The following is a 55,104-nucleotide window of genomic DNA, read 5'->3' on the forward strand; positions in this document are numbered from 1 at the left end:
GACCATGAAGACGCCGATGTCGGTAATTTCGTGCGGTTGGGCCACCCGGCCTACCGGTATACGGCTGACGTAATAGTCAGGATTCTGTTCAATGTTTTTACGGATCATCGCGGTATCCATGATGCCGACGGCGATGTTGTTGACATTGATTTTCTGCTTCGCCACCTCGCGCGCCAGCGAGATTGAGAAGGCCACCAGACCCGCCTTACTGGCCGCGTAATGAGCATGACCGGTGGTTGAACCGTGGAAGGCCGCCTGAGACGTGATATTCAGAATACTGCCGGCCTGATCTTTCGCCAGGCAGTGGTTGACAAACAGCTGGCTCAGGTGGAACACCGCCTTCAGGTTGACGTCCATCACGCTATCCCACTCCTGCTGGGTGATTTCAGTGACGTAACCGCTCAGCCAGATCCCGGCGTTATTGACCAGAATATCGGCGTTCCCCAGGCGTTCGAGGCAGGTCGCGAACAGATTCTCCCGGCTATGCTCGTCGGAAAGATCGGTTTTCACCGCAATAATTTCGACGCTGGCGCTACTTTTTACCGTAGCGATCAGCTGTTCCGGGCGCTCCTCATCACGCATATAGGTGAAACAGATGTTGACCCCTTCTCGGGCGAGTGAAAGGACAAACTCTTTGCCGAGGCCCGTAGCGCCTCCGGTAACGATAGCCGTGCGGTGGTGTAAATTCAGATCCATACTTTCCTCACTTAATGCGTGATGTAGTTACTGCAGCTTTTCCACGGAGACTGCATTTCCGATAGCAGGTTTTTGTAAAGCTGATACTTATCCTGATAGACCTTGTTGCTGTCCGGGTCCGGTGTAACCGTTCGCGAAACGTGAACCATCTCATTTGAGGCGGCAAAGACGTCATCAAACCAGCCAACCATTACTGCGGCGGTCATCGCGGTGCCCAGCGTGCCGTGCTCTTTCACGTCGACAATCTCCAGGGTGGACTGGAAAATGTCGGCGAATATCTGCAGCCAGACCGCTGAGTTAGTCACGCCGCCCGCAATCCGGATGGTGCGGCTGAGCTGCGGGTTAATATTGCGTAACCGTTCGGTGTGATACAGGTGGCTGAAAGCAACCCCTTCATATATCGCGCGTAAAAAATGCGCTTTTTTGTGGAAACTATTCAGGCCGATAAACCCCGCAGAGGCGTCCGGGATGGTGTTGGAACCGAAGACAAACGGGAAGAACAGCAGGTGGCTCTCCGCGGGCGTGGTTGTGGAGACCAGCTCATTGCACAGATCGTAGACTGACGATCCCTGCGCAGCGGCGGCGGTGCGATCGCTCTCCATAAAGTTATTGATAAACCACTCCAGATTACTGGCGGAGGTGGGGCTTGCCTCGGTAATTAACCATTTGCCCTCAATCGGATAAATCGAGGTCATAAAGAGATCCTGGTCAATAACCGGATGGTCGGTCACGTATTCGTTAATGCTCCATGTTCCGGTAATAATTGCCAGCTTATCCAGGGTATTGATACCGGATGCGACAGATGACGCCGAGATATCAAACACCCCGCCCGAGACCGGCGTTCCGGCACGCAATCCGGTGAGCTGCGCGACGTCTTCGGTAATGTAACCGCAGCAATCGGTGGAGAGCTTGATGGGCGGAAGCTTATCGCGCAGATCGCCGAGTCCCCACCAGGCCAGCAGCGAGGCGTCATAGTCGCGGTCGCGAACGTTGATCAGGTTGGTTCCTGAGATATCGGTAAGTTCGAGAAAAGCTTCGCCGGTCAGATAAAAACGAATCAGATCTTTGACCATGAAAATGTAGCGCGCTTTACACAGTGTTTCAGGCTCGTTCTCTTTCAGCCAGGCGAGGAGGGCGACGGGCTGCCCGGCCCAGATAGACTGCATAGTTTTGGGCAAAATATCGCTAACAAACGTCGGGTCGCGGTACCACTTTTCTACCCAGGCCTTAGCCCGGCTATCGGTGGAGATAATTCCGTTGCGCACCGGGTCACCGGTTTCGTCCACCATATAAAGCCCGTTGCCGTGACCGGTTACCGCCACGCCTTTGATTTGGCTGGCGTCGATACCCGACTGCGCGATGGCTTTTTTAATGACTTCGACGTTAGCCGCCCAGAGTTCGTTGATATCCCGCTCGGTATGAAATTCCTTCGGGGTCAGCATTTGCGTTGATTTCGACGCGCTGGCCACCACGTTGCCGGCGCGATCGTAAATCGCCGCTTTTGTAACGGTGCCGCCGTTATCAATGCCCATGACATAGTGTTGTTTCATTCGCGTGGACTCCTTATGAGTTACCATAAACCGGGTTCGCTGGTGGTAATGCCTTTAAATCCGGCATGGAAAATTTTATCTACAAGGTATTTCCGCTTAACAAAGCCTCCGGCGATGAATATCACATCAAAGCCTTTTAAATTCCGGCTAATCAATTCCAGACACTGGCAGGCATATTCAGCAGGTAAGATTTCAATAGCATCTGGCGGGTTATGCTTAACAATATCGATGGAGTGATCCAGCGAGCGCGAGTCGATGAGCAGTACCCGAAAGATAGTTAACAATCCCTCTTTTTTGGCATAGCGTAGGGCCGAGAGATTGGACGAAATAACACCATCAACCTTGTAGTAATTTTTGAGCAAACTAATACCCGCCTGGTCAGGTTTAAAACCACCCAGTAGCTCGAGGTGAATAAGCACTTTCTTGCCACTCTGATGACATTTACCGATCAACGATTGCAGATTGCCAATATTCGCTTCGGATAACAGTACGTATTCTGATGCGCAGGCCAGCGCCTGTTCAAAATGTTTATATTTTCTGATTGAAGGAATGATGGTGTTATTTAAGAGCATATTAATATCCGATGTTATTTAGCCATATAGAGGCTGTAGGCATCTTCCGCTGTCGCATTTTCATGGATGATGGCATTCAGACCTGCTACTACTTTTGCCGGCTGTGGGTCCTGAGTGATATTGCGACCCACCGCCACGCCTTTTGCACCAACCTGCATGCAGTGATGAACAAATTTAAAATAACCGTCAATCCCGGTTTTCGGCCCGCCCAGCGCCAGCACCGGCACGCCGGCCGCTTCGACGATAAGCCGGTCGTCCTCGGTGCCGGTGAAGCGGGTTTTGATCACGTCAGCCCCCAGTTCAACGGCAATGCGGGCAGAGGCGGCGATAACGGCCGGATTGTTGGAGTCGTCGCTAGTGACGGGATAGCCGTACGGCAGGGATTCCACGATCAGCGGTACGTTCCAGCGGTCGGCGGCCTGCGCCAGCTGCATCGCCATGATATGCGTTTTCTCCTCATTGAACGCACCGGGAAAAGTCATGCACACCACGCCTTCCGCCGCCACTTTCAGCGCGTCCTCAATGGAAAATACGGGGGTGGTATCGGGAACGGTATTGTCAAAAATACTCACTGTGCTATCGACGCGTAATACAACGGGGACGCAATTGAAAACTTCACGGAAATTTTTCAACATGCCCCAGGTCACCAGCGCGCAGTCCAGACCGCTGTCGACGAGGGCCGGGAGCTGGTTTATCGTATTATCAATACCATTAGTTTTGGTCGAAAAATAGTAGCCATCCAGCGCCAGAGTGACTGATTTACCATCTTTTGCGAAAATGCGAGAGAGACGACGTTCTTTAGACATTTTTGACTCCTGAGATAGGAAAAAAACAAAAAGGCCCTCAGAGACTTTCGTCTCTGAGGGCCTTCGATTCACTTACCCTTTTGATAATCGTTCAGCTACCCAAACCATTATCAATTAATTTTTTCAGCCTTATGGGTGGGGTTTAAATGGTGTTTAATTTAAATCCGTTCCTTTGCTTGAATTAATTACTAGCATGTCTTAGTTCTTTCTGTCTAGCCATTGTTGATAAACTGAGATGCCTGTCACAAATCCGGGTTGAGTTTAAACTTATCGGTACTGGCGAATGGGTTGTTGTACTGTTCTTAACCAGCGATATTTATGATGAGAACCTGCTGGAGGAAACTTTCAGGGGATATATTTACACCGGGAAATGTTTACCTGATTCATCATTCGGCTATTCCTTCATTTTTTTCTACTGAACTCAGATTAAAAACGATCCCTGTGCGCTGTTTCTGTTGGTCGACGCCGTGTTTTATCCTGGGGTCTGCGATGATTCGCCCATGGTCAGGAGAAAAGTCTTAAAGAGATTATTTTAAAACCACGACAGATCATCCTCTCAGTTTCCTTTTACTGAATGTAATGACGATTATTCTTATTTTTGACAGCAATAGACAGCTGCCTGTCGGGAATTTATACTTCGCCGCATTGAAATTTCAATATACATTTAGCTCGGCGTTTGTCGAATGTCTTCAGCGCTGCAGCGTCGTTTTAATAGCCCGTAATTAATCTTATTTTGCTCTCGGGGCAAAATATCTCTGTGGCGGCAACGCCAAAGCACTACATCTGGAAATGTTTATTAAGGATATATAATGAAAAAGTCTCTTCTGGCAGCATGCGCGACGTCCATTCTTTTTTGCTCCGGCGCCATGGCTGCGGACGTAACGGCTTCCGCAACGGCAAGCTGGGATGCTTCTGCAACAAAAGATACCACCAGCCTGTTGGTCGTTACGCCGCTGCGTTCCGTCTCTTTTGAATATGCCGAAGGTCTGAAAGCGTTTAATTCACAGGATGGGGCGTTTGATATTACCATTCAGGGGCAGGAGAACGCGTCCGATTTCGTTTTAACCTCTCAACTGGTGACCAACACGCTGACCCGCGCTACGGATAACTCAACGCTGGAAATTGGCGTGGCATGGAACGGTGAGAAGCTGTCCAAATCCACGCCGGTGAAAATGATGGATATTAGCAATAATATTACCGCAGGCCTGGAAGCGCTGATCGCGGGATATGCTGATAAAGATAACCGCACCAGCACGCAGAGCGCCTTCCTGTTTACCGTCGATTCCGCTACCTCAAATGGTACCACCGCGACGCCTTTCGCTTCCCTTGCCGACGGCTACTGGAGCGGCGATGTGAAGGTGCAGTTTACCGCCGAGTGGACGCTGTCTCAGAGCTAATATCGCCTTTAAATTTGCCAATAAGGAGGGGTAGCCCTCCTTTATTTTAATGATGAAAAAATTATACCCATTTTTATTTCTGCCGCTGTTAATCAGCGCTAGCGCGGCGGCGATTGGCGTTGGGGAAGTGACCTCCATTATGTTCGCCAATGACCAGATGCTGGCGAAAGAGATCGATAACGCCAGCGACTCGGCGCGATTTGTTAGCGTCAGCGCCCACCGCCTCTCTACGCCGATGGCAGGGGGCAAAATTATTCCGATGGAACAGCCCGGCGAGTTGCTTTCTACCCCGGCAAACGTAATTCTTCCCGCCGGCGCCAGAGAACATTTCCGCTTTATTTATCATGGTCCTGAAGATGATAAAGAGCGCTATTACCGGCTGTCGTGGCTGGATGAACCGGTGAGCGATCATCAGGCCAGCAGTAATTCACGTCACGGTATGGCGACAACCTCAGCGCAAATTAACACCATTCTGGTGGTGGCGCCGCGCAAGGCGAAATTTAACTATCAGCATCGCGGCGATACGGTGACGAATACCGGCAATGTGACCTTCCGGGTTATTTCCTATGGGCCCTGTAAAGATCCTGAAAAAAATAAAGGCGAGGGCTGCCGTGAACGTTATTACGTCATGCCCGGACTTAGCGCAAAAATAACGCATACGCAGGTCGCGAATAAACAGACGCGAATCGGTATCTGGCACGAAGGTAAATATATTCACGTCAAATAGAGAATTACAGATGTCAGGATGGTTATTCAGAAAAGGAATGCTGCTGCCGGGAATATGTCTCGTCTGTACCGTCGATGCTTCAGCCAACGAAAGCGCGGGCAGAGCGACGCTGCTGCGGGTGGGGGATTATGTTATTCCGCCCGTTTTTGCTGATGCGCTTAAGCAGGGGATGCGGGTACCGGTTTTTATCCGCTACAAAGAAGCGGAACTGCCGTCGCGCAGTCGGCAAAAAATCGCCGATGCGCTGATTGCGACCAAGGACGGGGCGCTGACGATCCGCGAACTGACGCTGCTCTCCACGCCGGATAACCTGTCGCTATCTGCGCCAGTAGAGGAGATTGTCAATGGTCTGCAGGACCAACAATTTTCTGCGGATATGACGCTGCGTCTCTCCGGCGCGGCGCAGATCACTTTCGACGTCCGGGCATTTTACCTTGAAATGATCGTCGATCGCAGCGCGCTGGCGGCGACGACGCTTGCCAGGCACAGCGTTTTGGGCGACTCAACCGCCGGTGCGCCGTCGAACGTGCTCAATTATACCTTTGGTACTTATCATCACCGTTATAACGGCTACGACGGCACCAGCAGCTACCTGACGCTGGATAACACCGCGGCATTTCGCGAGCACCACGTGAATATCAACGGCTCTTTCTACGGTATCGGCTCTGGCGACAGCAGCGGTAACCTCTACCGGGCGATGTATGAGCGCGATATGGCAGGCCAACGCCTGGCGTTGGGAATGGTCGATACCTGGAATCTACAATCCATCGCCAGCATGAGCGCGCTGAATTCCAGCCGCATCTACGGCGTGAGCTATGGCAATAAAAGCAACTCGCGCCTTGAAGATACCGCCCTGTCCCTGACGCCGATTACCGTCTTTTTACCAGCGGCGGGCGAAGTGCATATTCTGCGCGATGGCAAATTACTGAGCATTCAGAACTTTGCGATGGGCAGCTACGAAGTCAATACCGCAACGCTGCCGTTCGGCATATATCAGGTTGAGGTGCAGGTTGTGATCAACGGCAAAGTGGCCAGCAGCCGCACGGAACAGATTAACAAAACCTACGCCCGTCGCTCGAGCGTCACCGAGCGCTGGTCGTGGCAAGTATTCGGCGGAATGCTCGAATACCATAAAACCGACTATCGACCACAACATGCCCGGCGCGAGGGGAAGCAGGAAACCTGGCTTAGCGGCGGCGCGGCGGCGGTCACGCTGCCCTGGCTCGCCGGGACTGGGTTTAAAACCACGCTATACGGTTTCGACAGCAACGCCGTAAACGAAAGCGAAGTGGATGTGTTGTTCAACGAACGTCTGCGGGTTAATCAACAGGTTTTGCTGGCCAACGACGGCAGCAGGAAAAGCATCACCACCCTCAATCTGAGTCTGCCTGCGGGCTATGGTTCACTTTGGGGTTCGCGAGAATTTACGCATATTGGCAATCACTTACCGCTGCGCAAAGGGGATTACTTTACCTGGGGGACAACGCTGCCGCTGCAATCGCTGACGCCCTACCTCGGCACATTGACCTTCAGCCGTACGGAAAACTACAGTAATAAAACGCGTTATAACAACCTTGATTACTCGCAGACGCTGGCGTCGGGGCGCTACGGTACCGTTACCCTGAGAACCGGGGTGCAGAATTACCACTATCAGCGCAACCAGGACACCACGCGGGATAAATACATTAACCTCGATTTTTCGTTGCCGCTGGCGGCGTGGTTCAGCGCCGGGGTTTCCAGCGAAAACGGCAATATGCTGGCGAATATGGCGCTCAGAAAACGCTTCGCCGATAGCGCCATCACTCAGGCGGGCATCTCAGCTTCCCGGCGGTTAAAAAGCAAAGAGAGCGAGAGCTACCGCAGCGATAAACGGGCGATCAATGGTTTTGCCAGCTACGACACTAAATACAGCAGCGGCACGCTATCCGCCACCCATGCTTCGGATAACAGTACCAACCTCAATTTCAGTACCCTGGGCAGCGTCGCCTGGACCGGAAAAGATGTTGTTCCGGCCAAAGGAAGCCATACATCGGGGGTGCTGATCCATACCGATTTCCGCGACAACGCCACTATGACTGCCAAAATTAACGGCCAGCATTACCCGCTCAGCGGCCAGAAAAACTTTATTCCGCTGCCCGCCTATGGGCGCTACAGCGTGGAGCTGATGAATGACAAACGCAGCGCCGATAGCGTGGATATCGTCAGCGGCAGAAGCCATCAGGCGGTGCTGTATCCCGGTAATGTGGACGTTATTCGTCCGGAGATAAAACAGCTGGTTACGGTGTTTGGCCGCATTCGGCGCGATAACGGCACCGTCGCCGCCCACCTCGATATTCATAATCACATCGGCAAAGGGCGCACCGATGGACAGGGAGAATTCGCCATGGATGTTGATAAACGCTATCCGACCATCACTCTGGTCGAAAAAAACGGACAGCGCTGCGAGCTGGAGCTGAATCTGCAGGAAGCGCGCGGCGCGGTGTGGATGGGGGACCTGCAGTGCGAGGCGCAGATGCGTATGGCGGTACAGGGGGAGGGGCAGCGTGACACCTGGTAAACTGATTTGCGGCCTGGCGCTGGGCGCTTGCCTGGCGACCACGTCATTCCAGAGCCTGGCGGTGAAAGCCAGCAGCAGCGGCTCGGGGAAAAATGACTATATGTTTATTGAAAACCATGTCGATAACGAATATTTCGTTACCCCCGGCAGCCTGGACCCGCGCTTTTCCGGCGCAAACGTCTGGACCCGCTACTCGACGAAGCAGCGCAGTCTGGGCTATATGGGCTACGTCAGCTGGAGCTATCGATCCTACTACTACGATATGTGGTTGTCGGACTCGCCGGTGAATTCACCGTTTATCGGCATTCGCTGTATGACCACCGGCGCCGACTGCCCGTCGCAGGGCTATATTTCCGGCGAGGTCATTGATAGTGAAGGTTTTTATCATACGATGTCCGGAAGCTCTTTGAACAATGGCGGCACCGGCTACGCCACGTTCTCCCCGGCAATGTATGAATATCTGCGCAACCGTCAGCCTGGCGAGAGCGATGCCTTTGTGCTCAATCTTTGTTACACCAAAACTAATTACGATGCGGCATCCGGCCAGCGCTGTCGGGATCTCGCCTCGGGCGCGACGTGGCGTTATTACACCATCAATGCCACTAAAGTCGGGCATTTAACGCTGAACAGCACCGGCGCGCTGGCGGAAATCTGGATTGCCAGCGACGGCACGCCCAGCGTCAATATCGGTAGCGAGCACTGCGAGGTCAGTATCGTCGGCGGCGAAAGTGGGATGACCTGTAAAATGGTGTCGTATCGCTATCGTCAAACCAAGCGGGTGACCTCTTCTCTGTCATTTGAAATGGTGGTCGATACCGCCAGGCTGGGCTTTAGTCCGGCGTCTAAAACCATCAAATATAGCGGCAATGGATCCACCTGGTATAACTGGAGCGCTTCCACTACCTATAGCAACGTCTTTACCCCCGAAGGCCAGTACGTTTATGTGTTCCTCTCGAAAACCTTTTTCCAGAACCTGATCCAGCGCGGAATTAGCATTACCAATAACGACGATTTGTTTACCTTCTTCTTTGATAACAGTAACACCGCGCAGTCCGGGTTTTATCAGTTTACGGCGTCGAGTATGATCAATATTCTGCCGAAAGAGTATGGGATCAGTATTGTGTCCACGGACGGCAATGCTGCGCCGAAAGAGTCGGGCAATATCGGTGACCCGACGCCGATCGGCTTTGAATATCAGGTAACTGTCTCCTCCGAGCGTATGGCGGACGCGGTGACGGCTCAGGTGATTGGCGAAGGCACCTCTATTGATGGTGTCTCATACTGCCTGTTTATGTCGCAAGAGGGCGGCTGGCAGGTGCCGATCCCGGCCTTTCTCTCCTGGACGGCATCCACCGGAGAAACCCGCACCAGCCGCAATAGCTGCATCGATGCGGAGATCGATATGACCGCTGCGCGCTGGACGCAAACGCCGTGGAATGCGGCAATTGATGACGGCTACTATTTCACCACCCGCCTGCAGCTGCTGTTTCCGATGGACGATCCGCGCTCCAGACGCACTCTCGACGGCAGCGACTGGATGGGAACGGTCAACGCGAGCGGCGAGGTCAGAGTGACCGCCAAATGGCTGGGCGTCGAGTGAGAGGCAGATTAATGAAAGCCGCTGCTATGCTGTTGGCCGCGTCGCCGCTGGCGGCGGCAGGGGCGTTTTTTAATGCCGTCGTGTATGAGATACCCTCCGACCGGGCCTTTATCTCGCAGCCGCTGTATAACGACACGCCGCGTAATAATATGTACTCCATCGCGGCGTGGAAAATTGCCAAACCCGGCGCGGGGAATGAACCGGTTCTGCCTAATCAGGGCGAACTGCTCTACGCCCCGCTGCGCTTCAATTTACCGCCGGGAAGCAGTGAATATTTCCGTCTCTATTACAAAGGCCCTGAAGATAATCAGGAGCGCTATTATCGCGTGGTATTCAAAGAGACGCCGGTGACGCTGATACCTTTCAGGGCGACGCCGCAAAAGATGGATGTACTGCCGGTGGTGGCGATGAGCACTATTCTGGTCGTCAGGCCGCGTCAGCAGCGCCTGGAGTGGCAGATAGATGAACGCCAGGGGGAGATTTACAATAGCGGAAATACGTTTTTTCGGGTGATTGTTCACCAGGGGTGCGCGGGGAGTGATGAACGCGCCACGCAGCTGTATCTGCTGCCGGGCGAACGCTATCGCGACGCGGCTCTGGCAGGGAAAAACAGAAAATTCGTGGTGGCCAATCAGCGCTACTTTCCGTTGGGGAAGGCGTGCCCTGATTCTATTCAGTGAGCAACAGGGATTCGACCATCAGCTGCGCCAGCAGCAGCAGCAGGGCAATCAGCGCCAGCCATTTCGCGGGACGAAGCTTATGCTCCGGAATAGAGGTATTACGTAAGCGCACGAGCCATGGAGTATTTTTCATTATTGACGTCCTGTCCCTGATGTCTGTCAGCGAGATCGGCAGAAAATAGATCACGATCTAATTGTCTGATATTAATGGATTAGTAGGTAATAACCCATGATTAAATGAAGCTGGTTTAGCTTTCATTCAATAATTGGGATATAAATCATATCCACAATAAATAAAGATGATGGTCCATCCATAAACGCTATTTTCAGACCATCATCCGGTCGCCTGGGGTTTACAAAGGGTGGCGTCCTCCGTCTTCAGAGCTCATGGTCCCACGGCGGGTTAGCCCCCGGCCTGGAGACCGTCACCGCGGCGGCGCGCATACCGAGATCGACCGCGCGTCGCACCTGCTCTCGTGACAGTGTCACTAATTTAGGCTTCTCAAGGAGTCCGGCTTGCGAAAGGCTGGCGAGAATACCGGCATTGACCGTATCCCCGGCGCCGACGGTATCGGCAACCGTTACGCGAATCCCTGGAACATGAAGATGGAAATTAGCGGTCCAGGCATCGGCGCCGTCAGCCCCGCGGGTGACCACGATAAGCTTTGGTCCCAGAGCAAGCCAACGGCGTATGACCGCGTGTTCTTCGCCGGGTTCGGCAAACCACGCGAGGTCCTCATCGGAAAGCTTGACGATATCCGCCAGAGCAATCATCCGCATCATGCGCGCCAGGTGTTTCTGCCGGTCCTGGATGAAGATTTCACGAATATTGGGGTCGAGGAACATCACCCGGCGCGGCGCCTCTCTTACCATCAGCGCTTCATAAACGCTGCCGCACGGTTCGGCTATCAGGCTGATGCAGCCGAACAGGACGGCAGATACGTCATCACCGAGCGTCGGCAGGTCGCTTTCAGTCAGCATTCTGCCGGCGCTATTCTCATCGTAAAAGGTATAGCGCGCCTGTCCGCCTTCCAGCCTGACAAAGGCCAGCGTGGTCGGTAGCGGCGCGCGGGTTGAGGGCGAATAATCCACGCCGGAGGCGTCAAGCGTGTGGCGCAGCATGTCACCCATAAAATCGTCCGATAAACCGGAAAACAGCGCGACCGCCATCCCCTGGCGCCCCAGGGCGATGGCGGTATTGAACGCCGCGCCGCCGACGCAGGGCGTAAAGGCGGGAGCATTTTCACGGCTCCGGCAGGGCAGCATATCGATCAGGGCTTCTCCGCAGCAAAGGATCATGGCTTTTCCTCCCGGCTCACCGCGACCTGCGGCGGCGTTTCCAGGCCGTCGGCTACCTGCATCCAGTTGTCAGCGAATATCCCGCAGGCGGTCTTGATATCGACCCCGACCGGGAGCTCCGGACACTCGTTTTCCCCGTTGCTGCCCCAGTTCACCCAACCGGACTGACGGCGCTGGACTATCTGAAACGCGCCGGAGGGGCGGGAGGTCCACCAGATCATCGCCCGGCCGCTCGCTGAATCGTACTCGACGGTTTTACTGGCTGGTCCCGGGAACACGGTTTCATCCGGCACGGCGGAAACGTTGACGGGAGAATCAGTCAGGCGCCATTCCCGTTCATTCAGGTCGGCGCGAACGTGCGCCCGGGCGCGCACAACGCCAAGCCTTTCGCGGATTTCAGCTTCATCCAGCACGTTTTCCCAGCGGCAGAACATTCGCCAGTAAAGATCCCAGTGAGCGGAGGCCATATCGGCGAGCTGTTCGCGGAATTCGGCAAATTTCGGGCTCTGGTTTTCAGAGGTGGTAACGGTATGAGCCACCATGGCGACCAGCTCTTCGGCGTAGGGGTCGCCTGCGCGATAGCGGGTACCGCCGTAGGCCGCGAAGCGGTCAAACAGCAGTTTTCCCGGACCGCTTTCAAACTCGTCGCCGACGGTGATCTTGTTGGTCACCGAACGCCCGTTGATGACCGTCGAAAAGTCATCCACCCCGTAGCGCCGCTGAAACCACGGGGTATTCCAGCTGAACTTCCAGTCGATGGTGAAGTGCTTACCGCGTAGCTCCGCTAATAACCCATCGGGGATCGTGCCGTGCATGCGATAGTGATGATAGACCGGGCCTTCCTCAACAATTTCAATATCAACGAGGGTATGTTCCGGCGGGTTAATCAGCCCATTTTCCGGGGTAAAGAACGGACCGTAAAAACCGCCGATGGCGTTATTCCCGGAAGGAAGCAGCTCGACATTGTCCTGCAGACAGCGAAAATGGCGCAGCCCCCACTTGGATGAACCCACGCCCTGGGCGGTTCCCCGACACATTTCCAGATCGAAGCAGCCGGTATTGAGGCGGACAAAACAGTCTTTCTCCCGGCCAGGCAGGCGGTGGATACCAGCGACTTCACCGACTTCAGCCGCCGTTAACGGCCGCTCAAGCCGCATCCGGAGCGTGCCGCTGAAGCTTACCGTAGCGATAAAGGCGGTACTGTTTTGCGTCGACTCATGAGTGAGGCGCTGGCAAAGGATCCGCTGGTCCTCGCTGGTGATTGCCCACCACAGGGGCTCCTGCAGTTTCTCCGGGAGAGTAAACGTAATCGGTTCGCGATCCCGGGTAGCGTTCATCGGGTCCGTCAGCGTAATGTGATATGTCATGGGCGTAGACTCCATTAAAATTTAAGCATGCGAAGACCCGCCGCCAGCGCGGCGGATAAACAAAGCGTCAGGGAAAGCTAGCGGGTACGGGCGATCTCTTTTTTCCGCCAGAAGGTAAACAGTTCCGGATGCTGCTTCAGTCCGTCAATCGCCACGGCAAGAATGATGACGATGCCTTTAATCAATAGCTGGGTGAAAAAGGGGACGCTCAGCAGAATCAGGCCGGTGCTGAGCACGCCGAGAATTATCGATCCAATCAGGGTGCCGATAATTCGCCCGCGTCCTCCGGCGAGGCTGGTGCCGCCCAGCACTACCGCCGCAATGGCGTCCAGTTCATATCCCGTACCCGCCGTAGGCTGGGCGGAAATGACCCGGGCGGCGAAGATAATGCCCGCCAGACCCGCGCAGATGCCGGCAATCATATAAACCGCCGCCAGTACGCGTTTTACCCGGACGCCGGCCAGGCGCGCGGCCTGGGCGTTGCCGCCGACGGCATAGATATGACGACCGAACCGCGTGCGCTCAAGAATGAACCACGCCAGCAGATAAACCACCAGCATAATAATGACCGGAACAGGGATGCCGGCGAGATAGCCATTCCCCAGTTCGCGGAAGCTCAGGCTACTCGATACAATAGGTTGCCCTTCGGTAATGGTGTAGGCCATCCCGCGCAGGAAGGTCATTGTGCCGAGAGTGACGATAAAGGGCGCAAGAGCGAGATAGGCGGTGAGCACGCCGTTCAGCAGACCGCAGAGCGCGCCCACGCCCACGCCGGCCAGAATCGCCAGCGGCGCAGGGATCCCGGCCATCGCCGCAACCACCGAGATCACGCCGGAGACGGCGACGATAGACCCGACGGACAAATCAATTCCGCTGGTTAAAATGACGAAAGTCATGCCCGCCGCCAGAATAGCGTTGACGGAAATCGAGCGGGCGATATTCAGCAGATTATCGACGCGGTTAAAGTTTGGCGCAAAGGTCGACATCAGGATCAGCAGCACCAGCAGAACGATTAAGATCCCCACCCGATCCCACCATTTCGCAAAATCAAACGGCGCTTTGACCGGCAGTTCCGTCACAGGTTTATTGTTGTCCATGGCATTCTCCGGATTGACTGGTAAAGGTTCCTGTTGCGTGCAGCATCACTTCTTCTTCCGTTGCTGAATATGAGGGTAACTGGTGAACGATTCGGCCGCCGCGCATAACCAGCACGCGGTCGCTGATGCCGATGGCCTCCGGTAAATCGGAGGAGATCACCAGAATGGCTTTCCCGGCGCGGGCGAGTTTGTCGATCAGTTCGTAAATTTCCCTTTTGGCGCCGATATCCACGCCGCGGGTCGGTTCATCGAGGATAAGCAGCCTCGAATCGCGCAGCAGCCAGCGCGCCAGCGCCGCTTTCTGCTGGTTTCCGCCGGACAGGGCGCTGACGGGCAGTTCGACCGCATTTTCCCGCAGCCGTAACCGGCGCATCTGCTCAAGGACGGCGGCGCGGATGGTTTTGCGTTTAACCACGCCGCTGGCGACAAAGTTCTCCAGCGAGCTGATATCAATGTTGTGCTCAACCGAATGACCCAGAAACAGGCCCTGGGTTTTGCGGTCCTCGGTCACCATCCCGATTCCGTCGGCGATGGCGGCGGTGGGATCTGACGGATGGCTTACCTTGCCGTTAATACGTACGCTTCCCTGGGTGCGGGGGTCGGCGCCGAATAACAGGCGGGCCACTTCGGTTCGGCCAGAGCCAACCAGCCCGGACATGCTGACGACTTCGCCCGCTTTGACCTCAAAGGAGACCGGGCCGGTTGCGCTACCCGCCAGATCCGCGACCTCCAGCAGTACTTTGCCGGGCGTACGCGGTTCGTGCTGATAGAGATCGACGATTTGCCGGCCGACCATCATGCGTACGATATCGGTGGTCGAGACGCTGCTCAGGGTTTCCGTGCCGATCCACGTGCCGTCCCTGAACACCGTGACCCGGTTTGCCAGCTGCCATACCTCTTCCATGCGGTGCGAGATGTAGACCATCCCGACCCCATCCTGACGCATCTGCTCGATCAGCCGGTAAAGCTGGAGGGTCTCCGCCCGCGACAGGGCGGCGGTCGGCTCATCAAGCACCAGTACTTTTGCGTTTTCACTGACGGCGCGGGCGATCTCGACCATTTGCTGACGTCCGATGCTCAACGAGCCGAGCGGCGCCTGCGGGTCGATGTCCGCGTTAATCCGGTCCAGCTTCTCCCGGGCCTCCCGGAGCATCCGTTTGCGATCGAGAATACCGGCGAAAGAGGTCGGTTCCTGGCCGAGAAACAGATTTTCCGCCACCGTCATATCGGGAACCGTATTCAGCTCCTGATGGATGATGGCGATGCCATATTTGCGCGCATCTCTTGGCGTGCGAATATCAATCTCCTGCCCGTTGATATAGATCGCGCCGCTATCGCGCTGCTCGTTTCCGGAGAGGATCTTCATCAGCGTGGATTTACCCGCGCCGTTTTCCCCCATCAGGGCATGGACCTCTCCGGCGAATAAATCAAAGCGTACGTTGTTCAGCGCGAGGGTCGCGCCGTAGCGTTTTGAAATCCCTTCCAGCCTGAGCAAGGGGGGTGAAGTGATGTCGGCCATTGTCTTTGCCCTCCGGGATGAACCCAATCGTCATCCCGTTTTTGCCTCTTGAGTGATGATGTGATTACCAGCCCGGATAGCTATCTACGTTGTCGCGCGTGACCAGCACGCTGGGGATCAATACGGTAGGGGACGCAATAGGCTTGCCGTCAACCATATCCTGAGCAAGCGAGATGGCCTGGCGCACCATTTCGCCCGGGTTTTGCGTGGCGGTGCCGATAAACGGTGAGCCGCTGCGCTTGAGTTCTTCAACCGCTTCCGGGCTGCCGTCTACGCCGGTGACTTTAATCGCACCGGCTTTGCCGGCCTGCTCAACGGCCAGCACCGCGCCGAGCGCCGAAGGATCGTTCATACCGAAAATACCGGAGACATCCGGATTGGCGGTGAGCATATCGGTGGTGACCATCAGGCCTGAAGCGCGGTCGTTGCGGGATGCCTGCTGCCCGACGATTTTGATATCCGGATATTTTTGCGCGACGTTTTTACAGCCTTTGATGCGGTCAATAATGGTTTGAATCGGCGTGCCGTCCACCAGCAGCACTTTGCCTTTGCCGCCCATCTGGCTGAACAGATATTCGCAGGAGGTTTCGCCGGCCTGGATGGCATTGGTCATGATCGCCGCGTCAGCGCCCCTGGCGGGCGTATCGACCGCGATAACGATAATTCCGGCGGCTTTTGCCCGCTGAATGGCCGGCTCGATGCCGGACTCATCGACGGCGGAAATAATGATCAGATCCACTTTCTGCTGAATAAAGGCGTCAATCTGCGTGTTCTGGTTTGCCAGATCGACCTGCGCATCTTGTACGTTAAGGGTTGCGCCGATTTTTGCCGCGGCCTGCTTTGCGTTCCTTTCCATTGCCGAGAAGAAGGGGTTGGACATGTCCTGCACCATTAAGCCGATGTGGGATATTTTTTTGCCCTCCTGCGGCGCGGCGCTGGCGGCGGGGATAAATCCTGTCATGGTGGTGATTACCGCAGTAACCGCGACAGCCAGAAATGCTTTACGAAGTTTGGTCATATTCTGTTCCTTTCATTATCGTGTGGTATGACGTACGGCCAGGTGTGGGGAAGCCTCAGAAATAATCCCCTGATGTTGTTTTTTTACTGGCGGCCGATTATTCAGCCGTTATTTAAATCTCAAAATGATTAGAGAGGGCTGGCAAACGCGTTGCGAACGCTTTGCCGCTGTTAGCCGGCCCGCGCGCGCGAAGCGGCGTCGGGCAAGTCCATTCGGACGAAACGTTGTCAGCAATCTCTATAATGTCTTTTAATTGTTATGCGTTTTTTTACAGCCGCAGGACTGGCGAATAACCAGCTCGGCGGGAACTTTACGTTGGGTGTTGATTTCTCCTTTCCCTTCCGGGTTAATTAACTGGATAAGCATTTCAGCCGACTGTCTGCCAATCTCTTCGCTATTTTCATTGAGCACCGTCAGCGGCGGATTTAATAGCGGCGCCCAGTCGAATTCGTCGTAGGCAATCAGGGCCATATCCTCTGGAATGGCTATCTGGCGCTGCTGGAGCTGTTTGAGCGAACCCAACAGGATAGGGTTGTTACCGGCAATAAGGACATCCGGCAGCGCTTTCTGGCAGTCGAGGTACTGGCTCAGTTTGTCTGCAGCCGACTGCGCGTCGTTTTCCGTTTCGACAACTTCAAGCGTAGCGCCGCACCGCTCGGCGGCCTCGCGTATCCCGCGCTCGCGTTCAAAACGCGTGGTCCAGCGGTCCGGGTAGATAAGGAGCAGCCAGTTTTTATAGCCGTGCTGCGCCAGATGGTTTCCCACCAGCAGGCTGGCATGGTAATTGTCGGTCGTGACGCTGGGAAAGTTGTGCTCGCCGCGGGGCGGGGAATCAACGAAGACGACCGGGATGTCCCATTTCGCCAGCAGAGTCAGGCTTTCCGGCTGCAGCGTCACCGTCGAAATGATCCCGGCCATCCGTGACTCGATCAGGCGGTTAATCATCCGATCTTCCTGCGCGCGGTCGTAGATGCCGTTGACCGCAATATCGCCAAGCACCACGGTCCACTGCGAAGGCTGCAGCATCTGCTGAATGCCCGACATCAGGTTGAGATAGTAAGAGTTCGACGCATGGGCGGTGATCACCGCCACCGAGTCTCTGCTCGAACGGCGTAGCGCCTGGGCCGCGCGGTTGGGTACGTAGCCGAGCTCTCGCGCCACTTTTAAAATCAGCTCCCGGCTGTCGTCAGCGACGCCATCGCCACCGTTTAGCGCGCGCGAAACGGTAAACATGGAAAATCCCGTCGCTTCGCTCACATCCCGCATCGTTGCTTTACGCATTTTTCGCTCTCTGCTTTTAAGAAATTACCTGCGATATAAACGGTTATTGTCTGTACCTAAACGTTTATGAGAGTAAACATAAACGTTTAGGTTTGTTTGATCAGTGAGCCGCTTCTCGTTTTGTGAACAGAAGGTAAATAACGTTGTTTGTGAATGATTTCTATGAATTTATTGATTTAATGCATATTTGACCCGCCAGCCGCTTTGGTATTCTTGGCCTCTTCATTAGCGGTCAGACAGGGTAGTCGCGTTGGAAATCTTTTTTTAACCCACTGAAAAGTATTCTCTAAATATTTTTCACATTGCAAATATCACGGTCCGTTATCGACGGATCCGCTTTTGTATGGGTTAAAAAAAAGGTTCACCATGAAAGTCACATGGAACGTCAGCCCTGCGGGCTACCAGCTGCTAAGCAAACGCTGTCCCGCCTGCCATGGGCAGCAGAAATTCACGCCATCCGGAGCCTTCCGGATCAATTCGCAAAAAAAACAGCTCGATGTCTGGAGTATCTATAAGTGCGTCCGCTGCGCATACACCTGGAACATCAGCCTGTTCTCTCGTTTACCCGTCAGTAAAATAGATCCACACCTCTATGAGCGACTCATGGCAAACGATAAATCTGCTGCAGAGGACTACTCTCACGATTTGCAGGTTCTGCGGCGCAATAGCGCGTTGTTAGCGGGTTCGCCTGAATTCGTCGTACGGGAAGGCTGGCGAATCAGCCTTGTCCGTGCTGCTCAGGTCAGCGTCAACGTCTACGTCGAGCGCGCTTTTCAGGTCAGCTTACTGGCGGTGCTACGTAGACAGCTCGGCCTTAGCGGCAGCGCGATCCGCAAATGTCTGGCGGCGGGCGATATCGCCGGAATTACGCTGAAAGAGCTACGTTCGCCGAGGATACGGCCAGAAGGACACAGGCTTTATATCGTGAAGGAACTTCTTCTGGCGCGCAGGCGAATTTCATTAAATACCGGCTCAGATCTCAGGAGATGATAGCCCGTTTCCCCGGATAGATTGCTATCCGGGGAGCTGACTCGCAAAAATGGAGCCCGGTTGTCCACGGTGGAAAAATAACCTTGCCTTTCTTACTGTGCATTTATACAGTTTCTGGTGACGACGCGGCGACCAGTGTCGATCGACTCGCCGGATATTGCGACGGCAAATTCTGTTTAAAAAAGGAGAAAACCCTGTCTATGGATACGCGTAAAGAAGTGCTGTTTGTCCTCATCCAGGAGTATGCCGACTGGGAGTTTTCGCTGCTGGCACCCGGCCTGCGCCGGGGGTTTGGCGTATGGGAGCCGCGCTACGAAGTCAGGACCGTAGCTGCGGATGAGGGGCCCGTGAGGTCAATTGGCGGGGTGCGCTGTCTGCCGGATTATACCTTCCAGACGATACCTGATGACTACGCTGCTCTGGTGCTGGTGGGGGGAATGAACTGGTGGGGAGAGGAGGCTCAGCGGGTTGTGCCTCTGGTTCAGCAAGCGCAGGCGCGGCAGATCGTCGTCGGCGCAATATGCGATGCTTCGGCATTCCTCGGCGCACACGGTTTTCTTAATGATGTTGACCATACCTCCAACGGCCTTGCATACCTGCAGAGCAGGGCGGGGTCAGCCTATCGCGGCGCCTCACGGTACAAAAACGTGCCATCGGTCCGCGACGGTAACCTGGTCACCGCCAACGGCGTTGGCTTTCTGGATTTTACCTGCAATATGCTGTCTGCCTTAAACGCGGCCCGCCAGGAAGAGATCGAAGCCATGAGGGCGACCTTTACGTCGGGAATGTTTACCGAGGGCTGATGCGGACCATCGCAGTGGGCTGCGGTCGTCTCATCAGGCTAACCGCATCCGGCGCGCCGCTCAGAGACAGACAGGGTCTCGCAATGGACAACCCTGCCTGAATTTGCCGGCCAGCGGCCTCAGTCGGCGTTTACATAATAAACAAATGCCAGCTTATTGCCGTCCGGATCTCTGACGTAGGCGCTGTGGAAGCCTTCACCGTACTGAGGGCGATGTCCCGGAGCGCCTTCATCGCTTCCTCCCAGACTGAGCGCCAGCTGATGCAGCTGCTGAATATGCTCAACCGAACGTGCGTTCAGAGCCACCATAACGCCGTTGCCGGTTGTCGCCTGCTGCTGATTAAACGGTTGGCCAACGCACAGCCCGATGGTGCTGTTTCCGCTGAATGTCCCCCACGATGCGCCTTGATCGCTTCGGCCGCTTTGCGGCTGCCCCAGCATCTCCATCAAAGGATCGTAAAAACGAATGGCGCGCGGCAGATCGTTAGTGCCGAGCATAATATAGGAAAACATGACGCCTCCTCCTTTTCGCCTGCAAGTTGTTGCCAATCTAGCAGCAAGGTGAAATGTCATGCAGTCCCGGCAGCCAGAAATCATACCTTCGTCGCGATTATTCAGCGAAAGCGTCCGCCCTGGGGGCTCCCCTCAGCTTAAATCGTGCAAATCTTTATCGTTGGGCGGCAGCAGCGATATTTCGTCGAAATTAACCCGCAGGCCGCTGCGCTGTGGCGTACAGCACATGATGCCCACTTTCGCGGCGCCGGTCGGAAAAGGGCACAGCCGCAGTAGCGGCCACTGGTGGCCATCCGTTGAGTACTGCAGGCGCAGCGCTTCGCCCCGACGGGTCAGGCGCAGCCAGAACGCCGCGGGGTTGCCTGGAAAAATGCCGGTGGCCCAGTCTGAAGTTCCCAGCGTCAGTACGCTACCGATGGCGGGCGCGCCGTCGTTGTACTCGATACCGGCCTTAAGCCAGTGCCGGGCGTCCTGCATTAACATAATCCCCGCCTGGTCATACAGGGTGCTGAAATCTGCGCGCACCCGCACCTGAAAGGTGAAATCCCCCGCGGCTTCCGTGGCATAGATATGCCCGGAGAAGCGCTCAAACCCGTACCAGGTTTCGCGCCAGAAGTCGGTTTCCTCATCGGTTACGACGCTAAGTGAGCCGTCCTCTTCCGACCATGTTGCGGGTTCGTTAATCCATTGAAATACCTGTTGCATCAGGCCTCCTGTCTTTGCTGAATAAGCGTTAAAAACTGCAGCGTATCTTCGTCTGCCTGCTGCGTAAGGCGCGGATCCCACGCCGGACTGTCAGCGTCGCAAAAGCCGTGCTGCGCATTGAACATCCGGCAGGTCACGGAGGGAACGTTCTCCAGCTGATCTTGCATTACCCGGGGATCGAACGCCGGTTCCTCGCTGGCGAGAATCACCAGCGTCGGGCAGGGCGGCGCAACGTCGCTGTAGTGGCGGATCCGCGAGCCGTAGTGGCAAATCGCGGCGTTGCAGAAACCGCTTCTGGCGGCCAGCCAGGCTAAGGTGGCGCCCACGCTATAGCCGATGAGGATTAGCATGCCATATTTTGTTTTCAGCTCGGCCAGCAGCGACTCAATGGCGGTGGTGTCGAATCCGACGTTATCGTTAAAGTGACGCCAGGCTTGCTCCTGCTGCTCATAGGCGAACGGCGCAGAGTGGGGAAAAAGCGCTGGCGTGTAGACATCGAAGCCGCGGCTGCGCCAGGTCGCGGCGGTTCGCTGAATATGCGCATTAATGCCGTAGATTTCATGCAGCAGGATGATGGCTTTATCACACTCAGGTAACATAAATGCGCCTCGGTCGGATAAAAACAGGATTGTCAGGTGGCCGAATGATGGTGTCTGGGGAAACGGGCTAAATTTTGCAGCACTCAGGCCAGAGCAGCAAGCTCCCTTTTTACGTTACCCTGCATATCCCTTAGCGGCCAGACGATATTGCCGGTGATGGATATTCATCACCACCGGCATTTTGCCGCATTAACCCCACGCTATGTTGGCCTGACGGTGGCTGTTTTCAGGTTGCGGGCGAAAGCCTTCAACTGACAGAGCATCGCCTCCCGATCGTCCTGGTGTTGTTCGATGATTTTCACTATTGCTGAGCCGGAAATAGCCCCGGCGGCTCCCGCTTTCATGGCATCCGCCACCTGTTCCGGGGTTGAAATACCAAACCCCTGAATCGGCGGTGGCGCCTGATAGTCACCAAGCTTAGAGACCAGATGTTCCAGCGGCAGCGCGGCGCGTTTTTCCGCGCCGGTTACGCCCGCGCGCGACAGCAGGTAGGTGTAACCGCGGCCGTGAGCGGCAATGTGTCTCAGCAGCTCATCGTCCGCATTGGGTGGGCAGATAAACACGGGCGCAATATCATGGCGCATCGCGGCCTCGCGGAACGGCGCCGACTCTTCGAACGGGACGTCTGCTACCAGTACAGAATCGACGCCCACGCGGGCGCAGGTGGCATAAAACGTCTCGATTCCCCGGTTATACACCAGGTTTGCGTACATCAGCAGACCGATGGGCAGCGCCGGATACCTGGCGCGAATGGCGGCCAGCATGTCAAAGCAGCGCGCAGGGGTGACGTTGGCTGCAAACGCGCGCAGGGCGGCATTTTGTATTGTCGGGCCGTCGGCCAGCGGATCGGAGAAGGGAATCCCCAGTTCCAGCGCATCGGCTCCGCCCTCGATCAGCGCATCGATAATTTGCAGCGACAGATCCGGCTGCGGGTCGCCGAGCATCACGAAGGGAATGAACGCGCCTTCTCCCCGAGTTTGCAGTCGCGAAAACATATCGTTATAGCGTTTCATCACATTTCTCCTCGCGCTTGCAGAATGTCGTGCACGGTAAAGATGTCCTTATCGCCGCGGCCGGAAAGGTTCACCACCAGCAGCTGCTCTTGTTGCGGATTGTCGCGCATCATTCTTAAGGCATGCGCGAGGGCGTGGGATGACTCAAGTGCCGGAATAATGCCTTCAGAACGGCTCAGGGTTTTAAATGCCGCCAGCGCTTCATCGTCGGTGACCGAAACGTATTCCGCGCGGCCAATACTGTTCAGATAGGCATGCTGCGGCCCGACGGCCGGGAAATCGAGGCCGGCGGAAATAGAGCAGGACTCTTTGATCTGGCCGTCATCGGTTTGCATCAGCGGCGTTTTCATGCCGAAATAGATGCCGGTCCGCCCGTGTTTCAACGGCGCGCCGTGTTCCCCGGTCTCAATACCCAGGCCAGCGGGCTCAACGCCAATCAGTCCGACCTGGGGCGTATCGATAAAGTCAGCGAACATGCCGATGGCGTTGGAACCTCCGCCAACGCAGGCGATAACCGCATCCGGCAGGCGCCCCTCTTTTTCGAGGAGCTGCGCTTTGGTCTCTTCGCCGATGATGCGCTGAAATTCGCGTACGATAGTCGGGAAAGGATGCGGGCCAGCGGCGGTGCCCAGCATAAAGTGGGCGGTCTCATAGCTCCCGGACCAGTCGCGCAGCGCTTCATTCGAAGCATCTTTCAGGGTGGCTGAGCCGCTGTGCACCGGGATCACTTCGGCCCCCATCAGGCGCATACGAAAGACGTTTGGCGACTGACGTTCAATATCTTTCGCCCCCATGTAGATACGGCACTTCAGGCCCAGCAGCGCGCTGGCCAGCGCCGAGGCCACGCCGTGCTGACCGGCGCCGGTTTCGGCAATAATTTCGGTTTTGCCCATCCGTTTTGCCAGCAGCGCCTGGCCGAGCACCTGATTAGTCTTATGCGCGCCGCCGTGCAACAGATCTTCACGTTTGAGATACAGGGTAGTGCGCGTACCCTGCGTCAGGTTACGGCAGCGCGTTAGCGCCGTCGGGCGACCGGCGTAGTTTTTCAATAGATGGGTTAATTCCGCCTGAAAGCGCGCATCTTCGCGTGCGCTAACAAACGCCTGTTCCAGCTGGCGTAGCGCGGGGATGAGGATCTGCGGAACGTACGTACCGCCGAATTCGCCAAAGTAGGGGTTAAGTAAGGGACTCATTATTGCTCCTTGTTGTATGTGCAGTGTCTGATGATTCGGGGTCTGCCCCCGGAAAGGACGCTGCACATGAAGTGAAATCGGGTACTGCGCAGCGGCTCCCGGCTGCTTGCACTTCGGCAGATGCGTCCCATGCGTAAAATCCGGGCGAAAAAAAGCCCGCGTTTTAGCGGGCCGGGTATCGGTGTGCAAACTGCAGACGTGACGATACTGCCCGTTATCGGGAAGTACGCCACCAGCCGTGCAGATTCATGATGATTACGCGTTGCATTATTCGCTATCCTGAAATTTATCTTGTACTAGTAAACTAGTTTGATAGGTCAATGTCAATGGCATAATGATTGACGCCCAGAATCAATGGAGGCCGCTTTTCCGGCCAGGGCTGGCGTTACGCCAGATTGCTTTACGCCATCAAATCAAGGTAACGTTGTTTTTTCAGCTTATTTTCTATCTGGTTAGCGAGAACGTATGAATGTAAACCGTTCCGATATGGCCGACCTGGTCTATTTTTGCGCCATCGCTCGTCATCGCAGTTTTAGTAAGGCCGCCGTCGAGCTCGGCGTAAGCGCCTCGACGCTGAGCCATGCCCTGAAGGGGTTTGAGGCGCGGCTGGGCGTGCGTCTGCTGAACCGTACGACCAAAAGCGTAACCCTGACGGCGGCAGGCGAGAGTCTGGCCAGCGCGGTGAGCGAGCCGGTGGCCGCCATCGATGGCGCGATTGAACAGCTCAACCAGTTTCGCGACTCGCCTGCGGGACATATTCGGCTTAACGTCGCTGTCGAGGCAGCCACGCTGCTGCTGGCGCCGATCCTGCCCGTTTTTGCCGAACGCTATCCCGATATTGAGCTGGATATCGTGGCCAGTAACCGCATTGTTGATGTCACCGAAGCGCGTTTTGACGCCGGTATCCGCTATGGCGGAACCGTACCGGAAGATATGGTGGCGCAGCGCCTCTCCGCCGATGTGCGCTGGGTCGTCGCCGCGTCGCCCGATTATCTTGCCCGCTTCGGCGAGCCCCTGCACCCCAACGATCTTCAGCACCACCGCTGCGTCAGCAACCGTCTGGGAAACAATCGGATTTATAAATGGGAGTTTGAGCGCGGTGAAGAGCAGCTGACGATCAAAGTGCCGCCGCTGTTAACCGTCGATCTGGCGGAGACGGGCGTGGTGGCCATCCTTCAAGGATTCGGCCTGATGTACCTGCCGGAGCCGCTGATTAGGCAGCACGTCAGCGAGGGGCGCCTGCGTCTGGTGCTCACCGACTGGGCCTCTTACGGGCCGGGATTCTATATCTATTACTCCAGCCGACACCAGATCCCTACCGGATTGCGCCTGCTGATCGCGCTGGTCCGTGAACTGCAGCCGCTCGGTTTGTAGCCTGATTGATGAAAATGACTCACAGCCCCATTCGATAGCGAGGGCTGGCTCCTTCTTTTTGCGCAGCTTAACCTGTGGCAAAAGAGAAGGAGAGCTCAATGACATATTCGCCCCGCAATTTCGCCGGTCTGCTGTGGTTTGTGGCCATCGCCATCGTTCTGTTTAGTCATAACCGCGTCAGCCATGCCGCCGAGGTTAAAACGCTGGTTATCGTCTCTCATCCTTACCCTGAGCAATCGGTGTTGACGAAAGGTCTTCAAGCCGCAGCGCAAAGCGTGCCCGGCGTGACCGTACGCAATCTTGAGACGCTTTACGGCTATGATAGCCGCAATATCAATGCCGATGCCGAGCGTCGATTGATGCGGGAACACTCGCGCGTCGTGTTTATCTTCCCGACCCACTGGTTCAACATCACGCCAATGATGAAGGCCTGGCTGAACGATACCTGGGGCAGCGTGGGGCCGGGCGTATGGCAGGGTAAAGAGATGCTGATTGTTACGACCGCCGCGGGAGGAGAATCGACATACGGCGAATCCGGGCGAACTGGCGTCAGCCTCGCCGACGTCTTCACGCCGATGAAGGCCAGCGCTCTGCATGCGGGAATGACCTGGCTTCCTCCGCTGGTTTTTCAGAGCGCCAGCCGCAGTCAACTGCCTGAGTACCAGCGTCAACTGGTGGAAAGGCTGAAGAATTAACGTGCCGGGAAGGAGTACAGGATGAAAGCTTTTATTGCCGCTGCGGCAATGTCGTTGATGCTGGGCGCGCCTGTCCAGGCAGAAGAAAAGAGAGGTGAAAAAATGGTTCCACTTAGCCCAACCGTACTGTCCGCTGAGGATGTCCAGTCCGTCGCGCCCGCGCTTGTCCGCTTCGGCAGCGAGGTGCTGATAGACGATCTCTGGCAGCGAAGTGAACTCTCGCGTCGCGATCGCAGCATCGTGACGGTGGCGATTTTGATCGCGCGTAACCAGCCCGCCGAGCTAAAACAGTATGTTGATGTTGCCCTGGATAACGCCGTCACGCCGGTCGAAATTTCCGAGATCATCACGCATCTGGCTTTTTATTCCGGCTGGCCTAACGCGATGGCCGCTGTTGCGGTCACGAAAGATATCTTTGCCGCCCGCGGTATCCGCCGCGAGCAGCTGGCTTCGGCATCTCCCGAGCTGCTGGCGCTTAATCAGGCGGCGGAAAATCAGCGCTCGACAATGGTGGAGCACAACTTCGGCGCAATTTCGCCCGGGCTGGTGAAGTTTACCGCTCAACCGCTGTTTCTCGACCTGTGGCAGCGGCCGGGGCTGAAACCGCGCGATCGTAGTCTGGTGACGGTCAGCGCGCTTATCGCCGCCGGGCAAAGCGCGCAAATTGGCTACCACCTTAACCGGGCGATGGATAACGGCCTTACCGCGCAAGAGGCGGGGGAGATTGTTGCTCATGCCGCGTTCTATGCCGGCTGGCCAAACGCCTTTTCGGCAGTAGCGGTGGTGGGGGAAGTCCTGCGCGCTCGCGGTCTGGAAGGGTGAGCGGATGCTGAAAACGCTCGGTGCGGTGCTATCCATTTTGATCATGATGACGGGCGCGGCATCCGCCGCCGCCAGGGAGAACGCGGTGAAGATTGAGTTTGTATTTAAGGGCGTCACGGTCGTCGGCTTGCTGGACGAGAGCGCTGCGGCTAGTGCGTTTGTGGCGCAGCTGCCAATGACGGTGAAGCTTGAGGATTATGGTTCTACGGAAAAGATCGCCTGGCTGCCGGAGAAGCTGCGCGATGTGGATGCTGGCGAATCAATGACTCCGCGACGCGGCGATATGGCCTATTACGCGCCGTGGGGCAACCTGGCTATTTTTCGCGAAGACTTTCGCCACTCGCCCGGTCTGATAAAGCTCGGGCGGGTGGAAGAGGGACTGGCCTCGCTCGACCAGCCCGGCGCGGCAACGGTGACCATCAGGCGTTACTAAGTTTATCCAGCGTTAAATGACCCTGACGACTTTATTTAATGGGCTTTCTACAGCCCATTTGTTGAATTCTTTTCGCATCTCCGGCATCGCAAAAATCATCTACACTTTTTCTGCGCATCACTTTCAAACCTGACGAGACACGCTCGTTAAGGCTGAGCATCCGACCTTTACACCCGACCAACTGCAGGCGTCAGGCCCGCAGCCTTGTTTTCTCTTCAGAGGAGTTTGTAACATGGCATTTGTGACCACCAAAGACGGCGTCAACATTTACTTTAAGGACTGGGGCCCGAAAGAGGCGCAGCCCATCGTATTTCATCACGGCTGGCCATTAAGCGCCGATGATTGGGATAACCAGATGCTTTTCTTCCTGGCAGAAGGCTTCCGGGTGATTGCGATTGACCGACGCGGTCACGGTCGTTCAGATCAGGTGAGTGACGGTCACGATATGGATCATTATGCCGCCGATGCCTCCGCGGTGGCGGAGCATCTGGATCTGCATAACGCCGTTCATGTCGGGCACTCTACCGGCGGCGGGCAGGTCGCGCGCTACGTGGCGAAGTATGGACAACCGCAGGGGCGCGTTGCCAAAGCGGTGCTGATCAGTTCGGTTCCGCCCTTGATGGTCAAAACGGAGAGCAATCCTGGCGGTACGCCAATTGAAGTCTTCGATGGTTTTCGCCAGGCGCTGGCTGCCAATCGCTCGCAGTTTTATCTCGACGTGGCGTCCGGCCCATTTTATGGCTTTAACCGTGAGGGCGCGGAGGTGTCCCAGGGCACTATTCAGAACTGGTGGCGGCAGGGCATGACCGGTAGCGCAAAAGCGCATTATGAGGGGATTAAAGCCTTCTCTGAAACCGACCAGACCGAAGATTTAAAAGCCATTACGCTGCCGGTGCTGGTGATGCAGGGCGATGACGATCAGGTGGTGCCTTATCAAAACGCGGCGATACTGCAGGATAAGCTGCTGCCGAACAGCCAGCTGAAAATTTATCCCGGCTTTCCGCATGGCATGCATACCTCCCACGCCGATGTGATTAACGCCGATCTGCTGGCGTTTATTCGCTCGTAGTCAGGCGGTATAAGAAGGCCGCCATGGCGGCGGCCTTATCGTCTACATCAGGCTTTCATGCTGGAGGATTTTGAGCATTTCATCCTTCAACATAAGTTTTTCTTTCTTCATCTGTACGAGCTCGAGACTGTATCCTTTGCCATCGACTCCTTCTATCCGGGAAATGTCGTGATCGAGTGCGTTATGTTTTTCGAATAGCGACTGAAAGCGCGGGTGCGTGGTTTTCAATCGAGAAATCAGCTCTCTGTATTCTGGAAACATGTACCTTCCTTGTTAATGGAGAAAGTGTGTACGACGACACACACATTCAGATTACCCATATGAATAAAATGGTAATGCGAACGAAGTCGCGTTTATGTTATGTAGCCATGAAATCTCAGGGGCCGGAGGCGGCCTGGAGGCATAGATGAATGTTGAAGAACCCACCGTTGCGTTGATTGGTCCCGGCGCAATTGGCACCACCATCGCCGCCGCGCTGCACGAGGTGGGTCGAACGCCTCTGGTATGCGGCCGGCGCGCTCACCCGCAGCTATCGCTACGTTTCGATGGCGGAACGATTGTGGTTCCGGGGCCAGTCGTCACTGAACCGTCTTCGGTCGTTGCGCCGTTCGATCTGCTTTTTGTGGCGGTAAAAGCAACGCAAATTGCCGCTATTGCGCCGTGGCTTAAAGCGCTATGCCATGCGCAAACGGTGGTTTGCGTGCTGCAAAATGGCGTTGAACAACGAGCGCTTTTCGCGCCTCATGTCACGGAAGCGACGGTACTGCCGTCGGTCGTCTGGTTCCCCGCGCAGCGCGAACCGGAAGCATCAGTCTGGCTGCGGGCGAAACCGCGCCTGACGCTGCCCGATGCGCAGGGGGCTGAACGGGTACAGTATGCGCTACGGGACACGCGCTGCGCAGTGGATATTAGCGACGATTTTCTCTCCGTGGCGTGGCGTAAACTGCTGCAAAACGCGGTTGCGGGCCTGATGGTACTGGCGGGACGGCGGGCAGGCATGTTTGCGCGCGAAGATATCACCGCGCTGGCTTTTGCTTATCTGCAGGAGGGGCTGAAGGTTGCTCGCGCCGCAGGCGCCAGGCTGGACGAGAGCGTGGCGCAGGAGATCGTCGCGGGATTTCATCGCGCGCCTCCGGACTTAAGTACTTCTATACTCACCGACCGTGAGGCTGGTCTACCGCTGGAGTGGGATATTCGTAACGGGGTCGTGCAGCGTTACGGCCGTATTTACCACATTGCCACGCCGTTAAGCGATGTGATTGTGCCGCTGCTGGCCGCCGCCAGCGACGGTCCCGGATAAAGGCGCGGGCGGCGGCACTAATCGATTATTGTTCTGCGAGCTCTGGCGACAGGTGACCAAAACGCCGGTGTGTTGCGTTTCCCGTGATTAGAGAGATTCTGCCAGCCGGTCTACGACAACTTTGCCGCTATTATCAAACTGGGTAATTCGATAATTCACGCAATACGAACGACGGGTGGAAAATTGATTGAATAACGCCACCCGGCCTTTTTTATCGCCATTTTTACTCACAATTATCCATTCGGTGACGTCCGTTGAATTGCCGTTATCGCTGCTGGCGTCCTGCTGTTCCACCAGTCGATCCTCTTTTTCTACCTTCAAAAAATCTCGTAACATTTATTTATCTCCGCTCATCATTGTTTTTAACAATACTCTCTTTATCGATTCATTCAATTAAACATTTTAATCAAAGGTATTGATTATTAGTCTGAAATGCATTGGTTTAATAGGTGCGTATCCAATTGAATTAATAGAACATAAATTTAATCGCCTCATCTGAAACACCTATATTTTTCCATGAGTAACGGTTTTTTAGCCCGAATCTATTTACGTGACAACGTCACATAAATGTTAATGTCGACCCACCTCACAGATAAGAATTTAATATTATTGATGCGAACTTGATCACTTGACTGGTCAAGTGAGTCGCGCCTATGTTGAAGGCACCTTCTTATCCGTTCCGGAGAGTAAGAAACATGGCCATCATTCGAACGTTAAACGGGGATATTTCCGCTAATCAGCTGGGCGTAACCTACAGCCACGACCATATCTACTGTATTCCGCCCTATTGGGCCGAGCGTCAGGATGACGACCTCTTGCTCGACGATCCACAGGCTTCTGAGCGTGAATTAAGCGACTTCCGCCAGGCGGGAGGCAATGCCATCTACGACGCCACCGCGCCGGATTATGGTCGTCAGGCCGCTGCCGTCGCGGCCATGGCGCAGCGCCAGCAGCTGCACATTATTGCCACCGCGGGTTTTAACAAAGGGTTTCTGTGGAGTAGTCAGCGACCGGGCACAGCGCAAACTTTTGCCGAGTGGATTGAGCGTTCTGACGTCGACGAACTGGTTGAACACGTTTGCCGCGAGGTCACCGAGGGAATCGAAGGCACCGCGCATCGGGCCGGCGTAGTGAAATGTGGCACCGGCTATAACGCCATTTCCCCTCTGGAATACAAAACTATGGAGGTTATCGTTCGCGCCCAGCAGCGTACCGGGGCGCCGATGCACAGCCATACGGAAATGGGGACGATGGGACTCGAACAGGCGCGGATCTTTAAAAAATGGGGACTGGATTTGTCCCGCTTATGTTTTGCCCATATGGATCGCAATCCTGACCCCTGGCTGCACCGTCAGATCGCCAACACCGGGGCGTTTCTCTCATTTGACGGTATCAGCCGCATTAAATATCACCCTGAGCACATTCGCACCCAGGCCATCCTGGCGCTCTGCCAGCGCGGTTATCAAAAGCAGATTTTGATCGGCGGTGATTTTGCCCGTAAATCCATGAGCGCGCATTACGGCAAAGGGGGACTGGGGCTGAAGTTCATCCTCAGCGACTGGCGGCCAAGATTCATGGAAGAGGCCCGGGAGGCGGGGTTTGACGGCGAAGCGTTGCTGCATGATTTCTTCGTCGAAAACCCGGCGCGTTACCTCGCTTTTGCCTGAGGAGGCGTCATGAAGCTGCATCATTTAAATGAGCGCGAGGCCAGGCGGGCGCTACAAAAGGCGCGGATAGCCTTACTGCCCCTTGGCGCGGTCGAACCGCACGGCGACCACCTGCCGCTGGATACCGATAACCTGCTGGCCGAGCGGTTTTGCGCGCGGCTTGATGAGCAGTTGGGCGAGTGCGCGCTGAGCCTGCCGGTTATCTCCTATAGCCAGGTCTGGTCGCTGCGCGGGCATGCGGGCGCGATTGATATCGGTAATGAACGGCTGACGTCGCTGCTGGTGGCGCTGGCGGAAAACATGGCCAGCTACGGTATTACCACCACGGCGGTGATCAACTCGCATTACGGCAACTTTGACGCGATTAAAGCCGCTTCCCGCCAGCTTAAAGAGCAGGGCATCACGCTGCTTAGCTACAGCTGGGCAGGTATGGATGAAGAGGTAAAAAAACGACAAACCTCGGCGGTGGCTTATCCGGGATATATGCATGCCGACGAGGTCGAAACCTCGCTGATGCTGGCGCTGGCGCCGGAGTTCGTCAACATGGCGGAGGCGCGCGCGCACTATCCCGAATTCCCGCAGAATTTTCGCTATCAGCCGATGCGCTGGACCGAGTTTTCTGCTTATGCGGTGCTGGGGGACCCCACCCTGGCGAGCGAAGAGAAAGGGCGCGCGTTTGTTGCCCGGGCGCTGGCGACCACCCTGGCCTCCATTCGCCACCACTTAACGCAAGGAGCCCGTGATGATTGAACGTCAGTCGATAACCGTTGACTGCCCGGCCGCTACCCCGGAGGAGGCTATTCGCGAGGCGGGGAACGCGCTGTGCCGCGCGGGGGCCTGCAGTCCGCAATACGTCCAGGCGATGATCGCCAGCTATCGCGAGCTGGGCCCTTATTTTGTCATCGCCCCTGGTCTGGCCCTGCCGCATGCCCGTCCGGAACAGGGAGCGATCAAAGCGCAAATTAGCGCGATCCGGCTGCGCGAACCGCTGGCGTTTGGTCATGCGGAAAACGACCCTGTGCGGGTGGTTCTGGGCCTTTCGGCTACCAGCAGCGACGCGCATATCCACCTTATCCAGCATATCGTCACCGTGCTCAGTGATGAAAATAATCTGCATACCCTGATGCATTCAGACGATCCGGAACAACTTTATCGGCTGTTGGCCAGCGGCTCACAGCGTTTATAGCTGTAATTAACACGGAGTGAATAGCGATGAAAATTCTGACAGTCTGTGGTTTAGGTATGGGCTCCAGCCTGATTTTAAAAATGAACGTTGAGGCGGTATTAAAGCAGCACGGGATTCAGGCCTCCGTGGAACATATGGATGTCTCATCCGCCGCTTCGGCCAACGCCGATGTCGTCATCACCAATGCTGAACTGGTGGACAACCTGAAGCATCTTTCCTGCCCGGTGGTGGTAGTAAACAACTACATTGATAACGCAGAAATCACCGCGGCGCTGACCCAGGCGCACATTCTGCGCGCGGGAGAGCCAACATGAGCGAGTTTCTTGGCGTCCTGCGCTGGATCACCATCAACATATTTGGTGAGGCGTCGATTTTAATTGGCCTGATCGTGCTGCTGGGACTGGTTTTGCAGAAAAAATCGCTGGCAGACATTGTGTCCGGCACCCTGAAAGGCATTCTGGGTTTTCTGATCATCGGCGCGGGGGCCGGGATTATCGTTTCCGCGCTACTGATCTTTCAGCCGATCTGGACCGAAGTTTTCGGCCTCAGCTCGATGAATCTGACCAATATTATCGGTCAGGCGCGCTTTAGCGAACGCTACGGAAGCAGCGTGACGATCGCCATTGCCGGCGGTTTCGCTATCAATCTACTGCTGGCCAGGCTGACGCGCTTTAAATATATCTATTTGACCGGACACATGATGTTCTGGACCACCATGATATTTGCCGGGGTGATGGTGAACACCGAGCCCGCTATTTCTGCGCTACAGCTGACGCTCATGCTGACGGTTATCATGGGACTGTACTGGACCTTGCAGCCCGCGCTGGTTCAGCCATGGGTACGGAAAATTACCGGCAACGATAACGTGGCGCTGGGGCATACTTCCGCCTCGGTCGCGCTGCTGGGGGCCATTTTCGGCCAGATCTTCGCCCGTAATAAAATCAGTTCCGAAGATATCAAAGTCCCTAAAAAGCTCGGTTTTCTGCGCGATTCCAACGTGGTGACCGCGTTAACCATGGCGCTGCTGTTTTTTATCGGCACCTTTATTCTGCAAATCAAAGGCACCCCGAAAGCGGCGGAGATCCTTGCGCAATCCGGCGACCTGAGCTTCTACATCTATGCCCTTAAACAATCGCTGATGTTCACCGGTGGCATCGCCGTGGTGCTGCTCGGGGTGCGGATGTTTATTGGTGAAATGGTGCCCGCGTTTAACGGCATCGGCTCGCGGCTGGTTCCGGGGGCCAAACCTGCGCTGGACTGCCCGATTCTGTTCAACTTTGCGCCAAATGCGGTGGTGCTGGGGTTCGTCGGCGCCTTTGTGGGATCGCTGCTGTGGCTGACCCTGATCGGCCGCTATACCGGCTACGTATTTATTCCCAGCATGATCGTCATTTTCTTCCATGCCGGTACGGCAGGGGTCTTCGGCAATATCACTGGCGGCTATAAAGGCGCGCTGCTGGCGGGATTTATCACCTCAACGGTGGTCGCCTGGGGACAATATTTCTGCGTGACCGGCTTTATCAACAACACGATCCCGGATACCGCGCTGTGGGCGGGCGATAGCGATATGTTTGTCCTCGCGCCGCTAATCCATCTTTTGACCCGCTTGCTGACGTTCTGATATCAGGAGGAAGTCTATGAGCCAGGCACTGAAACAGTATTACAGTCAGATCCGCCAGAAGCTGGGGTTGCTCGAACAGCGCGCCGATGAGCTGAACCGGGCGGCAGAAATGATGGCCCACAGCGTTCTGGCGCAGCGCAATATCTTCGTCTTTGGCGCCAGCCACGCCGGTATTCTGGCGGAGGAGATGAGCTATCGGGCAGGCGGTCTGGCCATCATCAACCCGCTTTTTACCCCTGCGCTGATGCTTAATGTCAGGCCGTTAACCCTTACCAGCGCGGTGGAAAATGTGGAAAATCTTGGCCGCGTGCTGGTTGAACAGTCGCCGCTGAGGGCCGACGATACTCTGCTGATTCACTCAGTGTCGGGGCGAAATGCGATTACGATCGATGTCGCGCTGGCGGCAAAAGCCTGCGGAGCCAGGGTTATCGCCATTACCAGCCTGGCGACGGCGGCACTAGTCTCTTCCCGCCACTCCAGCGGTAAACTGCTGGTAGACATTGCCGATATCACCCTTGATAACCACTGCGAGTATGGCGATGCGGCGGTGAGCCTGCCGGGGCTGGCGCAGAAAGTGGCGCCGCTCTCCACCATCATGGGGGCGGCCATCGCCAACAGCCTGGTACTGCGTATTTGCGAAATTATGCTGGAAAATGCGCGCACGCCGCCGGTTCTCGCCAGCGCAAACATAGACGGTAATCAGGAGATAAATCAGGATATACTGAGCGCATACAGGAGCCAGATACACTATCTCTGAGTTGGAGCGCAAGTATGTATGAGTCGGATGGACTCCCTCTCTATTTAAGAATAAAAGACGTTATCCTGCAGCGGATCCTCTCTTTTACCTATGACGATAAACTCCCGGGCGAGCTGCTGCTTGCCGGGGAGTTCAAGGTGGCGCGCGGCACGATTAAACAGGCGATAGATTCGCTGGCCAGCATCGGTATGGTTTATCGCGAGCAGGGAAAAGGCACGTTTATCAACCGCGATGCGTTGCAAAAATACTACACCGACCTGCCGGACGTACTGACCACCTTTGCTGCTCCCGGCGCGATAGAAGTGGAGGTGCTGTCGCTGATTTCAACCATGGCCGACCGCCACGTAGCGGAACAGATGGGGCTCGATTTGGGTAGCCAACTGATGCGTCTGGAGCGGTTACTCGTGCAGGGGGAGCGGCCGGTCGGCCACGTGCTGACCTGGCTTAATGGCCGAATTTATAACGACCTGAGTCACGTGGACGGCAGCCGATCGCTCTATAAACAGCTGCGGGAAACATTCGGCTACTCGCCGGCTAACGCGACCGAACGCTATACGCCGGTGTGCTGCGATATCCGCACGGCGGGATTGCTGAATATTGAACCCGGGCGCCCTCTGTTTCGCATTGAGCGCGTCGCGCGCGATCTTGATGACGTGGTCCTTGAATACAGCGTCACCCATACTCTGGACGCCAGCCTGTCGCTACAGATCGCCACCAGTCAGAGTAGCGTGAGTCAGCAGTGGAACTGCACGATCGAGAAAGGGCGCTGATCCGCCTTATATTACCGGCTTGCCACCCCAGCGACAGGCAGATGATAGCCAGCGTACCGCAGCAGCTTTGCCGTTGGCAGGCTGGCTTCCAATCGTTTAAAAATGGCTGAGCTCACTTCGCTCATGGTCTGCAAAAGAGCGACAGTTTTAAACCGGCATTAGCGTAACGCCTTCGCTATCGCGCTAAACATCAGCGACGCCTCAAGCGGTTGGGCGCTGAAGGAGGGTTCAGCCTGCGGCCAGGTCGACCACTGCACGATGACCAGATTTTCCGCCTGATTGACCATAATCATCTGACCAAATATCCCCAGCGCCCACAGCGAATGTTGAAGGGATGCCTGCGGAGCGGGCTCAACGTTGCTGGCATTGGCCGGCACTTCATTGTTCCACCACTGATAGCCGTAGAGACCGTTTGGATGTGCCGCGGATACTGAACCTGTCGCCCGGGTCCAGTTTGATGATTCGGCGACCCAGTTTTCCGGCAAGATCTGCTCGCCGTTCGGCAACACGCCGTTATGCAGGATGAACTCACCGAAGCGCCCCCAATCTTCTAGCGTGGCGTTAAAGCCATGCGCGCCCACGTCGTGCTCACTTTTTGTATAGGCATGCCACACGCCATCGCTCGCCATACCGTAGGGTTGCCAGATACTTTTCTCCAGATACACCGCCAGCGTCATACCGGTGGCGCGTTCCAGGACATCACCCAGTAGCCAGGCGCCGCCGGAGGAGTAAGACCAGTTCTCTCCGGCCGGATGCGCCCGACGCAGGCCGGACACCAGCTGACGTACGCAGTCATAGGCGCCGGGTCTGGCTTCACACTCGGTAAGCCGGGCGAAGTCCGATTGCGGATTAGTATAGTCTTCATTCCACGCCACCCCGGAGGTGTGGCTAATCAGCTGCCTCAGCGTCACGCCTTCCCAGGCGGTGCCTTTCAGGTCGGGTTCATACTGGGTGACAAGATCGTCGAGCGAGTGAATTTTGCCCTGTTTAATCGCCACGCCCACCAGCGTGGATACCACGGACTTGCCCACCGAGCGCGAGGTCCAGAGGGTGGTGTCGGTATTGCCTTCCGCCAGATATTTCCAGGCAACTTTGCCATTTTTCAGCACCAGCATGCCGCTGACGTTCTGGCGCTGCAGATAATCCTGCAGGGTCCAGGTGTGGCCATTAACTTGATAGCTGGCGTGAGTTAACCGTTTCGCTGCAGCCTGCAACGGTACGGCATGACCGTGATGAAACACATCGCCTGCGTAATTGCGGTAGTCGTTACGAAAGCCGATTACCCGGTCGGTCTGGCTCCAGGTGAGCATTTTATGGGTATCCGGAAGCTGTGCATCAAAGGGAGCAGGGCACGCGCTAAGTTCGGTCCCGGGGCAGGCGGCCTGCGCGATGGGGGCCAGCAGGCCGCTGCAGAGGGTGATGACAACACTGGACAGCAGGCGACGATTAACCACTTTGTTTTTCATATTTTTTCTCGTTCAGCTCAGGAAGGCGTTTAGCTTAAAAAAATGCGGCCTATAATAAAAAACGCCTCATGGGGGAAAATCCCCCCGAATAACCGAGTGGAGAGCACAATGCCGACCCTGATGTATTCTTTTGCCCAACTGGAAGCCTTCACCGCTGTGGTTGAGTGCAAAAGCCTGGCGAAAGCGGCGCGCCAGCTGGGCAAGGACCGCACGACGCTTCGCGATTTGATTGAGTTCCTTGAAGATGGTCTGGGGTATGCGCTGTTTCTGCGTCAAGGTCGCAGCTTGCAGCTGACGCCGGAGGGGGAACAGCTGCAGCGTCAGGCGCACCTGCTGATGCGCCAGGTCAAAGCCTTTGAAGCCTTTGCCAAAGAAGTGCCGAATAGCGCCACGCAGGATATTACCCTGGCCTACGATCCCTTTACCCCCAGAACGTTGTTGCAGGCGCTGATTGGCGCCATGGCCCGGCGCAACGTTCGTCTGAGCCTGATTAACGCCTCGCGTGACGAGGCGGAAAGGCTGCTGGCGAGTGGATTGGCCGACCTGGGTATCTGCCAGGCGCGACATCGCAGCGTGGGCGACGCTATGGAGTGGCGCGCCCTGGGATCAATCGAGATGGATTTTTACGCCTCCGAAGCGCTTTTTCCCGCCGCTAAACAACCGCTTTCTCTGCTGGAACTTTCGCTGGCGCCGCAGGTGATTATGCACCCGGATACTGACGAGCCCGTGGCCCGCCGTCTGCAGATTTCAGGGCGCACCATTTTTACCAACGAACAGGAGATGCTGCGCGCCCTGCTTGAACAGGGCTGCGGCTGGGGATTTTTGCCGACGCACATGAATGCGGCGCGGTGGAAAAACGTCAAAAAATTGCCGACCGAAGTGGGTAATCAGGGGATCGGCCAAACGATGGTGACCATCTGGAAGCCCGGCAACGACAGGCGCACGCTGGTGGCTGACGCGCTGGCCTTGTTGCCGGAACTGTGGTGAAAGCAGAGCCTCGCTGTGGGTTTGACGGCGACAGGCCGGGGCACAGGATGCCGCGGTGGTGGAACCGATATTTAAATATATTTCCCTGACCACCATTCTGGTATTAAAACGCCTGCCGCAGAAGAATTAAACGCGATTAAGCAAGATATTTAACATACGACGCAAAGGCTCCGCCGCTCCCCATAAAAGCTGATCCCCAACGGTGAGTGCCGAATATACAGGTTCATTATTCAGGGCCATTTTTTTATAACGGCCTATGCCTACCTGCAGCGAGCCACTGATATAGGCTGGGGTTAATTTGCTGACGCTGTCGTTTTTATTATTGGGGACATAGTTAACCCAGGGATGGGCATTACCCACTAATTCAGCAAATTCAGCTTCGCTGACTTCACGCTTTAATTTTAAAGTAATCGCTGCGCTATGGCAGCGAATGACGCCAACCCGAATGCATAAACCGTTCACGGGAATAGTTCCGCGGGGCAAGCCCAGAATTTTGTTCGTTTCTGCTTCGCCTTTCCACTCTTCGCGGCTATTGCCGTCGCCTAAATCGGCATCAATCCAGGGAATGATGCTTCCCATTAGGGGGGCGCCGAAGTGTTGGACGGGCATGCCCGCGCTGTTAATCAGTTCGCTGACTTTATTGACTAAAGGAAGGACTGAGCCGGAGCTGGTCAATTCCTCTGCCGACAAATGATTGCTCACCCAGGCGCTTTGCGCGATTAATTCTCTGACATGTTTAGCGCCAGCGCCGGATGCAGATTGATAGGTCATCACGCTCATCCATTCGATCAGGTCAGCCTTGAGCAAGCCGGCGAGCCCCATCAAGCTGAGGGTAATCGAACAATTACCGCCGACAAAAAGTTTTAGCCCTTGTTGGATTGCCCGATCGATATGGGTACGGTTAACCGGATCGAGAATGATACAGGCTTTTTCATCCATGCGAAGCGCCGATGCCGCATCGATCCAATAACCCTGCCAGCCATGCGTAATAAGTGCGGGATAAATGGCTTTAGTATAATCGCCGCCCTGGCAGGTGATAATAATATCCATATCGGCGAGTTCACTGACTGAATTCGCATCTTTAAGGATATAACTCTCGCCATCTATAGTTGGGCCAACGGTCCCCGCGCTGGAGGTACTAAAAAAATGTGCAGCGATATCACGGAAATCGTTTTCTTCAACCATGCGTTGAAGCAATACAGAACCTACCATGCCACGCCAACCAATAATGCCGACCTGTTTCATTTACTTAGCCTTTGCTCTGTTATAAAAAAGTTAAATCTTGCGTGGTTTTATATCGCACTCTTAAGTTCAGGTCATCAAAAATAAATGGAATTGATATCGTAATAAGAATATTTAATCAGGGGTTAGAGAAAGTAATAAGAGAATTTTCGAAGACCAAATAAAAAACCTAATCTGCTTACACTTATTCCTCTGCCGTTCTTTCATGCAACACGGCTGGGTGTGGCTTTCGCCGCGCATCATGCTGCTCTTTTCAGTCAACACGATCGCTGTCGGCAACGGCAAAAGGGGCCGAGGCAGAAAAAACTGGACGCTTGCGTACGCAGGCGTAATATACGAAACATATATAAATCGTAATGGTACGTATAAATGGGTATTGTAAAAATTTCAGACCTGCTGCACGACGATATTCGTGACGCCAGTAAGGCGATGTCGCGTTCGGTCAACGCCCAGGCGGAGTACTGGATCCGTCTGGGGATGATGAGCGAGCTCTATCCCGAACTTAACCATCAGCAAATCAAGCTGATGATGCTCAAGTCCGGCTCTGACCGGTTGCTGGAGGTGATCAATGCTATCAATTCCCATTAAAACCACGCAGGAGCTCGCCAGCCAGCGCCATGCCGGCAAACTGCTGGCCTCGGTCTTCGACATGTTGGATAGCTTTATTCAGCCCGGCGTCTCCACCATGGCCATCAACAATCGGGTGGAGGATTTTATCGTCAACGACCTGCATTCGCGTCCGGCCAGCAAAGGGCAGTACGATTTTCCCTATGTGCTCAATACTTCGATCAATGAAGTCGTTTGTCACGGCATGCCAAAGGAAAGCGAGCTGCTGAAATCCGGCACGATCGTGAACGTGGATATTACGCTGGAGAAAGAGGGGATGATTGCCGATTCCAGCAAAATGTATCTGATTGGCGAGGTTTCACCGCTGGCCCGTCGGCTAGTGCAGAAAACCTATGAAGCTATGTGGAAGGGCATTAAGGTTGTCAGACCGGGGGCGACGCTGGGCGATATCGGCCATGCGATCCAGACTTATGTTGAAGGTAATGGCTACAGCGTGGTCAGGGAGTACTGCGGGCACGGCGTTGGCAGAGAGATGCATGAAGATCCGCAGGTGCTGCATTACGGCAAGCCCGGCACCGGTGCCGTGCTCACGGAGGGGATGGTATTTACCATTGAACCGATGGTTAATCAGGGCGATAGCCGAATAAAAACCAGGAAAGACGGCTGGACGGTGGTCACTCGCGATAAAAAACTGTCTGCCCAGTGGGAGCATACCGTCGCCGTCACCGCCGAGGGGTTTGAGGTGCTGACCCTGCGAAAAGATGAAGTGATTCCGGATTAGCCTGAGTAACAGGTTTCACGCCTGCGCGGTGAAACCTGTCAGTCACCCGCCCGTAGTGACTATACGGGCATCTCTTTACGTCCCATATAACGCTCTTTCCATAACGCGCCCGCCACCCCAATATCCAGGAACGGGGAGGGCGGCATAAAGTTGGCCTGGCCGAGCGACTGCATCGCGGCGATCAGCGGGTTGTCCTGGCCCATCGCCAGATCGGCAAGCAGCGTCCCGGCGATGGTCTGTTTTGATACGCCGGCGCCGTTACAGCCCCCCGCAGTCCAGATCCGCGGCGCAAGACGCCCCCAGACCGGCGCGCCGTTGCGGGTGACGCTGATGGTCCCGGACCAGGTTCGCTCCAGAGGAACATCCTGCAGCTGCGGATAGGCCGTATGGAACAGCGCCAGATGCTGTCTTGCGGCGTTAGCGGTTTGTCCGGCGGTAATCACGCCGCGCAATGCCGGATCGACATGCTGGCGGACAAGAAAACGATAATCGTGGGTATAGCGTAGGGTGGCCCCGGCGATCGCATTGACCGGGGTTAATCCCCAGCTCTCCATCGCCGGCAGACGCTGGCGCTGATCGGGCGTAAGCGGGGCAGTAATGCTGGCGTAGGTCGCCATCGACGCCTGGCGGCTCACGGTTGGCGAGAGCTCGCGGGAGAGCGCATTGGTGGCGAGCATCGCCTGGTCGGCGCGGATGGTGCCCTGCAGGGTCGTCACCCTGACGCCGCCGTTTTCCTGGTGAAGAGCCAGCGCCGGGGTCTGGTGAAACACGGTGACATTATCCTGCAGATGGCGCGCGAGGCCCGCGATCAGTTTTGCCGGATTCACCAGAATGCAGCCGGGAGTGTAAATCCCTTTGCTGTAAAGGCGAGTTCCCAGCTTTTGATACAGCGCTTCGCCGTTCAGCAGGCTGTAAGGTTCCTGCATCAGCTGCAGGTTATCCACGTACTCCTGCATAATGGCTTCGCTGGACGGATCTATCTGGCAGTGGTATTTCCCGACGTTTTCCCATTCGCAATCGATCTGGTGTTTGCTCACCGTGTCATCGAGCAGGCGGATCCCCTCCTGCAGCAGAGCGCGATAGTCCTGCGCCTTTTTCAACTCGGCGGTAGAGCTGCCGATATTATGCGGCAGGCCGATAATAAAGCCGGAATTCCGCGCCGAGGAGCTGGTCGCGGCGCATTCTGCGTCAATGAGCACGATGCTCTGCTGCGGGTTGATGCTGGCCAGCCTGCGGGCAAAGCTTACCCCGGCATAGCCGGAACCGATAACCACCCAGTCAGCTTTAATGTCGCCGCTCAGCGAGGGCTGGCGATAAAGATCTTCTTCATTAAGCGGCCATCCCACCTGATTTTGATTGAAAGGTACTGATGCAAATCTCACGGTAAATCTCCCTGTGGAAAAAACACCTGCAGGGCAGGTGTGAATAATGGATTTGCCGCTCTCCGTGTTTTTGCTCTGGAGGGTGAGGCGGCAAGCGCCAGGGCAGCGTCTGATAAATAACTACGCTGAATGATAATCACCTGGACAACAATTCAGCAGAATAACAAGTAACCGAAAAAATAACACCTCTACGTGTAGGGGTATGATGTTAAATCCCACTTGCCCTATCTCCCTGCCGGGGATGCATGCTCATTTGCTGCAGTGAAGAGGGCAAATCTTTTTCCTCTTTCATCTGACCCGGCAAGATACCGCATAAGATATTGCTGTGGATCATGATCGTATTGCCGACATACCTATAAGGTTACTTCGGCCGCAAAAGGCTTTTTGACCAAATGGTAAAATATTGCTTCTCTGCGCTGCTTCCAATAAAGAAATCCAACTATTTTATAGGATTTTTCAGTTTTAAAACTTTCCCGCCAGAAATATGCATTAGGAATTTTCCTATGGATAACTCCTAATGTTTTTAGCGCCTTTATAGATCAGGCAATTCATTGAAAATTAATGTTTTTTTAATCGCTTTGATTACCGGTGCACTTCTGTTGAAGGTTGCGATAAGTTTTTTTTTAATTATTAGTAATATTTTTACACACATTGTCGTGTTAAAGGGGTGTGGCGAGATATTATCCTGTAAATTATTTTTTTATAAAATTATTAGCTCGTAATGTTCGTTTAAGTAGGTGCATATATTTGACTGGAAGGGTTTTCAAGTTAGTATGACTTCGCTGTCAGGAATAAACATAACTCAACAAGATATAGCAACACTTTGGCCACCAGAAACAGCCGTAGTTATCTTTGCGAGTTATTTTTCAGGATGGTTATCCAGTAACTTTTAATATAACGGAATGTATTATGAAAATTAGCAAAATTGCATCTGCTGTTGTTCTCACTATGGGTGTCGCCTCTTTCGCAGCTCAGGCCGATCAGGGAAGCGGCAAGGTCACCTTCTGGGGTTCTATTATTGATGCTCCATGCTCTATTAAAAATGGCTACGGCGATCAGCGTATCGAACTGGGTCAGATCTCCAATACGCATTTGGATAATGGCGGTATCTCTACTCCTCGTCCGTTCGACATTGAGCTGGAAAACTGCTCCTTCGAGAAGGATTCAAACGGTGACCCGATGTATAACACCGTCAAAGTGACCTTTGCTGGCGGTAATGTTCCGGGAGATATGAGCATGCTGGCTATTTCCGGTCAGGCTGCGGGGGCTGGCGTACGTATTGAAGATGGTTCTGGTCAACCTGTGAAATTATTGGTACCTACCTGCGGCCGCGGCCTGGGCATTGGCAACAATACCCTAAGCTTTAGCGCTTACCTTGAAAAAATCTCTACTGTTACCAACGTCACTCCGGGTGATTTTGAAGCGGTAACCAACTTTACCCTGGCTTATGAATAAGGTGAGTCCTGTTCTCATGTAGCTTTATTCGGGCTGCGTTTGCAGCCCGATATTCAGGAGCACAGTCATGGTAAAAATATCGCGTTATCTGATCTTGAGTGGGTTATTAGGCATATCACCGTTGTCTCTGGCGTCCGATCAGGGGCGGGGACTGGTCACGATGAATGGTCAAATTCAGGAGTCGGCCTGTTCCATTCATACCAACGATGCCTGGCAGGAAATTCCATTCGGCGTGATTTCGTATAACGATCTTAATGAGCAAGGCAAGGCGGTCATCAAACCCTTCGCAGTACGACTGGTGAATTGCTCACTGGAACGGAGCCGCGGTGGCTTATGGCAAAGCGTAAATATCACCTTTAGCGGGGAAACTGAGGTATTTCGCCCGGATATTTTTAAAGTCAATGGCGAGGCCCAGGGGCTTGGACTGCGTATTCACAATCAGGCTGGCGATGTGGCTCGCGACGGAATACCGATGCCGGCCGTAATGATACAAAATGAAAACAATGAGTTACGTTACTTATTATCGTTAGTACGCGGCAGCAAAACGCTGTCGGAAGGCGACTGGTACGGAATCATTCGTTTCATGGTGACCTATCAATAACGGAAAAAATGAATGATAAAAATAGATGAACTGCTCATCTAAATTATTTCCGGAATTGACATCTCCCACCGGTGAATTCTACCAGGCAATAAATGGATTTTAAAAAATGAAAAAAAGCAGACCACCAGCTTTTTACCTGCGACGACTGGGTATTTACATTGTTATTGCCATTTTTGGTTCTACATCACCGGTAGTGGCGGTAGAGTTTAATATAGATATTCTGGACTCGGAAGACCGGGAAAATATCGACTTGTCGCGTTTTTCCCGCGCCGGTTATATTATGCCCGGAACCTACACGCTCAGCATGCGCTTAAACGAGCACAGTATTTCTGACCAGGAAATTTCTTTTATTGAAAGAACCCGTGACGATGGAGTTGTTGTAGAAACCTGTCTGACGCCTGCACAGGTAGAGCTTCTCGGTCTGCGGGAAGACGCGTTTAAAATGATTAAGTGGCTCGACGAGGGGCGTTGCGCTGATTTTTCCGCTCTTGAAGGCGTCGTCCTGCGCGGCGATCTGTCAGAATCATCCCTGCAAATCGCGGTGCCTCAAGCCTGGCTGGAATATCAGGATGCTTCCTGGTTACCGATTTCCCGCTGGGAAGAGGGTATCCCCGGGATGTTGGTTGACTATAACCTGAATACCAACGTCACCTGGCCGCGTCAGGGGAATCAGAGCCAGAGCGCCAGCATCAGCGGTACGACGGGCGTCAATTTGGGACCCTGGCGTCTGAGAGGGGATTACCAGGGGAGCTATTACAATACCACCGGACGTTCGGATAAAAATTCACGTAATTTTGACTGGAGCCGTTTTTACGCCTATCGCGCATTACCTGGAATGATGTCAAAACTCACCGTCGGTGAAGACTATCTCTCTTCCGATCTCTTTGACTCATGGCGCTATACCGGTTTGTCGCTGGCAAGCGATGAAAGCCAGCTGCCACCTAAGCTTCGAGGCTACGCGCCTGAAGTATCCGGTATCGCTCGCACCAATGCCAAAGTGACGGTCAGCCAACAGGGCAGAGTCATCCATGAAACGACGGTTGCCGCTGGCCCGTTTCGTATTCAGGAACTAAACAGCGCGCTAACCGGACGCCTGGATGTGCGGGTTGAAGAGCAGGATGGCTCCGTACAGACATTTGCGGTTGAAACGGCTCAGGTCCCTTATCTGACGCGTCCCGGCCAGCTACGTTATAAAATGACCACCGGTCGTCCGCGCGATTATAACCACAGCACTCAAGGACCCTACTTTGCCACAGGCGAACTCTCATGGGGCCTTACCAACGCGTGGTCGCTGTACGGCGGCGGCATTATTTCTCAGGACTACAACAGCCTGGCGCTTGGCGCGGGTCGTGATATGAACGCCTACGGGACGCTCTCTGCTGACGTTACTCACGCCAGCGCTCGTTTCCCGGCTGATAAAAGCAGGCAAGGACGGTCCTGGCGCCTGAGCTATTCCAAACGGTTTGATGAAATCAACAGTGAAGTCACGTTTGCCGGTTACCGTTTTTCCGAGCGCAACTATCTCACCATGGGTGAATATCTGGATATGCGCTATCGGGATGGCTACGTCGGGAACAGCAAAGAGCTTTATACCATTCAGGCGACCAAAAACTTTGCCGACCTGCGTTTGTCAACGCACATCAACTGGTCGCATCAGACTTACTGGAACCGCCCGGCGACCGATCGCTACAGCGTATCGTTGAATAAATATTTTGACCTCGGCGACTGGCGACATCTGTCGTTGTCCCTCAACGCCGCTCGCAGTGAGTTCAATGGCCGCAAGGACGACAGCGCCTATATCTCACTGACGATGCCGTTTGGTTCGGGAACCGTGGGTTATAACGGCAGCATAAGCCGCGACCGTTATACACAAAATGCCAGCTGGAGCCAAAGGCTGGATAACAACGACTATTACAGCATAAACGCCGGCAACAGCGTCGGGGGCGGTGAGGGAACGCGTAGCCAGATGAGTGGCTACTATTCTCATCCCGGCAATATAGCGGATGTCACCACCAACTTTAACTGGGCGCAAAGCCAGTACACCTCCTTTGGTATTTCCGCCAGCGGTGGGATGACCGCCACCGCTGAAGGCGTGGCCCTACACTCCGGTGGGGTGCAGGGGGGGACGCGTTTGATGGTCAGTACGGAGGGAGTAAGCGGTGTTCCGGTGGGCTTACAGGGCTATACCAATGCTTTTGGCATCGCGGTTATCCCTGGAGTGCCAAATTATTATCGAACCAGGGCTGAGATTGACGTTAATCGTCTGCCGGATGATGTCGAGTCTGGCGGAACGCCGGTTGTAGAGCTCGCCCTGACTGAAGGCGCTATCGGTTTCCGTCGCTTTGATGTGCTGAAGGGTTCTAAGGTCGTGGCAATCCTTAGCCAGGAAGATGGACGCCATCCGCCTTTCGGCGCCACGGTACACAATGCAAAAGATCGCGAACTGGGTATGGTCAGCGACAGTGGACTGGCCTGGTTGACCGGTGTGAATCCGGATGAACGCTTAACCGTGCACTGGAGTGGTTCCGCTCAGTGTGAAGTCGTACTGCCACGGGTTATCCCTGCACAGCAACTATTGCTGCCGTGCAAGCCGGTCACTCGCGGCTGAGAAAGTCAATGGTGATGTAATGAAAAGCAAAAAGATAGCGATGACGATAGTGCTGGGAAGTCTGGCCGCGGGTCTGATAAACGAAGCCGGGGCTGCGATCGCGCTGGACAGGACTCGGGCCATTTTTCCCGGTTCGGAAAAGAGCATTTCCCTGAGTATTACTAACGACAGCACATCAATGCCGTACCTGGCGCAGGGATGGATTGAAGATGAGCACGGGAAAAAAATCAGCGGCCCTCTTGTTGTCGTCCCGCCGCTGCAGCGTCTTGAAGCTAAAGGTAAAAGCATGATGCGTATCAACGCCATGCCGGATGCCGCGATGTTACCTCAGGACAGAGAGAGCATTTTTTATTTCAACGTGCGCGAGGTACCACCAAAAAGCGAGCGACCCAACGTGATGCAGCTGGCGTTACACACCAAAATTAAACTGTTCTATCGTCCCAAAGCCATCCTGCCGGAGAAGTATAGCCGCTGGGATAACCAGCTGGTGCTGCATAAAGTCAACGGCGGTTATCGGATAGAAAACCCGACACCCTATTACATGACGGTAATTGGTATTACCGCCGCGCCGAAAGTGGCGGTGGCTAGCGGATTTCAAACGGTGATGGTGCCGCCTAAGTCCACCGCGATGGTCAATAGTTCGCACTATACCACGCCGCACGTCACCACGATTAACGACTTCGGCGGCAAGCCAACCCTGCCGTTTAGCTGCAGCGGTAACATTTGCCGAGCTGCAGAAACCCCGGCTACCTGATGGATGCCGGAGCTGTACACAGGAGAAGCCTGATGAAAAAAGGATTTGGTCGAACCACCCTCATATTGTGGCTTTTGACGGCTGGAATCGTTTCTGCTGCGAGCGCCGCAAACTGGGACACCGATGGCCTGAACGGTGGGATACGCGCTAGCGGAACGCTTGTTGCGTCACCTTGCGCGTTGCTGCCTGAGTCGGCTGAACAAGAGATCGATTTGGGCAGTACCATTGCCTGGGGGCTGGAACGGCCGGGGAGCGTGACGCCATCAGTACAGGTGTACATCAAATTAGATCGCTGTCCGGGAGAGTATCAGTTTATGCGCGATCGCCAACAGATGCGCGGTGCCACGATGTTAAACGGACAGTCTGCGGTAAGAATGACTATCTATGGGGAAGCAGAACCGATGGATGACCGCTTTTTCCGGGTGCACGGTGGAGTCGAAGGCGTTGCGCTGCGCCTCAGCGACCGACAGGGAGAGCTCCTGCGACCCGCGATTCAGAGTCGGCCGCAGATTCTCTACCCCGGATGCAACGATTTGGTGTTACAGGCTCAGCTATGGCGTCTTCCCGTTCCGTTGCTGGCTAATGAATGGCGCAGCGTGGTGAATATCGGCCTGGAGTACGAATAATGCAAAAAAACAAAGTGCGCGTACTTAGCCTGGCAAGCTTTCCTCTCATGCTTTTGCTGGCTGGCGTATCGGTCACGCATGCTGATACTGACGTCTATTTCTCCGGGAATTTGATTGCCGATCCCTGCGAATTGCACATTGACTCGGAAGATCAGATTGTCGATTTTCGTAACGTGCCTTCTAAGACATTTATGAAATATCCCCGCAGTGAACGTGAGCGTTTTTCCATCTGGTTGACGGAGTGCGATCTCTCGCTTGGCGATACGGTTACCGTAACCTTTATGGGAACCGAAGATAGCGCTCAGCCAGGACTATTTGCGGTTAGCGGAACAGCGAGCGGCATTGCCATTGCGGTGGAAGATGAGAATGGTGTACCGGTTAAACCGAATGTACCTATGCGACCGGCAGCATTGAGATCAGGAGACACCTTTTTAAATTTTCAGGCCTTTATTTCTGCACCAGTACACAGTCTGGTCAGAGAAGGGGACTTTGAGTGCGTCACCACTTTTCTTCTGGAATATGATTAGCCCGAGTTGATAAGCTATTTCGGATTTACCTCAAATGTCAGCTGATTAACGTCTTTTGGCTGCTGTTTATTAATGGTGAAATTAACTCTTGGGATATCTTCTGCAAATATCTGCTGGCCTCCTGTGCTTTATTTCAGGAGGAAAGATAATTAAAAAAGAAATACACATGGAGTACATGAAATAATGTTTAGATTAGGATGCATAGCCGCGATCATTGCAGGTACATTTTTAACGGGTTGCGTTGGAAAAAAAATTCCTTCTCAGGTGACTTCGTCCATGGAATCCGTAGAGCCCCCAGTGACCTCAGACGGAGAGCTGGATATGGTCCAGTGCGAAAAAGAGCTTCAGGCACTGGAGTCGATTAATCATATTAAGCATGTCGATCTCAAATCACGCTTTGAGCGAGTGATGCTCGGCGCTTCCGGTTATACCAATGTAAGAGGTTCCGTTAATCCTGAAACACGTAATGCTATTGATGCTTTGTATAAGTTTCAGGCGGTAAAATTATGCTCGGAGATCCGAGCCGAAATGCTCAATAGCCTGGCAGCGAAGCCAACCGGTGAGAGTATCTAATGGGTCGTAGAGCAGGGAATGTTTTGGTCCTGATTATGAGTATCATTTCGATTTCATCTTCGCAGGCAGATGTGTTGAATTATGCCCGTGAATGGACGTCACGCAAGGACGAAAACAAAGCCATCACATCCCCGTCTCAGCCCCAGACGGAGGAAGAAAAATCCTCTGCTACGCGTCAAAAATCTGCTGTAAAGCGTTCTCTGCCTGATAAGGAGAAATCGACAGCTCAGCCTCCAGCAGTCATCAGAAAAACAATCGCGCCGCCGGCTGTTGGCGCTGACAAGCGAATGCAATCACCGGCTAACAGGCCGACGGAACCGACAGCTAAGAAGGCCCGAACGGCTTCGGGTGACAACGTCACCTCAGCCGCTGGTGTCACGAAAAATAGCGCTTTACCGGAACCGCACGTTTTAGGGGGCTGGATTAAGGCGTTGATACAACATATGACGCTTAGCCCGGCAGAGATCGATTTACGTAAAAACCTCCAGTTGGCCCGTAAAGAGGTACAGAGATTGAAGAATGAACTCATTCTGCTTCGCCGCGAAGTACAACAGTCAGATAGTACATTGGCGGAGCAGGTCGTGGCTCTCCAGGCAACTTATGAGCAACTGGCTGCGGCAGAGGAAAAAAATGTCACTCAACAGAATGAGCTCCAGGCGCTTACTGCGCGCGCTACCCAACTGGAAGAAAAAAATGCGCAGTGGCAAGTATTAACCAGAAAATTACAGTCGAGCCTTAAGGAAGCGCACTATCCCGCACTGCCAGCAACTGACGGTGAACTGGCGGATTTTGCGGCCGGGATGGCGATGGGTTATGACATTTTGGCGGTACTCGAACAACGGGATGAACAACAGATACATATTGATAAGGAAGTCTTTCTGGCCGGCATTACGGAAACGATACGCGGCGAACGCCGATTGTCGCAGGAGGATTTTGAGCGCCACCTTAAACGCGCCAATCAGCGAGTAGAAGAAGCGATGCACAAGTTCAGGCAACAAAAGGAAGCGCGGGATAGCGCATGGCTGGCGCAATTTATTCAAGAGGAAAGGACGCAGAGTGCGGGTGAACAGGCCTGGTATAAAGTCATCCATGCAGGCGAGCCGCTGTTCGAGGATGAGCACTCTGAAGCGGCGCTAACCATTTCGGTCAATCGTCGTCTGTCTGATGGTACCGTGATTGCGGACACCGATATAACTGGCCTGGTATTACAAGAAAAATTTTCCGACCTCCCTGGATGGCTTCGGAAAGTAGTGAAAGATATCCGTCTGTACGGTGAAGCAGAGTTAGCCGTTAAAGTGGATGAATATGGTGTTCCACAAGAACGCGGTAATTATATTGAACATTGGCGCATACGTGTAATTGAACGACAGACTATGTAAATAGGTTATAGAAAAATTTACGTTACTTTTAAAATATTGCGAGTAGAGGCGTCAGAGTTAGTCGGGTAATAACTGTATAATCTTTTTTAATGTTTATTTTTGTAGAGATGACAACTTCCAGATAAGAGAGCAATATGATGAGTGATACCAGTGGTACATATTTGCCGGTTTATGTGGCAACTGAGAACAATTATTTTTCTCAGGGAGTAATCTTTCTCCTGGAGGAACTGTTTGAGGATGAGTTTAGCGGAAAAATTACTGTATCCTTAGTCAGAAAATCGCGCGAAGCCGATCTCATCGTGCAGGTCCAATCACCTGGAGAAAAAGCGTTTGACTGGGTCGATTGTCAACAGTTTCGCACCCACAATGACTATAAGTTTAAGCTTCTCAATAAAAAGTGGCTAAGCGTTTATCCACGTAGTGAACATTACGACAAAAATTTTCATTGCCCGGTTGTCAGTTCAGTCATCGCGATGAGAAATTCGGTAACCACTATCCGGAGAAAATTGTTCATGCTGTTTTTCGCCGATCTCATGTGTGGCCCTCCGGACTTACGTAAACCAAACTGTAGCAAATGTCCTGGCCCCTACCAGTTGACATGGCGGGAACAGCTAATGCTAGGCTATTTGAGCCAGGGATTAGGCCACGATGAAATTTCTCGCAGAATGGGCTGTAGTATTAAGGCGCTTAGCAGTTATCGACGCTCGATTATGCGTAAAGTCAATATCACCCGCTATAGCGATTTCGTTATGTGGCTAGGTAAAAAATCCGTTTCTGAAAAATATACTGAGGTTGTTAATAATCACGAGCGTGATGCGGATGAAGACCAGCTAATATGGAAAACAACGTTGTCCGGTAATTTGGAGAGACAGCTGGATGATAAAGAGCGAGCTTTGCAAAGTATTAAGCGACTGGTCAATAAACGGTTAAGAAAAAGCGAGCTGGATGATGAGGTATGGTTAACAACTCGAGAAATAGCCAACGAGATGGATATCAGTATCTACAGCATGCGTTATTTATTATGCCAGATGGAAACAAACGGTAAAGTGATTAGCATCAAAACCGGGAAGGGTAGAAGCCATACTCTGCGCTGGAAGCTGGCAAGTTAATTGCTGTGTTGAACAGCTGGCATAGCTAATAAGGCTGTGACGTAAGCTGAATTTGAAGGGGGGGTGAGATGCAAATTTAGGAATGTTCATCGATCCATTTCTGAAAGTGGCTCTCTCCCTTACAAATTCATATATCCAGACATGCCTGGAATGTAAATTATCTGCAAGATGAAATGGATTTGACTCTCTGCCGTCAGAGAGGAAATAACTCTGGTCCTGTAAGTTATACGACAGGTGAAAGTATGAAACTTAAATTAATGACTTTTCTGGGGATTATCTTGTTTACCGGAAGCCAGCATTTGGCTCAGGCGGCATTATCCGTAGAGCGCTCCCGGGTTATTTTCAATGAAGGGGAGAAATCTGTTGGATTGAGCGTGAAAAATAATAATACGCAGGATCCTTATCTCGCCCAAGGGTGGATGGAAAACGAGAAAGAAGAAAAAATAAACGGCCCGCTGATGATTTTACCGCCCGTACAACGTATTGAGCCTGATGGTCGAACGATGATCCGCGTCCAGCAGGTCGCCGAAACACCGTCTCTGCCCACCGATAGAGAAAGCGTCTTCTGGCTTAACTTACGCGAGATCCCACCAAAATCCGATAAGCCTAACGTTTTGACGCTGGCAATGCAGACCCGGATGAAAGTTTTCTGGCGGCCCAAGGCCCTCAAGGTTGATCCGCTTCTCGACGTGGTGCCGGGGGCTGAAACGCTGACCCTTACCCGCAAGGGGGACCGCTATGAGGTTGAGAATCCTACGCCCTATCATTTTTCGTTTGTCGAAGCGCGCGGCAGCCTGCACGGTAAGGCGCTGGATGATTTTGAGCCTGTCATGGTTTCGCCAAAGGGCAAAGCGCAGCTGCCGTTATCCGCATCCCGGATGGGCACGACGCCGACGCTGATGTTTATCAATGATTATGGCAGCGCACGGTTACTGCCGTTTACCTGCACTGGCATCGCCTGCCGCGCCGGGAAGGTGGCACAACCAAAGGAAGGTTAATATGACACGCCAACGCTTAACGATAATCCGGATGCACCTGATGATGGCTGGAGCCGCACTGCTTCTTGCTGGCGGACAGGCGAGCGCCGCTGAAGGAGACACCACCACTATCACCATCAACGGCACCCTGATCGATGGACCGCAGTGCGTTATTGACGATAACGATACCGTAGACGTGAAGTTTGGTGATGACCTCATTACTCGGCTGGTAGACGGGGTGAATTATAAGAAAGAGATCCAGTACGGTCTGACCTGTACTGATCTGAACAGCAATGCCCTCAAGCTGACGATTCGAGGCTCGCTGGCGAGTTTTGGCTCCGGGCTTCTCCTGACCAGCAAAGGGGGGCTGGGTATACAGCTTTACAGCGGAAGCGGAGGCACCACGGTTATGACGCCCGGCAGCTACGTCAACTTCAATGGCACAGCCAATAAACCCAGGCTATGGGCCGTACCCGTGGCGCAAAACAACGCTACGCTCACCGCAGGTCCGTTTTCCGGCACAGGCACCATGGTCATTGACTACCAGTGACGTAAGAGGAGAGAGATATTATGAGCCCTGTAAACCTGCGTAAGCTACTGCTTCTTCTTACGGTGTGTATTAGTGGTAGCGTGCTGGCCGACGCAACGGTCAACTTTAGCGGCACGCTGATAGAAGCCCCGCCGTGCGTGGTGAATAACAATAATGTTATCACCGTCAACTTTGGCAACGAGGTGATGACCACCCGTATCGACGGGACGCAGTACCGCAAGCCAATTGACTTCGATTTAGATTGTTCAATGGCGGTATCGTCGAAACAGAAAGTGCGCATTACGGGTACCCCGGCAAGTTTTGATAGTACCGCGCTGGCGGGAGGGAAAAGCGGGTTAGGCATCGCTCTCTACAATGGTGATACCCGTCTTAACCTCGGCTCCTGGCTGAATTTTACCGATCCCAATATCCCCAGGCTTTACGCTGTCCCCATTAAGCAAAGCGGGATAACCCTGAGCGGCGGGGCATTCAGGGTTATGGCCTCGCTGGTCGTGGAGTATCAGTAATGGCACAGGGAATCAACATAATGAGATTGATTGGATATGCACCATTTCTTCTGGCCGCATTGATGATGACAGGGACCTCATCACTTCAGGCGGCAGACCCGGAAAACCTTGAATTTATCGGCACCCTGATAACGCCTCCGTCTTGCTCAATAAGCGAAGATGGCCCGGTATATATCAACTTCAATGATGTCCGCATAAAAAAAGTTGCGGAGGGAAGATATCGTGAAACCGTCCCGCTGACCTTGAAGTGTGAAGAGAGCAGTCTGGCCTGGCAGTTGCGGCTCAGCGTACGCGGTAATCCGGCCGGGTTTGACGCCGATAACGCCACCGTGGTGAGCGCAGAACAGGCCAATCTTGGCGTGAAAATCTTCCAGAACGGCCAGCCGTTTAAACTGGGCGAGGCCATTAACATCAATAGCGTGACGTTGCCGACTATTGAAGCCCTCCTTGTTCAGCGTGATGGGGTGGAATTGGTGGAAGGATTATTTAACGCCACCGCGACCCTGCGAGCCGAATATCAGTAACTCTATTTATGCACAGGAGAGTGCAGGTGAAGAAAAAGCTATTTCTGGCCGCCTTTGCGGCTGCTATAACCGTGCCGATCTCTGTTCCCGTGTACGGTGAAAACTATCGGTGGAAAACAATCACTGCAGTAAGGTTGGTGGCTTTCGGTTCGGGTACTGAGTGGATTATCACCACAGGCGATATTACCGTGAGTTCAGGTAGCGTCAGCCTGGACACACCAGCGAACTTAGGTAGTCATGGCGGACTTTTGGTTGCAAATGCGCTGACTGCGGATGGCTACTTTTGGGGTACCTCTGATGTTGCCACTAGTTATCCTCCGCCCGGCGTCCCGTATAAGGGAACCTGGCGAGAAGTCCTTAACGCGAGCGTCGGGAGCGTCAGGAATCAGATTTCCATCCGAAATTATGGTGTCGTTGGGGGCTCTTCTACCGTCTGTTTTGGATACACAATTCGTGAAGCCAATGGCAACTTTGATTTTTCCGACCTTGTTTATCCCCCAGGTGCCGGTAGCGGTATAAACTGCATGACGGCACCACCACTAAACGAATGGTGTGCTATGACCGTACCGCAGGTGACGCTAAGTTTCGGTACGCTAATGCTTGACCAGGCAGTGGGCAAAACGGCTGATAGTATGGTGGGCGTTTCCTGCACCTCTTCCTCGGTTAGCTATGTGTTAAAGCTACAAACAGGCAATACTTACATCCCGCTCAGTAACGGCATGCGCGCAAATCTGGGGCTTGGGACAACTAACTCGGCGCCGGGGAATACGACCTACTCTGGATCTCAGTCCTCGCTACGGTTAAGAGGTACGCTG

The 55,104-nt window shown here is 54.2% G+C and carries 58 protein-coding genes and 1 other annotated feature (2 of these 59 cut by a window edge); of the genes, 37 read left to right on the forward strand and 21 right to left on the reverse strand.

Annotated features, from left to right (window positions below; all coding sequences use genetic code 11):
- The 4 genes in view from HMPREF3178_RS23555 to HMPREF3178_RS23570 are tightly spaced (at most 20 nt apart) and all read right to left on the reverse strand, a layout consistent with a single transcriptional unit that may run on beyond the window.
- Positions 1 to 696, reverse strand: the 5' portion of a protein-coding gene (locus HMPREF3178_RS23555; RefSeq protein WP_070585525.1) for an SDR family NAD(P)-dependent oxidoreductase. 66 nt of this gene lie to the left of the window's left edge; 696 of the gene's 762 nt are visible here — the first part of the coding sequence; its start codon is at positions 694 to 696; its stop codon lies beyond the left edge, outside the window.
- A gap of 11 nt (positions 697 to 707) precedes the next feature.
- The gene (locus HMPREF3178_RS23560) at positions 708 to 2,246 is read right to left on the reverse strand and encodes an FGGY-family carbohydrate kinase (protein WP_004102234.1); all 1,539 of its coding nucleotides are present in this window, start codon (positions 2,244 to 2,246) and stop codon (positions 708 to 710) included.
- A gap of 20 nt (positions 2,247 to 2,266) precedes the next feature.
- A complete protein-coding gene (locus HMPREF3178_RS23565) occupies positions 2,267 to 2,818 on the reverse strand; it encodes a glycerol-3-phosphate responsive antiterminator (protein WP_004102232.1) in 552 nt (183 codons plus the stop codon).
- A 14-nt stretch (positions 2,819 to 2,832) separates the two neighbouring features.
- Positions 2,833 to 3,624, reverse strand: a complete 792-nt coding sequence (locus tag HMPREF3178_RS23570) for a class I fructose-bisphosphate aldolase (RefSeq protein WP_004102230.1) — start codon at positions 3,622 to 3,624, stop codon at positions 2,833 to 2,835.
- Between the two features lie 809 nt (positions 3,625 to 4,433).
- Between HMPREF3178_RS23570 and ecpA the strand changes: the two genes are divergently transcribed.
- Genes ecpA through HMPREF3178_RS23595 form a run of 5 tightly spaced genes read left to right on the forward strand, consistent with a single transcriptional unit; the run spans position 4,434 to position 10,585 of the window.
- A complete protein-coding gene (gene ecpA, locus HMPREF3178_RS23575; RefSeq protein ID WP_004102228.1) occupies positions 4,434 to 5,021 on the forward strand; it encodes a common pilus major fimbrillin subunit EcpA in 588 nt (195 codons plus the stop codon).
- Between the two features lie 49 nt (positions 5,022 to 5,070).
- Positions 5,071 to 5,748: an EcpB family pilus assembly chaperone gene (locus HMPREF3178_RS23580; protein ID WP_004102226.1), complete on the forward strand. Its 678-nt coding sequence runs from the start codon at positions 5,071 to 5,073 to the stop codon at positions 5,746 to 5,748.
- Positions 5,749 to 5,758: 10 nt separating this feature from the next.
- Entirely contained in the window at positions 5,759 to 8,305 is a 2,547-nt protein-coding gene (locus HMPREF3178_RS23585; protein WP_029496817.1) for a TcfC E-set like domain-containing protein, read from the forward strand.
- A gap of 1 nt (position 8,306) precedes the next feature.
- Positions 8,307 to 9,905, forward strand: a complete 1,599-nt coding sequence (locus HMPREF3178_RS23590) for a hypothetical protein (RefSeq protein ID WP_049095578.1) — start codon at positions 8,307 to 8,309, stop codon at positions 9,903 to 9,905.
- Positions 9,906 to 9,916: 11 nt separating this feature from the next.
- Positions 9,917 to 10,585 carry a fimbrial biogenesis chaperone gene (locus HMPREF3178_RS23595; protein WP_017145835.1) on the forward strand — a complete coding sequence of 223 codons (669 nt, stop codon included), beginning with the start codon at positions 9,917 to 9,919 and terminating at the stop codon, positions 10,583 to 10,585.
- On the opposite strand, the gene HMPREF3178_RS31370 is transcribed toward HMPREF3178_RS23595, so the two are convergent.
- The 7 genes from HMPREF3178_RS31370 to HMPREF3178_RS23625 form a co-directional block, all read right to left on the reverse strand.
- Positions 10,575 to 10,718, reverse strand: a complete 144-nt coding sequence (locus HMPREF3178_RS31370) for a hypothetical protein (RefSeq protein ID WP_004102219.1) — start codon at positions 10,716 to 10,718, stop codon at positions 10,575 to 10,577. The genes HMPREF3178_RS23595 and HMPREF3178_RS31370 overlap by 11 nt on opposite strands.
- 245 nt (positions 10,719 to 10,963) lie before the next feature.
- Positions 10,964 to 11,884, reverse strand: coding sequence for a carbohydrate kinase family protein (locus HMPREF3178_RS23600; protein WP_004113185.1), 921 nt, complete (start codon positions 11,882 to 11,884; stop codon positions 10,964 to 10,966).
- The gene (locus HMPREF3178_RS23605; RefSeq protein WP_017145836.1) at positions 11,881 to 13,251 is read right to left on the reverse strand and encodes a hypothetical protein; all 1,371 of its coding nucleotides are present in this window, start codon (positions 13,249 to 13,251) and stop codon (positions 11,881 to 11,883) included. The genes HMPREF3178_RS23600 and HMPREF3178_RS23605 overlap by 4 nt, the downstream gene beginning before the upstream one ends.
- A gap of 77 nt (positions 13,252 to 13,328) precedes the next feature.
- The gene (locus HMPREF3178_RS23610; protein WP_004102212.1) at positions 13,329 to 14,348 is read right to left on the reverse strand and encodes an ABC transporter permease subunit; all 1,020 of its coding nucleotides are present in this window, start codon (positions 14,346 to 14,348) and stop codon (positions 13,329 to 13,331) included.
- On the reverse strand, positions 14,335 to 15,867 hold the full coding sequence (locus HMPREF3178_RS23615; RefSeq protein ID WP_004102210.1) for a sugar ABC transporter ATP-binding protein: 1,533 nt from the start codon (positions 15,865 to 15,867) through the stop codon (positions 14,335 to 14,337). The genes HMPREF3178_RS23610 and HMPREF3178_RS23615 overlap by 14 nt, the downstream gene beginning before the upstream one ends.
- Before the next feature lie 64 nt (positions 15,868 to 15,931).
- On the reverse strand, positions 15,932 to 16,885 hold the full coding sequence (locus HMPREF3178_RS23620) for an ABC transporter substrate-binding protein (protein WP_004102208.1): 954 nt from the start codon (positions 16,883 to 16,885) through the stop codon (positions 15,932 to 15,934).
- A gap of 249 nt (positions 16,886 to 17,134) precedes the next feature.
- Complete coding sequence (locus tag HMPREF3178_RS23625) at positions 17,135 to 18,166, reverse strand: LacI family DNA-binding transcriptional regulator (RefSeq protein WP_004102206.1); 1,032 nt, start codon at positions 18,164 to 18,166, stop codon at positions 17,135 to 17,137.
- Positions 18,167 to 18,532: 366 nt separating this feature from the next.
- On the opposite strand from HMPREF3178_RS23625, the gene HMPREF3178_RS23630 reads away from it, so the two are divergent.
- Both HMPREF3178_RS23630 and HMPREF3178_RS23635 read left to right on the forward strand, forming a co-directional pair.
- The gene (locus HMPREF3178_RS23630) at positions 18,533 to 19,156 is read left to right on the forward strand and encodes a DUF1062 domain-containing protein (protein ID WP_004102205.1); all 624 of its coding nucleotides are present in this window, start codon (positions 18,533 to 18,535) and stop codon (positions 19,154 to 19,156) included.
- A 200-nt stretch (positions 19,157 to 19,356) separates the two neighbouring features.
- On the forward strand, positions 19,357 to 19,959 hold the full coding sequence (locus HMPREF3178_RS23635) for a DJ-1/PfpI family protein (RefSeq protein WP_004102204.1): 603 nt from the start codon (positions 19,357 to 19,359) through the stop codon (positions 19,957 to 19,959).
- Positions 19,960 to 20,078: 119 nt separating this feature from the next.
- On the opposite strand, the gene HMPREF3178_RS23640 is transcribed toward HMPREF3178_RS23635, so the two are convergent.
- The 5 genes from HMPREF3178_RS23640 to trpB all read right to left on the reverse strand — a co-directional run bounded on the left by HMPREF3178_RS23640 (position 20,079) and on the right by trpB (position 23,981).
- The gene (locus HMPREF3178_RS23640) at positions 20,079 to 20,471 is read right to left on the reverse strand and encodes a VOC family protein (RefSeq protein ID WP_017145838.1); all 393 of its coding nucleotides are present in this window, start codon (positions 20,469 to 20,471) and stop codon (positions 20,079 to 20,081) included.
- Positions 20,472 to 20,603: 132 nt separating this feature from the next.
- On the reverse strand, positions 20,604 to 21,176 hold the full coding sequence (locus HMPREF3178_RS23645; RefSeq protein WP_017145839.1) for a DUF1349 domain-containing protein: 573 nt from the start codon (positions 21,174 to 21,176) through the stop codon (positions 20,604 to 20,606).
- The gene (locus tag HMPREF3178_RS23650; protein WP_017145840.1) at positions 21,176 to 21,775 is read right to left on the reverse strand and encodes a dienelactone hydrolase family protein; all 600 of its coding nucleotides are present in this window, start codon (positions 21,773 to 21,775) and stop codon (positions 21,176 to 21,178) included. The genes HMPREF3178_RS23645 and HMPREF3178_RS23650 overlap by 1 nt, the downstream gene beginning before the upstream one ends.
- A gap of 200 nt (positions 21,776 to 21,975) precedes the next feature.
- Positions 21,976 to 22,788 carry a tryptophan synthase subunit alpha gene (gene trpA, locus HMPREF3178_RS23655; RefSeq protein WP_017145841.1) on the reverse strand — a complete coding sequence of 271 codons (813 nt, stop codon included), beginning with the start codon at positions 22,786 to 22,788 and terminating at the stop codon, positions 21,976 to 21,978.
- Positions 22,788 to 23,981 carry a tryptophan synthase subunit beta gene (gene trpB, locus HMPREF3178_RS23660; RefSeq protein ID WP_004102194.1) on the reverse strand — a complete coding sequence of 398 codons (1,194 nt, stop codon included), beginning with the start codon at positions 23,979 to 23,981 and terminating at the stop codon, positions 22,788 to 22,790. The genes trpA and trpB overlap by 1 nt, the downstream gene beginning before the upstream one ends.
- 146 nt (positions 23,982 to 24,127) lie before the next feature.
- Positions 24,128 to 24,222, reverse strand: a sequence feature (Trp leader region).
- A 224-nt stretch (positions 24,223 to 24,446) separates the two neighbouring features.
- Here trpB and HMPREF3178_RS23665 point away from each other — a divergent pair.
- The 5 genes from HMPREF3178_RS23665 to HMPREF3178_RS23685 all read left to right on the forward strand — a co-directional run bounded on the left by HMPREF3178_RS23665 (position 24,447) and on the right by HMPREF3178_RS23685 (position 28,374).
- The gene (locus tag HMPREF3178_RS23665) at positions 24,447 to 25,355 is read left to right on the forward strand and encodes a LysR family transcriptional regulator (protein ID WP_004102193.1); all 909 of its coding nucleotides are present in this window, start codon (positions 24,447 to 24,449) and stop codon (positions 25,353 to 25,355) included.
- Between the two features lie 98 nt (positions 25,356 to 25,453).
- The gene (locus HMPREF3178_RS23670) at positions 25,454 to 26,050 is read left to right on the forward strand and encodes an NAD(P)H-dependent oxidoreductase (protein ID WP_004102190.1); all 597 of its coding nucleotides are present in this window, start codon (positions 25,454 to 25,456) and stop codon (positions 26,048 to 26,050) included.
- A 21-nt stretch (positions 26,051 to 26,071) separates the two neighbouring features.
- Complete coding sequence (locus HMPREF3178_RS23675) at positions 26,072 to 26,872, forward strand: carboxymuconolactone decarboxylase family protein (protein WP_017145843.1); 801 nt, start codon at positions 26,072 to 26,074, stop codon at positions 26,870 to 26,872.
- A gap of 4 nt (positions 26,873 to 26,876) precedes the next feature.
- Positions 26,877 to 27,305: a cyclophilin-like fold protein gene (locus tag HMPREF3178_RS23680; protein WP_017145844.1), complete on the forward strand. Its 429-nt coding sequence runs from the start codon at positions 26,877 to 26,879 to the stop codon at positions 27,303 to 27,305.
- 232 nt (positions 27,306 to 27,537) lie between these two features.
- The gene (locus tag HMPREF3178_RS23685; RefSeq protein WP_004102181.1) at positions 27,538 to 28,374 is read left to right on the forward strand and encodes an alpha/beta fold hydrolase; all 837 of its coding nucleotides are present in this window, start codon (positions 27,538 to 27,540) and stop codon (positions 28,372 to 28,374) included.
- Between the two features lie 42 nt (positions 28,375 to 28,416).
- Here HMPREF3178_RS23685 and HMPREF3178_RS23690 read toward each other — a convergent pair whose 3' ends face one another.
- Complete coding sequence (locus tag HMPREF3178_RS23690) at positions 28,417 to 28,635, reverse strand: YdcH family protein (RefSeq protein ID WP_004102179.1); 219 nt, start codon at positions 28,633 to 28,635, stop codon at positions 28,417 to 28,419.
- Between the two features lie 145 nt (positions 28,636 to 28,780).
- On the opposite strand from HMPREF3178_RS23690, the gene HMPREF3178_RS23695 reads away from it, so the two are divergent.
- Positions 28,781 to 29,674, forward strand: coding sequence for an oxidoreductase (locus HMPREF3178_RS23695; protein ID WP_004102177.1), 894 nt, complete (start codon positions 28,781 to 28,783; stop codon positions 29,672 to 29,674).
- A gap of 87 nt (positions 29,675 to 29,761) precedes the next feature.
- Here the strand turns inward: HMPREF3178_RS23695 and HMPREF3178_RS23700 are convergent, their stop codons facing one another.
- Complete coding sequence (locus HMPREF3178_RS23700; protein ID WP_004102175.1) at positions 29,762 to 30,010, reverse strand: hypothetical protein; 249 nt, start codon at positions 30,008 to 30,010, stop codon at positions 29,762 to 29,764.
- Between the two features lie 359 nt (positions 30,011 to 30,369).
- On the opposite strand from HMPREF3178_RS23700, the gene HMPREF3178_RS23705 reads away from it, so the two are divergent.
- The 7 genes from HMPREF3178_RS23705 to HMPREF3178_RS23735 are packed head-to-tail and all read left to right on the forward strand — an operon-like array spanning position 30,370 to position 35,675.
- Entirely contained in the window at positions 30,370 to 31,341 is a 972-nt protein-coding gene (locus tag HMPREF3178_RS23705; protein ID WP_004102173.1) for a phosphotriesterase family protein, read from the forward strand.
- A 9-nt stretch (positions 31,342 to 31,350) separates the two neighbouring features.
- Positions 31,351 to 32,091, forward strand: coding sequence for a creatininase family protein (locus tag HMPREF3178_RS23710; RefSeq protein ID WP_017145845.1), 741 nt, complete (start codon positions 31,351 to 31,353; stop codon positions 32,089 to 32,091).
- Entirely contained in the window at positions 32,084 to 32,527 is a 444-nt protein-coding gene (locus HMPREF3178_RS23715; RefSeq protein WP_004102169.1) for a PTS sugar transporter subunit IIA, read from the forward strand. Before HMPREF3178_RS23710 ends, HMPREF3178_RS23715 begins: the two co-directional genes overlap by 8 nt.
- Before the next feature lie 26 nt (positions 32,528 to 32,553).
- A complete protein-coding gene (locus HMPREF3178_RS23720; protein ID WP_004102167.1) occupies positions 32,554 to 32,841 on the forward strand; it encodes a PTS sugar transporter subunit IIB in 288 nt (95 codons plus the stop codon).
- Complete coding sequence (locus tag HMPREF3178_RS23725) at positions 32,838 to 34,148, forward strand: PTS ascorbate transporter subunit IIC (protein WP_004102166.1); 1,311 nt, start codon at positions 32,838 to 32,840, stop codon at positions 34,146 to 34,148. Before HMPREF3178_RS23720 ends, HMPREF3178_RS23725 begins: the two co-directional genes overlap by 4 nt.
- Before the next feature lie 16 nt (positions 34,149 to 34,164).
- On the forward strand, positions 34,165 to 34,905 hold the full coding sequence (locus tag HMPREF3178_RS23730; RefSeq protein ID WP_070585526.1) for a sugar isomerase domain-containing protein: 741 nt from the start codon (positions 34,165 to 34,167) through the stop codon (positions 34,903 to 34,905).
- Between the two features lie 14 nt (positions 34,906 to 34,919).
- On the forward strand, positions 34,920 to 35,675 hold the full coding sequence (locus tag HMPREF3178_RS23735; protein WP_004102164.1) for a GntR family transcriptional regulator: 756 nt from the start codon (positions 34,920 to 34,922) through the stop codon (positions 35,673 to 35,675).
- Between the two features lie 158 nt (positions 35,676 to 35,833).
- Here HMPREF3178_RS23735 and HMPREF3178_RS23740 read toward each other — a convergent pair whose 3' ends face one another.
- A complete protein-coding gene (locus tag HMPREF3178_RS23740; protein WP_017145847.1) occupies positions 35,834 to 37,141 on the reverse strand; it encodes a serine hydrolase domain-containing protein in 1,308 nt (435 codons plus the stop codon).
- Between the two features lie 108 nt (positions 37,142 to 37,249).
- Here HMPREF3178_RS23740 and HMPREF3178_RS23745 point away from each other — a divergent pair, with 108 nt between their 5' ends.
- Positions 37,250 to 38,128, forward strand: a complete 879-nt coding sequence (locus tag HMPREF3178_RS23745) for a LysR family transcriptional regulator (protein WP_004102162.1) — start codon at positions 37,250 to 37,252, stop codon at positions 38,126 to 38,128.
- A 126-nt stretch (positions 38,129 to 38,254) separates the two neighbouring features.
- On the opposite strand, the gene asd is transcribed toward HMPREF3178_RS23745, so the two are convergent.
- Positions 38,255 to 39,373: an aspartate-semialdehyde dehydrogenase gene (gene asd, locus HMPREF3178_RS23750; protein WP_017145848.1), complete on the reverse strand. Its 1,119-nt coding sequence runs from the start codon at positions 39,371 to 39,373 to the stop codon at positions 38,255 to 38,257.
- 366 nt (positions 39,374 to 39,739) lie between these two features.
- Between asd and HMPREF3178_RS23755 the strand changes: the two genes are divergently transcribed.
- Positions 39,740 to 39,958, forward strand: coding sequence for a ParD-like family protein (locus tag HMPREF3178_RS23755; RefSeq protein WP_004102160.1), 219 nt, complete (start codon positions 39,740 to 39,742; stop codon positions 39,956 to 39,958).
- Positions 39,939 to 40,718: a type I methionyl aminopeptidase gene (gene map, locus HMPREF3178_RS23760; protein ID WP_017145849.1), complete on the forward strand. Its 780-nt coding sequence runs from the start codon at positions 39,939 to 39,941 to the stop codon at positions 40,716 to 40,718. The genes HMPREF3178_RS23755 and map overlap by 20 nt, the downstream gene beginning before the upstream one ends.
- A 59-nt stretch (positions 40,719 to 40,777) precedes the next feature.
- On the opposite strand, the gene HMPREF3178_RS23765 is transcribed toward map, so the two are convergent.
- On the reverse strand, positions 40,778 to 42,100 hold the full coding sequence (locus HMPREF3178_RS23765) for an NAD(P)/FAD-dependent oxidoreductase (RefSeq protein WP_017145850.1): 1,323 nt from the start codon (positions 42,098 to 42,100) through the stop codon (positions 40,778 to 40,780).
- Positions 42,101 to 43,009: 909 nt separating this feature from the next.
- On the opposite strand from HMPREF3178_RS23765, the gene HMPREF3178_RS23770 reads away from it, so the two are divergent.
- The 14 genes from HMPREF3178_RS23770 to HMPREF3178_RS23835 all read left to right on the forward strand — a co-directional run.
- Positions 43,010 to 43,555, forward strand: coding sequence for a fimbrial protein (locus tag HMPREF3178_RS23770; RefSeq protein WP_017145851.1), 546 nt, complete (start codon positions 43,010 to 43,012; stop codon positions 43,553 to 43,555).
- Positions 43,556 to 43,622: 67 nt separating this feature from the next.
- Positions 43,623 to 44,156 carry a fimbrial protein gene (locus HMPREF3178_RS23775; protein WP_004102152.1) on the forward strand — a complete coding sequence of 178 codons (534 nt, stop codon included), beginning with the start codon at positions 43,623 to 43,625 and terminating at the stop codon, positions 44,154 to 44,156.
- A gap of 106 nt (positions 44,157 to 44,262) precedes the next feature.
- On the forward strand, positions 44,263 to 46,764 hold the full coding sequence (locus HMPREF3178_RS23780) for a PapC/FimD family outer membrane usher protein (protein WP_017145852.1): 2,502 nt from the start codon (positions 44,263 to 44,265) through the stop codon (positions 46,762 to 46,764).
- 19 nt (positions 46,765 to 46,783) lie between these two features.
- Positions 46,784 to 47,518 (forward strand): fimbria/pilus periplasmic chaperone, encoded by a 735-nt coding sequence (locus tag HMPREF3178_RS23785; RefSeq protein ID WP_017145853.1) that lies wholly within the window; start codon positions 46,784 to 46,786, stop codon positions 47,516 to 47,518.
- A gap of 32 nt (positions 47,519 to 47,550) precedes the next feature.
- Positions 47,551 to 48,144 carry a fimbrial protein gene (locus tag HMPREF3178_RS23790; RefSeq protein ID WP_070585528.1) on the forward strand — a complete coding sequence of 198 codons (594 nt, stop codon included), beginning with the start codon at positions 47,551 to 47,553 and terminating at the stop codon, positions 48,142 to 48,144.
- On the forward strand, positions 48,144 to 48,671 hold the full coding sequence (locus tag HMPREF3178_RS23795) for a fimbrial protein (protein WP_017145855.1): 528 nt from the start codon (positions 48,144 to 48,146) through the stop codon (positions 48,669 to 48,671). Before HMPREF3178_RS23790 ends, HMPREF3178_RS23795 begins: the two co-directional genes overlap by 1 nt.
- 183 nt (positions 48,672 to 48,854) lie before the next feature.
- Entirely contained in the window at positions 48,855 to 49,244 is a 390-nt protein-coding gene (locus tag HMPREF3178_RS23800) for a hypothetical protein (protein WP_004102134.1), read from the forward strand.
- 23 nt (positions 49,245 to 49,267) lie between these two features.
- On the forward strand, positions 49,268 to 50,623 hold the full coding sequence (locus HMPREF3178_RS23805; RefSeq protein WP_228703491.1) for an FKBP-type peptidyl-prolyl cis-trans isomerase N-terminal domain-containing protein: 1,356 nt from the start codon (positions 49,268 to 49,270) through the stop codon (positions 50,621 to 50,623).
- 134 nt (positions 50,624 to 50,757) lie between these two features.
- Positions 50,758 to 51,732 (forward strand): LuxR C-terminal-related transcriptional regulator, encoded by a 975-nt coding sequence (locus HMPREF3178_RS23810; RefSeq protein WP_017145858.1) that lies wholly within the window; start codon positions 50,758 to 50,760, stop codon positions 51,730 to 51,732.
- 242 nt (positions 51,733 to 51,974) lie between these two features.
- The gene (locus HMPREF3178_RS23815) at positions 51,975 to 52,730 is read left to right on the forward strand and encodes a fimbrial biogenesis chaperone (protein WP_017145859.1); all 756 of its coding nucleotides are present in this window, start codon (positions 51,975 to 51,977) and stop codon (positions 52,728 to 52,730) included.
- Between the two features lies 1 nt (position 52,731).
- A complete protein-coding gene (locus HMPREF3178_RS23820) occupies positions 52,732 to 53,259 on the forward strand; it encodes a fimbrial protein (protein WP_017145860.1) in 528 nt (175 codons plus the stop codon).
- A 20-nt stretch (positions 53,260 to 53,279) separates the two neighbouring features.
- Positions 53,280 to 53,765, forward strand: coding sequence for a fimbrial protein (locus HMPREF3178_RS23825; RefSeq protein ID WP_004102126.1), 486 nt, complete (start codon positions 53,280 to 53,282; stop codon positions 53,763 to 53,765).
- Positions 53,766 to 53,785: 20 nt separating this feature from the next.
- On the forward strand, positions 53,786 to 54,289 hold the full coding sequence (locus HMPREF3178_RS23830) for a fimbrial protein (protein WP_047721062.1): 504 nt from the start codon (positions 53,786 to 53,788) through the stop codon (positions 54,287 to 54,289).
- A 26-nt stretch (positions 54,290 to 54,315) separates the two neighbouring features.
- A protein-coding gene (locus tag HMPREF3178_RS23835; protein WP_017145862.1) for a hypothetical protein crosses the window boundary here: on the forward strand, positions 54,316 to 55,104 show its 5' portion. Its footprint extends 66 nt past the window's final position; 789 of the gene's 855 nt are visible here — the first part of the coding sequence; its start codon is at positions 54,316 to 54,318; its stop codon lies off the right edge, out of view.

Origin of the sequence: Klebsiella sp. HMSC09D12 (assembly GCF_001808475.1) — a bacterium.
Taxonomy (GTDB): domain Bacteria; phylum Pseudomonadota; class Gammaproteobacteria; order Enterobacterales; family Enterobacteriaceae; genus Klebsiella; species Klebsiella oxytoca.

What these genes read in the sequence shown, in the direction of transcription:
- HMPREF3178_RS23560 (WP_004102234.1), bottom strand. Translation starts at nt 2,246, where the DNA reads ATGAAACAACACTATGTCATGGGCATTGATAACGGCGGCACCGTTACA.
- HMPREF3178_RS23565 (WP_004102232.1), bottom strand. Translation starts at nt 2,818, where the DNA reads ATGCTCTTAAATAACACCATCATTCCTTCAATCAGAAAATATAAACAT.
- HMPREF3178_RS23570 (WP_004102230.1), bottom strand. Translation starts at nt 3,624, where the DNA reads ATGTCTAAAGAACGTCGTCTCTCTCGCATTTTCGCAAAAGATGGTAAA.
- ecpA (WP_004102228.1), top strand. Translation starts at nt 4,434, where the DNA reads ATGAAAAAGTCTCTTCTGGCAGCATGCGCGACGTCCATTCTTTTTTGC.
- HMPREF3178_RS23580 (WP_004102226.1), top strand. Translation starts at nt 5,071, where the DNA reads ATGATGAAAAAATTATACCCATTTTTATTTCTGCCGCTGTTAATCAGC.
- HMPREF3178_RS23585 (WP_029496817.1), top strand. Translation starts at nt 5,759, where the DNA reads ATGTCAGGATGGTTATTCAGAAAAGGAATGCTGCTGCCGGGAATATGT.
- HMPREF3178_RS23595 (WP_017145835.1), top strand. Translation starts at nt 9,917, where the DNA reads ATGAAAGCCGCTGCTATGCTGTTGGCCGCGTCGCCGCTGGCGGCGGCA.
- HMPREF3178_RS31370 (WP_004102219.1), bottom strand. Translation starts at nt 10,718, where the DNA reads ATGAAAAATACTCCATGGCTCGTGCGCTTACGTAATACCTCTATTCCG.
- HMPREF3178_RS23600 (WP_004113185.1), bottom strand. Translation starts at nt 11,884, where the DNA reads ATGATCCTTTGCTGCGGAGAAGCCCTGATCGATATGCTGCCCTGCCGG.
- HMPREF3178_RS23605 (WP_017145836.1), bottom strand. Translation starts at nt 13,251, where the DNA reads ATGACATATCACATTACGCTGACGGACCCGATGAACGCTACCCGGGAT.
- HMPREF3178_RS23610 (WP_004102212.1), bottom strand. Translation starts at nt 14,348, where the DNA reads ATGGACAACAATAAACCTGTGACGGAACTGCCGGTCAAAGCGCCGTTT.
- HMPREF3178_RS23615 (WP_004102210.1), bottom strand. Translation starts at nt 15,867, where the DNA reads ATGGCCGACATCACTTCACCCCCCTTGCTCAGGCTGGAAGGGATTTCA.
- HMPREF3178_RS23620 (WP_004102208.1), bottom strand. Translation starts at nt 16,885, where the DNA reads ATGACCAAACTTCGTAAAGCATTTCTGGCTGTCGCGGTTACTGCGGTA.
- HMPREF3178_RS23625 (WP_004102206.1), bottom strand. Translation starts at nt 18,166, where the DNA reads ATGCGTAAAGCAACGATGCGGGATGTGAGCGAAGCGACGGGATTTTCC.
- HMPREF3178_RS23630 (WP_004102205.1), top strand. Translation starts at nt 18,533, where the DNA reads ATGAAAGTCACATGGAACGTCAGCCCTGCGGGCTACCAGCTGCTAAGC.
- HMPREF3178_RS23635 (WP_004102204.1), top strand. Translation starts at nt 19,357, where the DNA reads ATGGATACGCGTAAAGAAGTGCTGTTTGTCCTCATCCAGGAGTATGCC.
- HMPREF3178_RS23640 (WP_017145838.1), bottom strand. Translation starts at nt 20,471, where the DNA reads ATGTTTTCCTATATTATGCTCGGCACTAACGATCTGCCGCGCGCCATT.
- HMPREF3178_RS23645 (WP_017145839.1), bottom strand. Translation starts at nt 21,176, where the DNA reads ATGCAACAGGTATTTCAATGGATTAACGAACCCGCAACATGGTCGGAA.
- HMPREF3178_RS23650 (WP_017145840.1), bottom strand. Translation starts at nt 21,775, where the DNA reads ATGTTACCTGAGTGTGATAAAGCCATCATCCTGCTGCATGAAATCTAC.
- trpA (WP_017145841.1), bottom strand. Translation starts at nt 22,788, where the DNA reads ATGAAACGCTATAACGATATGTTTTCGCGACTGCAAACTCGGGGAGAA.
- trpB (WP_004102194.1), bottom strand. Translation starts at nt 23,981, where the DNA reads ATGAGTCCCTTACTTAACCCCTACTTTGGCGAATTCGGCGGTACGTAC.
- HMPREF3178_RS23665 (WP_004102193.1), top strand. Translation starts at nt 24,447, where the DNA reads ATGAATGTAAACCGTTCCGATATGGCCGACCTGGTCTATTTTTGCGCC.
- HMPREF3178_RS23670 (WP_004102190.1), top strand. Translation starts at nt 25,454, where the DNA reads ATGACATATTCGCCCCGCAATTTCGCCGGTCTGCTGTGGTTTGTGGCC.
- HMPREF3178_RS23675 (WP_017145843.1), top strand. Translation starts at nt 26,072, where the DNA reads ATGAAAGCTTTTATTGCCGCTGCGGCAATGTCGTTGATGCTGGGCGCG.
- HMPREF3178_RS23680 (WP_017145844.1), top strand. Translation starts at nt 26,877, where the DNA reads ATGCTGAAAACGCTCGGTGCGGTGCTATCCATTTTGATCATGATGACG.
- HMPREF3178_RS23685 (WP_004102181.1), top strand. Translation starts at nt 27,538, where the DNA reads ATGGCATTTGTGACCACCAAAGACGGCGTCAACATTTACTTTAAGGAC.
- HMPREF3178_RS23690 (WP_004102179.1), bottom strand. Translation starts at nt 28,635, where the DNA reads ATGTTTCCAGAATACAGAGAGCTGATTTCTCGATTGAAAACCACGCAC.
- HMPREF3178_RS23695 (WP_004102177.1), top strand. Translation starts at nt 28,781, where the DNA reads ATGAATGTTGAAGAACCCACCGTTGCGTTGATTGGTCCCGGCGCAATT.
- HMPREF3178_RS23700 (WP_004102175.1), bottom strand. Translation starts at nt 30,010, where the DNA reads ATGTTACGAGATTTTTTGAAGGTAGAAAAAGAGGATCGACTGGTGGAA.
- HMPREF3178_RS23705 (WP_004102173.1), top strand. Translation starts at nt 30,370, where the DNA reads ATGGCCATCATTCGAACGTTAAACGGGGATATTTCCGCTAATCAGCTG.
- HMPREF3178_RS23710 (WP_017145845.1), top strand. Translation starts at nt 31,351, where the DNA reads ATGAAGCTGCATCATTTAAATGAGCGCGAGGCCAGGCGGGCGCTACAA.
- HMPREF3178_RS23715 (WP_004102169.1), top strand. Translation starts at nt 32,084, where the DNA reads ATGATTGAACGTCAGTCGATAACCGTTGACTGCCCGGCCGCTACCCCG.
- HMPREF3178_RS23720 (WP_004102167.1), top strand. Translation starts at nt 32,554, where the DNA reads ATGAAAATTCTGACAGTCTGTGGTTTAGGTATGGGCTCCAGCCTGATT.
- HMPREF3178_RS23725 (WP_004102166.1), top strand. Translation starts at nt 32,838, where the DNA reads ATGAGCGAGTTTCTTGGCGTCCTGCGCTGGATCACCATCAACATATTT.
- HMPREF3178_RS23730 (WP_070585526.1), top strand. Translation starts at nt 34,165, where the DNA reads ATGAGCCAGGCACTGAAACAGTATTACAGTCAGATCCGCCAGAAGCTG.
- HMPREF3178_RS23735 (WP_004102164.1), top strand. Translation starts at nt 34,920, where the DNA reads ATGTATGAGTCGGATGGACTCCCTCTCTATTTAAGAATAAAAGACGTT.
- HMPREF3178_RS23740 (WP_017145847.1), bottom strand. Translation starts at nt 37,141, where the DNA reads ATGAAAAACAAAGTGGTTAATCGTCGCCTGCTGTCCAGTGTTGTCATC.
- HMPREF3178_RS23745 (WP_004102162.1), top strand. Translation starts at nt 37,250, where the DNA reads ATGCCGACCCTGATGTATTCTTTTGCCCAACTGGAAGCCTTCACCGCT.
- asd (WP_017145848.1), bottom strand. Translation starts at nt 39,373, where the DNA reads ATGAAACAGGTCGGCATTATTGGTTGGCGTGGCATGGTAGGTTCTGTA.
- HMPREF3178_RS23755 (WP_004102160.1), top strand. Translation starts at nt 39,740, where the DNA reads ATGGGTATTGTAAAAATTTCAGACCTGCTGCACGACGATATTCGTGAC.
- map (WP_017145849.1), top strand. Translation starts at nt 39,939, where the DNA reads ATGCTATCAATTCCCATTAAAACCACGCAGGAGCTCGCCAGCCAGCGC.
- HMPREF3178_RS23770 (WP_017145851.1), top strand. Translation starts at nt 43,010, where the DNA reads ATGAAAATTAGCAAAATTGCATCTGCTGTTGTTCTCACTATGGGTGTC.
- HMPREF3178_RS23775 (WP_004102152.1), top strand. Translation starts at nt 43,623, where the DNA reads ATGGTAAAAATATCGCGTTATCTGATCTTGAGTGGGTTATTAGGCATA.
- HMPREF3178_RS23780 (WP_017145852.1), top strand. Translation starts at nt 44,263, where the DNA reads ATGAAAAAAAGCAGACCACCAGCTTTTTACCTGCGACGACTGGGTATT.
- HMPREF3178_RS23785 (WP_017145853.1), top strand. Translation starts at nt 46,784, where the DNA reads ATGAAAAGCAAAAAGATAGCGATGACGATAGTGCTGGGAAGTCTGGCC.
- HMPREF3178_RS23790 (WP_070585528.1), top strand. Translation starts at nt 47,551, where the DNA reads ATGAAAAAAGGATTTGGTCGAACCACCCTCATATTGTGGCTTTTGACG.
- HMPREF3178_RS23795 (WP_017145855.1), top strand. Translation starts at nt 48,144, where the DNA reads ATGCAAAAAAACAAAGTGCGCGTACTTAGCCTGGCAAGCTTTCCTCTC.
- HMPREF3178_RS23800 (WP_004102134.1), top strand. Translation starts at nt 48,855, where the DNA reads ATGTTTAGATTAGGATGCATAGCCGCGATCATTGCAGGTACATTTTTA.
- HMPREF3178_RS23810 (WP_017145858.1), top strand. Translation starts at nt 50,758, where the DNA reads ATGATGAGTGATACCAGTGGTACATATTTGCCGGTTTATGTGGCAACT.
- HMPREF3178_RS23815 (WP_017145859.1), top strand. Translation starts at nt 51,975, where the DNA reads ATGAAACTTAAATTAATGACTTTTCTGGGGATTATCTTGTTTACCGGA.
- HMPREF3178_RS23820 (WP_017145860.1), top strand. Translation starts at nt 52,732, where the DNA reads ATGACACGCCAACGCTTAACGATAATCCGGATGCACCTGATGATGGCT.
- HMPREF3178_RS23825 (WP_004102126.1), top strand. Translation starts at nt 53,280, where the DNA reads ATGAGCCCTGTAAACCTGCGTAAGCTACTGCTTCTTCTTACGGTGTGT.
- HMPREF3178_RS23830 (WP_047721062.1), top strand. Translation starts at nt 53,786, where the DNA reads ATGAGATTGATTGGATATGCACCATTTCTTCTGGCCGCATTGATGATG.